The organism is Exiguobacterium sp. HSB13, from assembly GCF_056764755.1.
Genome location: NZ_JBUZOM010000005.1, coordinates 1 through 54,572 on the forward strand (window position 1 = coordinate 1; position 54,572 = coordinate 54,572).

Annotated in this window: 70 protein-coding genes, 2 rRNA genes and 2 other annotated features; of the genes, 71 read left to right on the forward strand and 1 reads right to left on the reverse strand. The window is 48.0% G+C overall.

Features of this window, described 5'->3' with window-relative positions; genetic code table 11:
- The 67 genes from rrf to rpsI form a co-directional block, all read left to right on the forward strand.
- Window positions 1-97, forward strand: a 5S ribosomal RNA gene (gene rrf / locus ACZGCQ_RS15955); the annotation flags it as partial.
- Window positions 98-228: 131 nt separating this feature from the next.
- Window positions 229-684: a CtsR family transcriptional regulator gene (locus tag ACZGCQ_RS15960; RefSeq protein ID WP_023466578.1), complete on the forward strand. Its 456-nt coding sequence runs from the start codon at window positions 229-231 to the stop codon at window positions 682-684.
- Window positions 685-709: 25 nt separating this feature from the next.
- Window positions 710-1,138: a hypothetical protein gene (locus ACZGCQ_RS15965; protein ID WP_029343073.1), complete on the forward strand. Its 429-nt coding sequence runs from the start codon at window positions 710-712 to the stop codon at window positions 1,136-1,138.
- On the forward strand, window positions 1,131-2,204 hold the full coding sequence (locus tag ACZGCQ_RS15970; protein ID WP_029343074.1) for an ATP--guanido phosphotransferase: 1,074 nt from the start codon (window positions 1,131-1,133) through the stop codon (window positions 2,202-2,204). The genes ACZGCQ_RS15965 and ACZGCQ_RS15970 overlap by 8 nt, the downstream gene beginning before the upstream one ends.
- Window positions 2,204-4,651, forward strand: a complete 2,448-nt coding sequence (gene clpC, locus ACZGCQ_RS15975) for an ATP-dependent protease ATP-binding subunit ClpC (protein WP_023466588.1) — start codon at window positions 2,204-2,206, stop codon at window positions 4,649-4,651. Before ACZGCQ_RS15970 ends, clpC begins: the two co-directional genes overlap by 1 nt.
- A 76-nt stretch (window positions 4,652-4,727) precedes the next feature.
- The gene (radA, locus tag ACZGCQ_RS15980; RefSeq protein ID WP_481266832.1) at window positions 4,728-6,104 is read left to right on the forward strand and encodes a DNA repair protein RadA; all 1,377 of its coding nucleotides are present in this window, start codon (window positions 4,728-4,730) and stop codon (window positions 6,102-6,104) included.
- A 127-nt stretch (window positions 6,105-6,231) separates the two neighbouring features.
- A complete protein-coding gene (locus tag ACZGCQ_RS15985) occupies window positions 6,232-7,317 on the forward strand; it encodes a PIN/TRAM domain-containing protein (protein ID WP_023466590.1) in 1,086 nt (361 codons plus the stop codon).
- A gap of 132 nt (window positions 7,318-7,449) precedes the next feature.
- On the forward strand, window positions 7,450-8,133 hold the full coding sequence (gene ispD, locus ACZGCQ_RS15990; RefSeq protein ID WP_481266833.1) for a 2-C-methyl-D-erythritol 4-phosphate cytidylyltransferase: 684 nt from the start codon (window positions 7,450-7,452) through the stop codon (window positions 8,131-8,133).
- 2 nt (window positions 8,134-8,135) lie between these two features.
- Window positions 8,136-8,618: a 2-C-methyl-D-erythritol 2,4-cyclodiphosphate synthase gene (ispF, locus tag ACZGCQ_RS15995; RefSeq protein ID WP_029343079.1), complete on the forward strand. Its 483-nt coding sequence runs from the start codon at window positions 8,136-8,138 to the stop codon at window positions 8,616-8,618.
- A 43-nt stretch (window positions 8,619-8,661) separates the two neighbouring features.
- Entirely contained in the window at window positions 8,662-10,110 is a 1,449-nt protein-coding gene (gltX, locus tag ACZGCQ_RS16000; RefSeq protein WP_023466595.1) for a glutamate--tRNA ligase, read from the forward strand.
- Window positions 10,110-10,328 (forward strand) — a binding site (T-box leader). It overlaps the preceding gene by 1 nt.
- A 9-nt stretch (window positions 10,329-10,337) precedes the next feature.
- Window positions 10,338-11,057, forward strand: coding sequence for a serine O-acetyltransferase (gene cysE / locus ACZGCQ_RS16005; protein WP_481266844.1), 720 nt, complete (start codon window positions 10,338-10,340; stop codon window positions 11,055-11,057).
- A complete protein-coding gene (cysS, locus tag ACZGCQ_RS16010; RefSeq protein WP_481266834.1) occupies window positions 11,011-12,408 on the forward strand; it encodes a cysteine--tRNA ligase in 1,398 nt (465 codons plus the stop codon). Before cysE ends, cysS begins: the two co-directional genes overlap by 47 nt.
- A complete protein-coding gene (locus tag ACZGCQ_RS16015; RefSeq protein WP_023466600.1) occupies window positions 12,405-12,809 on the forward strand; it encodes a Mini-ribonuclease 3 in 405 nt (134 codons plus the stop codon). Before cysS ends, ACZGCQ_RS16015 begins: the two co-directional genes overlap by 4 nt.
- 85 nt (window positions 12,810-12,894) lie before the next feature.
- The gene (gene rlmB, locus ACZGCQ_RS16020) at window positions 12,895-13,659 is read left to right on the forward strand and encodes a 23S rRNA (guanosine(2251)-2'-O)-methyltransferase RlmB (protein WP_035399377.1); all 765 of its coding nucleotides are present in this window, start codon (window positions 12,895-12,897) and stop codon (window positions 13,657-13,659) included.
- Window positions 13,656-14,186: an NYN domain-containing protein gene (locus ACZGCQ_RS16025; protein WP_029343083.1), complete on the forward strand. Its 531-nt coding sequence runs from the start codon at window positions 13,656-13,658 to the stop codon at window positions 14,184-14,186. The genes rlmB and ACZGCQ_RS16025 overlap by 4 nt, the downstream gene beginning before the upstream one ends.
- A gap of 189 nt (window positions 14,187-14,375) precedes the next feature.
- Window positions 14,376-15,017, forward strand: coding sequence for an RNA polymerase sporulation sigma factor SigH (gene sigH, locus ACZGCQ_RS16030; RefSeq protein ID WP_029343084.1), 642 nt, complete (start codon window positions 14,376-14,378; stop codon window positions 15,015-15,017).
- Between the two features lie 155 nt (window positions 15,018-15,172).
- A complete protein-coding gene (gene rpmG / locus ACZGCQ_RS16035) occupies window positions 15,173-15,319 on the forward strand; it encodes a 50S ribosomal protein L33 (RefSeq protein WP_023466603.1) in 147 nt (48 codons plus the stop codon).
- 44 nt (window positions 15,320-15,363) lie between these two features.
- A complete protein-coding gene (secE, locus tag ACZGCQ_RS16040; RefSeq protein WP_023466605.1) occupies window positions 15,364-15,534 on the forward strand; it encodes a preprotein translocase subunit SecE in 171 nt (56 codons plus the stop codon).
- Between the two features lie 19 nt (window positions 15,535-15,553).
- Window positions 15,554-16,105 (forward strand): transcription termination/antitermination protein NusG, encoded by a 552-nt coding sequence (gene nusG / locus ACZGCQ_RS16045; RefSeq protein WP_023466607.1) that lies wholly within the window; start codon window positions 15,554-15,556, stop codon window positions 16,103-16,105.
- 149 nt (window positions 16,106-16,254) lie between these two features.
- On the forward strand, window positions 16,255-16,680 hold the full coding sequence (rplK, locus tag ACZGCQ_RS16050) for a 50S ribosomal protein L11 (RefSeq protein WP_023466609.1): 426 nt from the start codon (window positions 16,255-16,257) through the stop codon (window positions 16,678-16,680).
- Between the two features lie 117 nt (window positions 16,681-16,797).
- Window positions 16,798-17,484 (forward strand): 50S ribosomal protein L1, encoded by a 687-nt coding sequence (gene rplA / locus ACZGCQ_RS16055; protein WP_023466610.1) that lies wholly within the window; start codon window positions 16,798-16,800, stop codon window positions 17,482-17,484.
- A gap of 55 nt (window positions 17,485-17,539) precedes the next feature.
- Window positions 17,540-17,691, forward strand: a sequence feature (ribosomal protein L10 leader region).
- Window positions 17,692-17,741: 50 nt separating this feature from the next.
- Entirely contained in the window at window positions 17,742-18,248 is a 507-nt protein-coding gene (gene rplJ / locus ACZGCQ_RS16060) for a 50S ribosomal protein L10 (protein WP_023466611.1), read from the forward strand.
- 76 nt (window positions 18,249-18,324) lie between these two features.
- Complete coding sequence (gene rplL / locus ACZGCQ_RS16065; protein WP_481266835.1) at window positions 18,325-18,693, forward strand: 50S ribosomal protein L7/L12; 369 nt, start codon at window positions 18,325-18,327, stop codon at window positions 18,691-18,693.
- An 82-nt stretch (window positions 18,694-18,775) separates the two neighbouring features.
- Entirely contained in the window at window positions 18,776-19,372 is a 597-nt protein-coding gene (locus ACZGCQ_RS16070; protein WP_481266836.1) for a class I SAM-dependent methyltransferase, read from the forward strand.
- 231 nt (window positions 19,373-19,603) lie between these two features.
- On the forward strand, window positions 19,604-23,161 hold the full coding sequence (gene rpoB / locus ACZGCQ_RS16075) for a DNA-directed RNA polymerase subunit beta (RefSeq protein ID WP_047390625.1): 3,558 nt from the start codon (window positions 19,604-19,606) through the stop codon (window positions 23,159-23,161).
- A 20-nt stretch (window positions 23,162-23,181) separates the two neighbouring features.
- The gene (gene rpoC / locus ACZGCQ_RS16080) at window positions 23,182-26,781 is read left to right on the forward strand and encodes a DNA-directed RNA polymerase subunit beta' (protein WP_047390588.1); all 3,600 of its coding nucleotides are present in this window, start codon (window positions 23,182-23,184) and stop codon (window positions 26,779-26,781) included.
- Window positions 26,782-26,861: 80 nt separating this feature from the next.
- Window positions 26,862-27,113 (forward strand): ribosomal L7Ae/L30e/S12e/Gadd45 family protein, encoded by a 252-nt coding sequence (locus ACZGCQ_RS16085; RefSeq protein ID WP_023466620.1) that lies wholly within the window; start codon window positions 26,862-26,864, stop codon window positions 27,111-27,113.
- A 125-nt stretch (window positions 27,114-27,238) separates the two neighbouring features.
- Entirely contained in the window at window positions 27,239-27,658 is a 420-nt protein-coding gene (rpsL, locus tag ACZGCQ_RS16090) for a 30S ribosomal protein S12 (RefSeq protein WP_023466621.1), read from the forward strand.
- A 49-nt stretch (window positions 27,659-27,707) separates the two neighbouring features.
- Window positions 27,708-28,178, forward strand: coding sequence for a 30S ribosomal protein S7 (gene rpsG / locus ACZGCQ_RS16095; RefSeq protein WP_023466623.1), 471 nt, complete (start codon window positions 27,708-27,710; stop codon window positions 28,176-28,178).
- A 124-nt stretch (window positions 28,179-28,302) separates the two neighbouring features.
- Window positions 28,303-30,381, forward strand: a complete 2,079-nt coding sequence (gene fusA, locus ACZGCQ_RS16100; RefSeq protein ID WP_481266837.1) for an elongation factor G — start codon at window positions 28,303-28,305, stop codon at window positions 30,379-30,381.
- A 117-nt stretch (window positions 30,382-30,498) separates the two neighbouring features.
- Entirely contained in the window at window positions 30,499-31,686 is a 1,188-nt protein-coding gene (gene tuf, locus ACZGCQ_RS16105) for an elongation factor Tu (RefSeq protein WP_023466627.1), read from the forward strand.
- Between the two features lie 316 nt (window positions 31,687-32,002).
- A complete protein-coding gene (gene rpsJ, locus ACZGCQ_RS16110) occupies window positions 32,003-32,311 on the forward strand; it encodes a 30S ribosomal protein S10 (protein WP_029343090.1) in 309 nt (102 codons plus the stop codon).
- A gap of 68 nt (window positions 32,312-32,379) precedes the next feature.
- The gene (rplC, locus tag ACZGCQ_RS16115) at window positions 32,380-33,006 is read left to right on the forward strand and encodes a 50S ribosomal protein L3 (protein ID WP_023466629.1); all 627 of its coding nucleotides are present in this window, start codon (window positions 32,380-32,382) and stop codon (window positions 33,004-33,006) included.
- Between the two features lie 29 nt (window positions 33,007-33,035).
- Window positions 33,036-33,659: a 50S ribosomal protein L4 gene (gene rplD, locus ACZGCQ_RS16120; protein WP_023466630.1), complete on the forward strand. Its 624-nt coding sequence runs from the start codon at window positions 33,036-33,038 to the stop codon at window positions 33,657-33,659.
- Window positions 33,659-33,943 (forward strand): 50S ribosomal protein L23, encoded by a 285-nt coding sequence (rplW, locus tag ACZGCQ_RS16125; protein ID WP_023466631.1) that lies wholly within the window; start codon window positions 33,659-33,661, stop codon window positions 33,941-33,943. The genes rplD and rplW overlap by 1 nt, the downstream gene beginning before the upstream one ends.
- Window positions 33,944-33,975: 32 nt before the next feature.
- On the forward strand, window positions 33,976-34,806 hold the full coding sequence (gene rplB / locus ACZGCQ_RS16130) for a 50S ribosomal protein L2 (protein WP_023466632.1): 831 nt from the start codon (window positions 33,976-33,978) through the stop codon (window positions 34,804-34,806).
- A 63-nt stretch (window positions 34,807-34,869) separates the two neighbouring features.
- Window positions 34,870-35,148 carry a 30S ribosomal protein S19 gene (gene rpsS, locus ACZGCQ_RS16135; RefSeq protein ID WP_012369013.1) on the forward strand — a complete coding sequence of 93 codons (279 nt, stop codon included), beginning with the start codon at window positions 34,870-34,872 and terminating at the stop codon, window positions 35,146-35,148.
- 20 nt (window positions 35,149-35,168) lie between these two features.
- Complete coding sequence (gene rplV / locus ACZGCQ_RS16140; protein WP_012369014.1) at window positions 35,169-35,501, forward strand: 50S ribosomal protein L22; 333 nt, start codon at window positions 35,169-35,171, stop codon at window positions 35,499-35,501.
- Window positions 35,502-35,513: 12 nt separating this feature from the next.
- On the forward strand, window positions 35,514-36,170 hold the full coding sequence (gene rpsC, locus ACZGCQ_RS16145) for a 30S ribosomal protein S3 (RefSeq protein WP_023466633.1): 657 nt from the start codon (window positions 35,514-35,516) through the stop codon (window positions 36,168-36,170).
- A 33-nt stretch (window positions 36,171-36,203) separates the two neighbouring features.
- Window positions 36,204-36,641: a 50S ribosomal protein L16 gene (gene rplP, locus ACZGCQ_RS16150; RefSeq protein ID WP_012369016.1), complete on the forward strand. Its 438-nt coding sequence runs from the start codon at window positions 36,204-36,206 to the stop codon at window positions 36,639-36,641.
- Window positions 36,628-36,831 carry a 50S ribosomal protein L29 gene (gene rpmC / locus ACZGCQ_RS16155; RefSeq protein WP_012369017.1) on the forward strand — a complete coding sequence of 68 codons (204 nt, stop codon included), beginning with the start codon at window positions 36,628-36,630 and terminating at the stop codon, window positions 36,829-36,831. The genes rplP and rpmC overlap by 14 nt, the downstream gene beginning before the upstream one ends.
- A gap of 31 nt (window positions 36,832-36,862) precedes the next feature.
- Complete coding sequence (rpsQ, locus tag ACZGCQ_RS16160; protein WP_023466634.1) at window positions 36,863-37,126, forward strand: 30S ribosomal protein S17; 264 nt, start codon at window positions 36,863-36,865, stop codon at window positions 37,124-37,126.
- Between the two features lie 48 nt (window positions 37,127-37,174).
- Complete coding sequence (rplN, locus tag ACZGCQ_RS16165; RefSeq protein ID WP_012369019.1) at window positions 37,175-37,543, forward strand: 50S ribosomal protein L14; 369 nt, start codon at window positions 37,175-37,177, stop codon at window positions 37,541-37,543.
- 34 nt (window positions 37,544-37,577) lie between these two features.
- Window positions 37,578-37,889, forward strand: a complete 312-nt coding sequence (rplX, locus tag ACZGCQ_RS16170) for a 50S ribosomal protein L24 (RefSeq protein ID WP_012369020.1) — start codon at window positions 37,578-37,580, stop codon at window positions 37,887-37,889.
- 31 nt (window positions 37,890-37,920) lie between these two features.
- Window positions 37,921-38,460 (forward strand): 50S ribosomal protein L5, encoded by a 540-nt coding sequence (rplE, locus tag ACZGCQ_RS16175; RefSeq protein ID WP_023466635.1) that lies wholly within the window; start codon window positions 37,921-37,923, stop codon window positions 38,458-38,460.
- Window positions 38,461-38,474: 14 nt separating this feature from the next.
- Entirely contained in the window at window positions 38,475-38,744 is a 270-nt protein-coding gene (gene rpsN / locus ACZGCQ_RS16180; RefSeq protein WP_023466636.1) for a 30S ribosomal protein S14, read from the forward strand.
- 31 nt (window positions 38,745-38,775) lie between these two features.
- Window positions 38,776-39,174 carry a 30S ribosomal protein S8 gene (rpsH, locus tag ACZGCQ_RS16185; protein WP_012369023.1) on the forward strand — a complete coding sequence of 133 codons (399 nt, stop codon included), beginning with the start codon at window positions 38,776-38,778 and terminating at the stop codon, window positions 39,172-39,174.
- A 31-nt stretch (window positions 39,175-39,205) separates the two neighbouring features.
- Entirely contained in the window at window positions 39,206-39,742 is a 537-nt protein-coding gene (rplF, locus tag ACZGCQ_RS16190; protein WP_023466637.1) for a 50S ribosomal protein L6, read from the forward strand.
- Window positions 39,743-39,779: 37 nt separating this feature from the next.
- The gene (gene rplR / locus ACZGCQ_RS16195; protein ID WP_023466638.1) at window positions 39,780-40,130 is read left to right on the forward strand and encodes a 50S ribosomal protein L18; all 351 of its coding nucleotides are present in this window, start codon (window positions 39,780-39,782) and stop codon (window positions 40,128-40,130) included.
- A 22-nt stretch (window positions 40,131-40,152) separates the two neighbouring features.
- Complete coding sequence (gene rpsE, locus ACZGCQ_RS16200; protein ID WP_023466639.1) at window positions 40,153-40,653, forward strand: 30S ribosomal protein S5; 501 nt, start codon at window positions 40,153-40,155, stop codon at window positions 40,651-40,653.
- An 18-nt stretch (window positions 40,654-40,671) separates the two neighbouring features.
- Complete coding sequence (rpmD, locus tag ACZGCQ_RS16205; protein ID WP_023466640.1) at window positions 40,672-40,857, forward strand: 50S ribosomal protein L30; 186 nt, start codon at window positions 40,672-40,674, stop codon at window positions 40,855-40,857.
- A gap of 35 nt (window positions 40,858-40,892) precedes the next feature.
- The gene (gene rplO / locus ACZGCQ_RS16210) at window positions 40,893-41,333 is read left to right on the forward strand and encodes a 50S ribosomal protein L15 (protein WP_481266838.1); all 441 of its coding nucleotides are present in this window, start codon (window positions 40,893-40,895) and stop codon (window positions 41,331-41,333) included.
- A complete protein-coding gene (secY, locus tag ACZGCQ_RS16215; RefSeq protein WP_023466642.1) occupies window positions 41,333-42,622 on the forward strand; it encodes a preprotein translocase subunit SecY in 1,290 nt (429 codons plus the stop codon). Before rplO ends, secY begins: the two co-directional genes overlap by 1 nt.
- A 71-nt stretch (window positions 42,623-42,693) precedes the next feature.
- Entirely contained in the window at window positions 42,694-43,341 is a 648-nt protein-coding gene (locus ACZGCQ_RS16220) for an adenylate kinase (RefSeq protein WP_023466643.1), read from the forward strand.
- A complete protein-coding gene (gene map / locus ACZGCQ_RS16225) occupies window positions 43,341-44,093 on the forward strand; it encodes a type I methionyl aminopeptidase (protein ID WP_023466644.1) in 753 nt (250 codons plus the stop codon). The genes ACZGCQ_RS16220 and map overlap by 1 nt, the downstream gene beginning before the upstream one ends.
- A 149-nt stretch (window positions 44,094-44,242) precedes the next feature.
- Window positions 44,243-44,461 (forward strand): translation initiation factor IF-1, encoded by a 219-nt coding sequence (gene infA, locus ACZGCQ_RS16230; protein WP_012369032.1) that lies wholly within the window; start codon window positions 44,243-44,245, stop codon window positions 44,459-44,461.
- Window positions 44,462-44,494: 33 nt separating this feature from the next.
- Window positions 44,495-44,608: a 50S ribosomal protein L36 gene (rpmJ, locus tag ACZGCQ_RS16235; protein ID WP_003156543.1), complete on the forward strand. Its 114-nt coding sequence runs from the start codon at window positions 44,495-44,497 to the stop codon at window positions 44,606-44,608.
- 20 nt (window positions 44,609-44,628) lie between these two features.
- Window positions 44,629-44,994, forward strand: coding sequence for a 30S ribosomal protein S13 (rpsM, locus tag ACZGCQ_RS16240; protein WP_023466646.1), 366 nt, complete (start codon window positions 44,629-44,631; stop codon window positions 44,992-44,994).
- Window positions 44,995-45,010: 16 nt separating this feature from the next.
- Window positions 45,011-45,406 carry a 30S ribosomal protein S11 gene (gene rpsK, locus ACZGCQ_RS16245; protein ID WP_023466647.1) on the forward strand — a complete coding sequence of 132 codons (396 nt, stop codon included), beginning with the start codon at window positions 45,011-45,013 and terminating at the stop codon, window positions 45,404-45,406.
- 137 nt (window positions 45,407-45,543) lie between these two features.
- Window positions 45,544-46,488, forward strand: a complete 945-nt coding sequence (locus ACZGCQ_RS16250) for a DNA-directed RNA polymerase subunit alpha (RefSeq protein ID WP_023466648.1) — start codon at window positions 45,544-45,546, stop codon at window positions 46,486-46,488.
- Between the two features lie 33 nt (window positions 46,489-46,521).
- Window positions 46,522-46,893 (forward strand): 50S ribosomal protein L17, encoded by a 372-nt coding sequence (rplQ, locus tag ACZGCQ_RS16255; RefSeq protein WP_023466649.1) that lies wholly within the window; start codon window positions 46,522-46,524, stop codon window positions 46,891-46,893.
- Window positions 46,894-46,991: 98 nt separating this feature from the next.
- A complete protein-coding gene (locus tag ACZGCQ_RS16260; protein WP_029343095.1) occupies window positions 46,992-47,822 on the forward strand; it encodes an energy-coupling factor ABC transporter ATP-binding protein in 831 nt (276 codons plus the stop codon).
- Entirely contained in the window at window positions 47,810-48,664 is an 855-nt protein-coding gene (locus ACZGCQ_RS16265) for an energy-coupling factor transporter ATPase (RefSeq protein WP_481266839.1), read from the forward strand. The genes ACZGCQ_RS16260 and ACZGCQ_RS16265 overlap by 13 nt, the downstream gene beginning before the upstream one ends.
- Complete coding sequence (locus ACZGCQ_RS16270; protein WP_481266840.1) at window positions 48,661-49,452, forward strand: energy-coupling factor transporter transmembrane component T family protein; 792 nt, start codon at window positions 48,661-48,663, stop codon at window positions 49,450-49,452. Before ACZGCQ_RS16265 ends, ACZGCQ_RS16270 begins: the two co-directional genes overlap by 4 nt.
- On the forward strand, window positions 49,452-50,186 hold the full coding sequence (gene truA, locus ACZGCQ_RS16275) for a tRNA pseudouridine(38-40) synthase TruA (RefSeq protein ID WP_481266841.1): 735 nt from the start codon (window positions 49,452-49,454) through the stop codon (window positions 50,184-50,186). Before ACZGCQ_RS16270 ends, truA begins: the two co-directional genes overlap by 1 nt.
- A 168-nt stretch (window positions 50,187-50,354) precedes the next feature.
- The gene (rplM, locus tag ACZGCQ_RS16280; protein ID WP_023466654.1) at window positions 50,355-50,792 is read left to right on the forward strand and encodes a 50S ribosomal protein L13; all 438 of its coding nucleotides are present in this window, start codon (window positions 50,355-50,357) and stop codon (window positions 50,790-50,792) included.
- Between the two features lie 24 nt (window positions 50,793-50,816).
- Window positions 50,817-51,209, forward strand: a complete 393-nt coding sequence (rpsI, locus tag ACZGCQ_RS16285) for a 30S ribosomal protein S9 (RefSeq protein WP_023466655.1) — start codon at window positions 50,817-50,819, stop codon at window positions 51,207-51,209.
- 93 nt (window positions 51,210-51,302) lie between these two features.
- Here the strand turns inward: rpsI and ACZGCQ_RS16290 are convergent, their stop codons facing one another.
- Window positions 51,303-51,590 (reverse strand): hypothetical protein, encoded by a 288-nt coding sequence (locus ACZGCQ_RS16290; RefSeq protein ID WP_481266842.1) that lies wholly within the window; start codon window positions 51,588-51,590, stop codon window positions 51,303-51,305.
- Between the two features lie 97 nt (window positions 51,591-51,687).
- On the opposite strand from ACZGCQ_RS16290, the gene ACZGCQ_RS16295 reads away from it, so the two are divergent.
- The 4 genes from ACZGCQ_RS16295 to ACZGCQ_RS16310 form a co-directional block, all read left to right on the forward strand.
- Complete coding sequence (locus ACZGCQ_RS16295; protein ID WP_481266843.1) at window positions 51,688-52,338, forward strand: M15 family metallopeptidase; 651 nt, start codon at window positions 51,688-51,690, stop codon at window positions 52,336-52,338.
- Window positions 52,339-52,482: 144 nt separating this feature from the next.
- The gene (locus ACZGCQ_RS16300) at window positions 52,483-53,514 is read left to right on the forward strand and encodes an Mrp/NBP35 family ATP-binding protein (RefSeq protein WP_023466657.1); all 1,032 of its coding nucleotides are present in this window, start codon (window positions 52,483-52,485) and stop codon (window positions 53,512-53,514) included.
- 2 nt (window positions 53,515-53,516) lie between these two features.
- Window positions 53,517-54,119 carry a KinB-signaling pathway activation protein gene (locus ACZGCQ_RS16305; protein WP_023466658.1) on the forward strand — a complete coding sequence of 201 codons (603 nt, stop codon included), beginning with the start codon at window positions 53,517-53,519 and terminating at the stop codon, window positions 54,117-54,119.
- A gap of 344 nt (window positions 54,120-54,463) precedes the next feature.
- Window positions 54,464-54,572, forward strand: a 16S ribosomal RNA gene (locus ACZGCQ_RS16310); the annotation flags it as partial.

Consider the following 54,572-nt stretch of genomic DNA (forward strand, 5'->3'; position numbering starts at 1 on the left):
TGGTCACACCCGTTCCCATGCCGAACACGGAAGTTAAGCACTTGAACGCCGAAAGTAGTTGGGGGCTTCCCCCTGTGAGGATAGGACGTTGCCAGGCACTTGACTGATCTGCAGATTGCAGGTCAGTCTTTTTGTGTTTTCTAAAAAGCCTTATCAGTTGCAATTCTTTTTTTAGATGATTACTATTAAATCAAACAATAGTCAAAGATGGTCAGAGAGGTGGTGCCAATGCAAAACATCACAGATATCATCGAAGCCTATTTAAAGCAAATTTTACACGACGAAAAGACGATTGAAATCAAACGTCAAGAAATTGCACAGCGTTTTGACTGTGTTCCATCACAAATCAACTACGTCATCAATACTCGTTTTACGGTCGAGAAGGGTTATTTCGTTGAAAGTAAACGGGGTGGCGGTGGATACATTCGGATTCAAAAAATCGTTGTGCTAGATAGTCACGATCTATTAGATGAAGTCAGTTCATGGATCGGTGATCATTTGACGGAACAAGCTGCAGAAGATTATTTGATTCGTTTGATGAACGAACAATTACTGACGCGGCGGGAAGCTATTTTGATTCAATCGCTGTTGCAAAAAGAGAGTTTGCCAATGGCGGTCGAAGATCAACACCGGATGCGTGCCCACTTGATGCGGACGCTTCTTCAAACCATGAAGCGACTCTAGTCGTCGGACATTGGAGGAATGCATGATGCGTTGTCAACGATGTGGCGAACGAGAAGCAATCGTCCGTGTCAAACTTCCACAAGAATCGGAAACCGATGAGAAGTTTTTATGCTCGGTTTGTGTGCGGGAGTTAGCACGTGAATATCAAGGGACGGCGTGTCCGTCTTGCGGTATGACCCGTCAACAATTGCTTCATCTTCGTAAAGTCGGTTGCCCGACTTGTTATTCATTTTTTAAAGACGAAGTCGACGGCATGGTTCGTCAGTTCCAACACGGTCATACGCAACACTATGGCTCACGACCTGATGAGGAATCCGTGGAAAAACGATTGAACCAGCAGCTCAGTCGACTGAAAGAACAACTCAATCGCAAAATCTTAGCAGAAGATTATGAAGAAGCAGAAATCATAAAACAACAGATTGAGAGTGTCGAGGAGGATTTGCGTCATGTTTGAAGAGTTGCTCCAACACCCTTTAAGCGAATCGATGAATCAATCTTCTCCCTTTGACGACATCGTCGTTTCGACACGGATCCGATTGGCGCGTAATACGACACGTTATCCGTTCTCAACGATGTTGTCAGAAGCACAAGCCAATGCGCTCATCGACGAGACGGAACGCCAACTAAACGGGATGAAAGGGTTTCGATTTGGTCGCGTCGATCAGGCGGATGTCCTGACTCGAACCGCTTTAGTAGAAAAGCATCTGATCAGTCCAGCATTGGCCAGTCATCCACGGACAGGACTCTTCATCAGTGAAGATGAGCAAATCAGTGTCATGGTCAATGAAGAGGATCATTTCCGGATTCAGACGTTATTACCGGGACTTCAACTTGAAGAAGCGTTTCGGATCGCAAAACAAGTCGATCGCTTGATCAGTGAACGATTTAAAATTGCTTTTGATGACACGCTTGGTTATTTAACGACATGTCCGAGTAACGTCGGAACAGGTCTTCGTGCTTCCGTGATGTTGCACTTACCGGGACTGGTCCTGACGAATCAGATTCAAGGCTATATCAAACACTTACGACAGCTTGGATTCGCGATTCGTGGGCGTTACGGCGAGGGAAGCGATGCATCTGGTCGCATGTTTCAACTGTCGAACCAACGGACGCTTGGGGCAAGCGAGGATATGCTAATCACGGACTATCAATTTGCCGTTGAAGCATTAATTGAAGCAGAACAGGCAGCACGAAAAGGATTATTGGAGATGTATCAAGAAGAACTAGAGGACAGACTATATCGTTCCTATGGCATCCTGACATCAGCTCGACTGATTACAGCGCGGGAAGCAACGGAACGACTATCGGATGTCCGCTTAGCAGATAGTCTGGGACTAGAGGTCAATCTTCCTCCAAATCTTTTTCATCAACTGCTCGTATCACTACAAACAGGTTTTCTACAAAAGCATTTCGGGAAACAATTAACATCTAGAGAACGGGACATCGAACGGGCGAAACGAATCCGGACGATGTTAACCGAACAGACAAACAGGGATCACACACAAGGAGGTTTTGCATAATGATGTTTGGACGATTCACAGAACGTGCACAACGTGTATTGGCACTTGCTCAAGAAGAGGCAGTACGGTTGGGGCACCACAATATCGGAACAGAACACATTTTACTCGGACTTGTACGTGAAGGAGACGGAATCGCTGCGAAAGCCTTAACAGCACTCGGTCTCAGTTCAGATAAAATTCAAATGGAAGTCGAAGCATTGATCGGTCGCGGACAAGATGGTGCAACGACGATTCACTATACACCACGTGCGAAAAAAGTCATCGAGTTATCAATGGATGAGGCACGTAAACTAGGTCACTCTTACGTTGGAACAGAACACCTCTTACTCGGATTGATCCGAGAAGGAGAGGGCGTTGCTGCTCGTGTCTTGAATAACTTAGGCATCAGTCTTTCAAAAGCCCGTCAGCAAGTACTCCAGTTGCTCGGGAACAGCGAAACGACAGCAAACGCGTCGCAAGCAGGTTCAGGTGTCGCAACACCTACACTTGATGGTCTTGCTCGTGATTTGACACAACAAGCGCGCGAAACACGTCTTGACCCAGTTATCGGTCGTGCGAAAGAAATTCAACGCGTCATCGAAGTCTTAAGCCGCCGGACGAAGAATAACCCGGTCTTGATCGGGGAACCAGGGGTCGGTAAAACGGCTGTCGTCGAAGGTCTCGCTCAACAAATCATCAACAACGAAGTGCCGGAGACGTTACGCAATAAACGCGTCATGGTACTCGACATGGGAACACTCGTCGCTGGTACGAAATACCGTGGTGAATTCGAAGATCGTTTGAAAAAGGTCATGGATGAGATTCGTCAAGCGGGGAACATCATTCTCTTCATCGATGAGTTGCATACATTGATTGGAGCGGGTGGAGCAGAAGGTGCGATCGATGCATCGAACATCCTTAAACCATCGCTCGCACGAGGCGAACTCCAATGTATCGGAGCAACGACTCTTGATGAGTACCGGAAATACATCGAAAAAGATGCGGCACTCGAACGTCGTTTCCAACCGATCCAAGTCGCAGAGCCAACGACGGATGAAGCAACACAAATCCTATTTGGTCTTCGCGATCGTTATGAAGCACACCACCGTGTGACGATCACAGACGAAGCAATCCAAGAAGCCGTCACATTGTCGGATCGATACATTTCGGATCGTTTCCTTCCGGATAAAGCGATCGATTTGATCGATGAAGCGGCATCAAAAGTTCGTTTACGCTCGTATACAGCACCACCGAACTTAAAAGAAGTCGAAGCAAAACTCGAAGGTATCCGTAAGGACAAGGATGAAGCTGTCCAAAGCCAAGAGTTTGAAAAAGCAGCAAGTCTTCGTGACACAGAACAAAAATTACGCGATGAACTTGAGCGTTTGAAAGAGGAATGGCAGAATAAACAAGGCAACGAAAAACTTGAAGTCACAAAAGATGACATCGCACAAGTTGTTGCCAACTGGACAGGTGTACCGGTCACGAAGATCGCGGAAGAAGAGACGGATCGTCTCCTTCGCCTCGAAGAAATCCTTCACGATCGTGTCATCGGTCAAAACGAAGCCGTTAAATCGATTTCAAAAGCCATCCGCCGCGCACGTGCTGGACTCAAAGATCCAAAACGTCCGATCGGTTCGTTCATCTTCCTCGGCCCTACTGGGGTTGGTAAAACAGAACTCGCACGCGCTGTTGCCGAAGCGATGTTCGGAGATGAGGATGCGATCATCCGGATCGACATGTCAGAGTACATGGAGAAACATGCAACGAGCCGTCTCGTCGGTTCACCTCCAGGATATGTCGGTTACGAAGAAGGCGGTCAATTAACGGAAAAAGTTCGCCGGAAACCGTACTCGGTCATCTTACTTGATGAAATCGAGAAGGCGCACCCAGAAGTCTTCAACATTCTCTTGCAAGTACTTGATGATGGACGCTTAACAGACTCGAAAGGTCGGACGGTTGATTTCCGTAACACGATCATCGTCATGACATCGAACGTCGGTGCAAGTGCCCTTAAACGGAATAAATATGTCGGATTCGCTGTTTCTGAAGATACGGATCGCGAATACAAAGACATGAAAGATAAAGTCATGGAAGAACTCAAACGGGCATTCCGTCCAGAGTTCTTGAACCGGATTGATGAAACGATCGTCTTCCACTCACTCGAGAAACAACACATCGAAGAGATCGTGAAGTTGATGGCGAAAACCCTTGAAAAACGTTTGGCTGAACAGGAAATTCATTTCGAATTGACACCAGCTGCCCTCTCGAAGATCGCTGATATCGGGTACGATCCAGAGTACGGCGCACGTCCAATCCGTCGTGCCCTTCAACGGGAAGCGGAAGACCGGTTGTCAGAAGCATTGCTCGCAGGCGATATCCAAAAAGGAGAACGTGTTGCGCTTGATGTCGAAGAGAACGAATTCATCGTTCGCCGGAATCACGTGAGTTCTGCCGCAACGGAATAAGCACTGAGCACAGGGCCAGCTTTCGCACTTTCTGAGCGAAGCTGGTCCTTTTTTTGAAACAGAAAGGATGAATCGATTGGCTAAGTTAAAAACAAAATTCGTTTGTCAAAGCTGTGGGACCGAATCCCCGAAATGGATGGGACGTTGTTCAGGATGCGGGGAATGGAACACGATGGTCGAAGAAGTCGTTGAAGAGAAAAAAGGGCGGCGCGGTGCCGCTTTCGTTCATACGACGACAAAACAATTGAAGCCAGAGCGCCTCGCGAACATCGTCTCGCAAGAAGAGAGTCGCGTCTTTACCGGAAGTGGTGAATTCGACCGTGTCCTCGGAGGCGGTATCGTTCCAGGTTCGATGGTGCTTGTTGGAGGAGATCCGGGGATCGGGAAGTCGACGATCTTACTGCAGACGAGTGCACGTCTTGCCCAACGTGGCGAAAAAGTGCTCTACATCTCAGGGGAAGAATCACTCAAACAAACTAAATTGCGCGCGGAACGGCTTGGCTTACCGACTCAGGATCTGTTTGTCCTTAGTGAGACGGACATGAACATGATTGAACGTGTCGTCGATGAAGAACAGCCACGTTTTTTAATCGTTGACTCGATTCAAACCGTCTACATTGATGAAATCCAGTCTGCACCCGGGAGCGTGACACAGGTACGTGAATGTACGGCGATGCTGATGAAAATTGCGAAGAGTCGCGGTATTGCGATCTTCATCGTCGGTCACGTCACGAAACAGGGTTCGATTGCTGGACCACGTTTACTGGAGCACATGGTGGATGCTGTCTTGTATTTCGAAGGCGAACGTCATCATACGTTCCGGATTCTGCGTGCCGTCAAAAACCGATTTGGTTCAACGAATGAGATCGGAATTTTTGAGATGCGGGAGTCTGGTCTTGAAGAGGTCTTGAATCCGTCAGAAATTTTCCTCGAGGAGCGGACATCCGGCGTATCCGGTTCGACGATCGTCGCTTCCATGGAAGGGACACGGACGGTCCTTGTTGAACTGCAAGCACTGATTTCACCGACGTCATTCGGAAATCCAAGACGGATGGCGACCGGAATCGATCAAAACAAGGTAGCCTTATTGATGGCTGTGCTTGAGAAACGGTCGGGTCTTCTCCTTCAGACACAAGATGCGTACCTCAAGGCAGCCGGTGGTGTGAAGCTTGATGAACCGGCGATTGACTTGGCGGTTTGTGTCGCGATTGCTTCTAGTTTCCGTGACAAGCCGACGCGTCCGACGGATGTCGTGATTGGTGAAGTCGGATTGACAGGTGAGGTTCGCCGTGTTTCACGGATTGAACAACGTGTAGCAGAAGCGGCAAAACTCGGTTTCACACGGGCGATCATTCCGAAAAATAACTTAGGCGGCTGGACGTATCCGGACGGGATTACGGTCGTCGGTGTTGAGAGTGTGGACGAAGCATTACGTGAAACGATTCCGTTTTAAGCTGGAATGACGCAAAAAATGGGGGAACTGTAATGGATATGTAAACAGTTTCCCCTCCTTCCGGCGTAGGTAGTTCAAATCAGTACATGTTACAATGAACTTAAAATAAGCAAAGGAGGTGAGAAGATTGAAAATCGTCATTCGGGTATTTTTTGCATTACTCGGACTTGCCCTCGGGATTTTGTTGCTTCCTCAGTTCTTCCAATTAATTGAAACGGCAACGAATACGACATTCCCTGCATGGTTGATGAGCGAATACGTAACTGGAACGATTGGTGCACTCATATTCTTATTAATTGGATTATTCATTACGGATTCGGTAATTCGACTTCTCCGATTTTTAGAAGAACGACTCGTCAAAGCCCCAGTAGCAGATCTCTTTTTTGGAACATTTGGTTTGTTGATTGGGTTGGTACTGGCCTTTCTCGTCAGTACATTGATTGATTTAGTAGGTATTCCTGTCCTCAGTAACGTCTTAACAATCTTCGTGACCGCGTTGTTCGGATATCTTGGCTTTACGGTCGGATATCGTAAACGTCATGAATTGACGAAAATCTTCTTACGTAGCAACCAAAGTGAGAAAAAGGCGACGCCAGAAGTCGTCGTCCCAGTTAAATCAAACAGCAAGGTACTTGATACGAGCGTCATCATCGACGGACGAATTACGGATATCACGAAAACCGGCTTCGTCGAAGGAAAACTGATTGTCCCGCAATTCGTCATCGGTGAGTTGCAGTATATCGCCGATTCTTCCGATACGTTGAAACGAAACCGTGGACGTCGTGGACTTGATGTCTTAAAAGAATTACAAGAGATTCCTGGAGTCGAGGTCGAAATTTATGATGGCGATTTCGAGGATGTACCGGAAGTCGATATTAAATTAATCAAACTCGCGGAACTCGTCAAAGGAATCGTCGTCACGAATGACTATAACTTGAACAAAGTCTGTGAAGTCCGACATGTTCCTGTTCTTAACATCAATGATCTGGCGAATGCCGTCAAACAAGTCGTCATTCCAGGAGAAGAGATGACCGTCCTTGTCATCAAGGAAGGAAAAGAACAAAAACAGGGCATTGCCTATCTCGAAGATGGGACGATGGTCGTCGTCGAAGGCGGCAAACACCTGATTTCGAAAACGATTGGCGTTGTCGTCACGAGCGTCTTGCAGACATCAGCTGGACGAATGATTTTTGCGAAACCACAAGAAAAATGAGACACTATGCCTAGAGAGACATCGAGAGGCATTCGGATAGACCCCGTAACGGATTCGATTTCATGATCGAGTCCGTTTTCGATGTGATGGAATGGATCACGATGATCAGTGAGAGAGAAAAGAGGGAATGGGATGTCTACAACCACCTATCGCGTCGTCATCCCCGCTGCCGGTGCCGGTAAGCGGATGGGCGCAGATCGTAATAAATTGATGCTTGAATTGAGAGACCGTCCAATCATCGCTTGGACACTAGATGTCTTCGAGGCAGATCCAGCTTGTACGGAAATCGTCCTCGCGATCAATCCACTAGAACAGGAATGGTTTACAAGTATTATCGCGTCTTATAAGACATCAATTAAACTTGTCGCGGGTGGTGCCGAACGTCAGGAAAGTGTGCTCCGTGGTCTTGAGGCGTTAGAAGGCGAAGGGATCGTTCTGATCCATGATGGTGCCCGACCGTTCATTTCACAAGCAGCGATTCATGCGGTCGTCCAGGCGGCAGCTTTGGATCAAGCAGCGATTCTTGCCGTGCCGATCAAAGACACCGTCAAACGGATTGAAGCGAACCACATCAGCGAGACCGTCCCGCGGGAGCACCTGATGGCAGCCCAGACACCACAAGCGTTTGATCTTGCGACGATTCGTACGGTCCATGAAAAAGCGGCAACGAAATACCTAGGAACCGACGATGCAAGTTTGATAGAATGGGACGGAGGAAAAGTAACGATCGTCCACGGTCACTACGAAAATATCAAGATGACGACACCGGACGATTTGTGGTTCGGTGAAGCGATTCTAATGAAACGAGGGAAATGACGATGATTCGAATTGGACAAGGTTTTGATGTACATGCCTTTGCAGAGGATCGGAAATTGATTTTAGGCGGCATCGAGATTCCGCATACGAAAGGATTGCTCGGTCACTCGGATGCAGACGTCTTATTACATACGATTGCCGACGCAGCACTTGGTGCAATCGCAGCAGGGGATATCGGAAAACATTTTCCGGATACGGATCCGGAATTCAAGGATGCCGATTCAGCAAAATTGTTGCAGCATGTCTACGCGCTCGTTAAACAACAAGGGTATGAGCTTGGCAACCTAGATGCGACAGTCATCGCACAGGCACCAAAGCTCCGTCCGTACATCGACACGATGCGTGCGCGGATCGCGGAATTGCTCGAAGCGGACATTGAACAGATCAATGTCAAGGCAACGACGACGGAATGGTTAGGTTTTACGGGACGAGAAGAGGGAATCGCTTGTCAAGCAGTGATTCTACTGAAACGAATCGAAGAATAAGGTATACTAGATAAGCGAATTTTAGTCGAAGGAGTGATTGGCAATGGCAGAAGTACGAGTACGTTATGCCCCAAGTCCAACAGGACACTTGCATATCGGGAATGCCCGGACTGCATTATTTAACTATCTGTTTGCACGCCATTTAGGCGGTAAGATGGTATTACGAATCGAGGATACGGACCAAAAGCGGAACATCGCAGGTGGTGTCGAGAGTCAAATGAAGAACCTCGAGTGGCTCGGTGTCGATTGGGACGAAGGTCCAGGTCGCGGTGGCGAGTACGGTCCTTATTCACAAATGGAACGTCTCGATATCTATCAAAAGTACACGGATGAGTTACTTGAAAAAGGACTTGCTTACCGTTGCTACATGACATCGGAAGAGCTCGAAGCAGAACGCGAAGCACAAATCGCACGTGGAGAAGCACCACGTTATTCAGGAGCGCACCGTAACCTGACAGCAGAACAAGAAGAAGCGTTCCGCGCAGAAGGTCGCACGCCGTCAATTCGGATTCGTGTACCGGAAGATGTCACGTATACATGGAATGATATCGTTAAAGACGATGTCTCATTCGAATCAAAAGACTTCGGTGACTGGGTCATCGTCAAAAAAGATGGCATTCCGACATACAACTTTGCCGTCGTCATCGACGATCATTTAATGGCGATCAGCCATGTTCTTCGTGGCGATGATCATATTTCGAACACACCGAAACAGATGATGATCTATGATGCGTTCGGTTGGGAATACCCGACGTTCGGTCACATGACATTGATCGTCAACGAATCACACAAGAAACTCTCGAAACGTGATCACTCGATCATTCAGTACATCGAGCAGTATAAAGAGCTCGGTTATCTCCCGGAAGCATTGCTCAACTTCATCACGCTTCTCGGTTGGTCTCCGGTCGGCGAACAAGAAATCTTCACGAAAGAAGAGTTCATCGAAATCTTTGACGCGGATCGTCTCTCGAAGAGTCCAGCTGTCTTTGACCAAAACAAATTGGCTTGGATCAACAGTCAGTACATGAAACATCAATCGTTCGAAGAAGTATTCGAAGCCAGTCTTCCGTTCTTACAAGAAGCAGGTCGCGTCGAAGCGTCGCCTTCAGAAGAAGAGCTCGCTTGGGCACGTGATCTTGTCGCGTTATACCGCGAACAGATGACGCATGGCGCGGAAATCGTCAAGCTTTCAGAGATGTTCTTTGAGGACGAAGTGGTGTATGATGAAGAGGCAAACACTGTCTTGAGTGGCGAGACGGTTCCGACTGTACTTGCAGAATTCGCGAACCAGTTACGCGCTCTCGAAGAGTGGACACCAGAAGCAATCAAAGCATCGATCAAAGCGACGCAAAAAGCGACTGGTCAAAAAGGTAAAAACTTGTTCATGCCAATTCGTGTCGCGACGACAGGACAGACACATGGTCCAGAACTCCCGAACACGATTCAATTACTAGGAAAAGACCGTGTGCTTGCACGGCTTGAAGCAGAATAACGAAAGCGTAGACGAGGAAAGTAACGATGCGTCTTCTTCTCCAGAGACAAGCTCGAATGGTGCGAGGGCTTGAAGAAGCGAATCATGAAATGCCCCTCTGAGTGCTGCCCGAAATCCGTGAGAGTAGGCGCAGACGTATCTCCGGCGTTAACGGACGTCGAGAGGGACGAGTCAATCGTCCAAACAGAGTGGGACCGCGCTTCGTTAGCGTCTCTGTGCAGCAATGCATAGAGGCGCTTTTTCTTATGGAGAGGAGAACGTATATGACACGGATACGAGAAGATATCCGCAATGTGTTTGAGCAAGATCCAGCTGCCCGCAGCACGTTAGAAGTTATTTTGACATACCCGGGCTTACATGCAATTTGGATGCATCGCCTGGCACATCGACTCTGGAAAGCGAAGTTTCGCTTGCTCGGTCGATTGATTTCGCAGTTCAGTCGCTTTTTGACAGGCATCGAGATTCACCCAGGAGCAACGATCGGACGCCGATTCTTTATTGATCACGGAATGGGTGTCGTCATCGGTGAGACGACGATCATTGGTGATGATGTCACGTTGTTTCAAGGCGTGACACTCGGCGGAACGGGGAAAGAAACAGGAAAGCGTCATCCGACGATTGAAGACGGCGTACTGGTTTCTGCCGGTGCCCGTGTCCTTGGTGATATCACGATCGGGGCATACTCAAAAATCGGCGCCAGTTCCGTCGTCTTAAAACCTGTCCCTCCGAACGCGACAGTCGTCGGCATTCCGGGACGTGTCGTCATTCAGGACGGCATGAAAGTCGAAGCACCACTCGATCATCGTTTCCCGGATCCGGTCAGCGAGTGCCAAGAGCGGATTGAAATGGAACTAGAAGTATTAAAACAAGAAATTGAACGGATTAAAGGAGGGCGACGTCATGATTCAACTGTACAACAGCATGACCGGAAAAAAGGAACCATTTAAACCATTAGAAGAAGGAAAGGTCAAGATGTATGTCTGTGGCCCGACGGTGTACAACTACATTCATATCGGGAACGCACGTCCAGCCATCGTCTTCGATACGGTCCGTCGCTACTTCACATACCGCGGATACGAAGTCAAATATGTCTCGAACTTCACGGACGTCGACGATAAGATCATCCGGACAGCGAACGAACTCGGAGAAGACTATCATGCGTTGACGAAACGTTTCATCGAGGCGTATCACGCGGATACGGGCGCCTTGAATGTCCAAAAAGCGGATATTCATCCGCTCGTCACGGAAACGATGGACGATATCATCGCCTTCATCGAAGTTCTCGTTGAAAAAGGCAATGCCTACGCCTCAAGCGGAGATGTCTACTTCCGGACGCGTAGCTTCGATGATTATGGACAATTGAGCCAACAGTCGATTGATGAATTGCGTGCAGGCGCACGAATTGAAGTGGGAGAGAAAAAAGAAGATCCACTTGATTTCGTGCTCTGGAAAGCAGCAAAACCAGGCGAGCCGGCATGGACGAGTCCATGGGGCGAAGGACGACCAGGCTGGCACATCGAGTGCTCGGCGATGGCGAAGAAATACCTCGGTGAGACGATTGACATTCATGCTGGTGGACAAGACTTGAAGTTCCCGCACCATGAGAATGAGATTGCCCAGTCAGAAGCATGCAACTCACAGAAGTTCGCAAACTACTGGATGCATAACGGGTTCTTGAACATCGAAAACGAGAAGATGTCGAAATCACTCGGTAACTTCTTGACGGTTCATGAAGCAATCCAAGCAGTCGATCCGATGGTATTACGCTTCTTCATGCTATCGGTTCAGTATCGTCATCCGATCAACTACAGTCGGGAACTGATCGACCAAGCAGCGAATGGTCTCGCACGGATTCGGGAATCGGTCGCAAATATCGAACATCGTCTTGAGATGACGGCCGATCTCGGAACAGGTGACGAGAAGTGGTTGAACCGTCTAGCAGCGATCAAGGAACACTTCATCACATCGATGGATGATGATTTCAACACAGCGAACGCTGTGACGGATTTATTTGATCTCTCGAAAGAAGCTAACCTATACCTCGGAGAAGCACATGTGTCGAAACAGGTGCTCGAACAGTTCCTCGCACTCTTCTCGGAATTATCAGGTGTCCTCGGTGTCACGTTGACAGTCGACAAAGGCTTACTCGATGAAGAAGTCGAACAGTTGATCGAAGAGCGGAACACAGCCCGTCAAAATCGTGACTTCGCACGAGCGGACGCAATCCGTGATCAGCTACGTGATCAAGGGATCCTGCTCGAAGACACAGCACAAGGGATGCGGTGGAAGCGCGGATGAAGAACTACAAACAACTCAATGCACTCGCGTTAGCGTACATGGGCGATGTCGTCTATGAGATTCGTGTGCGGGAGCGATTGCTCGAACAAGGTTACGTGAAGCCAGGTGAGTTGCACAAAGCAGCTGTCCGGTACGTTCGGGCACAAGCACAAGCGACGGTCGTGACGCACTGGTTGAATACGGATGCGTTGACGGAAGAAGAAGCTGCGGTCGTCCGACGTGGGAAGAACGCGAAATCCGGTTCTGTCCCGAAGAGCACGGACGTCCACACGTATCGCTACGCGACAGCATTTGAAGCATTGCTCGGTTATATTTATCTTTCAGAAGGAGGGGATCGCCTTGAAGAACTCATCGGACAAGCGTTCGAATTACTCGAAGCCGAAAAAACAGACGAATCCTAAGGCTACCGGTGCGAAGCCGAAAACGAAGGCGCAGCGTCCAGCGCAAGAGAAGCGAAAAGCCGCTCCGGTCAAGGAACAGCCCGTCGTGATTGAACCGCTCGAAGAAGGACAAGATTTCTTGTCAGGTCGTAATCCGGTCCTAGAGGCATTACGGAGCGGACGAGAAATGAACAAGCTGTTCTTGCAGGAAGGACAACAAAAAGGACCGCTTGCCGTCATCCATGCGATGGCGCAGGAAGCGGGCATTCAAATCCAGCTCGTCCCGCGTTCACGGTTAACCGGTTTAGCTGGAACGGAAAATCACCAAGGTGTCGTCGCCGCGGTTGCAGCGTATGAGTACGCTGAGATGGAAGATATCTTCGAGCTTGCCCGTCAAAAGGATGAAACACCACTCTTGATCATGCTTGATGAACTCGAGGATCCCCATAATCTCGGATCGATCTTGCGGACGGCAGACGCTGTTGGAGCTCACGGGATCATCATTCCGAAGCGTCGCTCAGTCGGATTGACGCAAGTCGTCGCGAAGGCATCAACAGGCGCAATCGAACATATCCCGGTCGTTCGCGTGACGAACCTCGCTCGGACGATGGAGGATCTAAAGAAACAAGGCATCTGGTTCGTCGGAACCGATGCACGTGAAAGTGACGACTACCGGACACTCGATGGTACGATGCCGCTCGGAATCGTCATTGGAAGTGAAGGAAAAGGAATGAGCCGACTCGTCCGTGAGAAATGTGACTTCCTCGTCCACCTCCCGATGGCAGGACATGTCACGTCGCTCAACGCATCGGTTGCGGCTTCGCTATTATTATATGAAGTCTATCGGACTAGAAAGCCGTATGCGCGATGAAATATGATCGCCTCATCGTAGATGGCTACAATATCATTGGCGCATGGCCAGAATTTCGGACGTTGCGGGAGCAAGACTTTGAATTAGCAAGGGAACGGTTGATTCATGCGATGGCGGAGTACCAAGCCGTCACAGGGATCAGCGTTACGATCGTCTTTGATGCCTATCTGCAACCAGGACGTGAGTCTCGGATGCTAAAAAGCGGAATCGATATCGTCTATACACGAGAAAACGAGACAGCGGACGAGTGGATCGAGAAAACAGCGGCTGACTGGCTGCAGGATATTCGGGTCAAGCTGACGGTAGCGACGAACGACTACACGGAGCAATGGGTCATTTTTACGCTTGGAGCACTCCGTATATCGGCGCAGGAACTCCGGAGAGAGTGGAAAGCAGCAGTTGCCGTCATCAAGCAACAGACGACGTCTGCGAAGACGACGGCTCAACCGCGTTCGAAGATTGATTTACCGGAAGACGTCATCGCGCGCCTCGAAGCGATTCGTCGACGAAAGAATTCAGATACATGATATGAACCATTCGCATGAGCAATCCACCGTTCTCCTTCATTCGAAAGAACGGTGGATTTTTTTGTAGAAAAGATACATTTTGGATACAACAAAAGAGGTCATGCCAATTTTCATTGTCGTGCCACAGGTAATTATTGTATAATTAAAAACAATTGAACTATTCGTCAATGATGCTTGGAGGGATACAGGATGAGTTTGGTTTCGTTCGACCAGTTTGAGTGCATGACCGATGAAGCGCTTGTAGAACAAGCGAAAGAGTTCGATAACAGCGATGCGCTCGAATTTTTGATCGAGCGGTATCGAAATTTCGTACGTGCCAAAGCCCGTTCTTACTTTTTGATCGGGGCAGACCGAGAAGACATCATCCAAGAAGGAATGATCGGTCTCTATAAGGCGGTACGGGATTACCGAACGGATAAGCTCGCCTCGTTTAAAGGATTTGCCGAATTATGCATCACGCGACAGATGATCACTGCGATCAAGACGGCGACACGTCAGAAACATATCCCGTTGAACTCGTACATCTCGCTCGATAAACCGATCTATGACGATGAATCGGAGCGGACGTTACTTGATATCATTACGTCGACAGCACCTTCTGATCCACAAATCTTGATCATCAACCGGGAAGAATACGCAGACATCGAATCGAAGATGGATGAGATTCTGAGCGACCTCGAACGGAAGGTCCTCGCGCTCTATCTCGACGGACGGACGTATCAGGAAATCTCTGACGACCTCGATCGTCACGTCAAATCGATCGACAATGCCTTGCAACGCGTCAAGCGCAAGCTTGAGCGTTATCTTGAAGCACGAAAGATGACGGTCTAACAGAGAGGTAGATTGACCGTAATCCCTTCCTATGCTACTGTATAACTAGCGCCTTACTAGCGAGACGCCGCTCATAGGCGTTTTTTTTTACGCTCTTTTTCGGAAGGAAAGTACCTTAACAGAAGAGAAGAGTGGCAAAGAAGGAGGACTTTGAGATGGCGAAGAAAGTAGGCCTTGCTTGTGATAATTGCGGTGCCCGCGACTATACGACGATGAAAAAAGAGGACGTCACTGTCCGCTTGGAATTGAAGAAATTCTGCCGTCGTTGTAACGCGCATACGATTCATAAAGAAGCGAAATAAGGCTTCATCTGTCCCGATTTATTACATCCTGGAGGGAAAGTACGATGAAATTTTTGCGTGACGTATGGAATGAATTGAAAAAGACGAGCTGGCCAAAACGGAAAGAGCTGACGAAATACACATTGACGGTCATCGGTATGGTGATCTTCATGGGTGTCTTCATCTTCGGCGTCGATTCAGGGCTTAGCGCATTGATGAGCTGGTTGATTAAGTAAAAAGAAGAGGTGGCCTACCATGGAGAAACAATGGTTTGTCGTCCAAACGTATTCCGGATTCGAAAACAACGTCAAGGCGAACCTTGAACGTCGGATTGAATCCATGAACATGGACGAAAAAATCTTCCGTGTACTCGTTCCGATTGAAACAGTACAAGAAGAAGTAACGAACAAAAAGGGAGAAACGAAAATCAAGGAACGAGAAGTCAAGATCTTCCCGGGGTATGTCCTCGTCGAGATGGTCATGACGGATGATTCTTGGTATGTCGTCCGGAATACTCCGAACGTCACAGGCTTCCTCGGATCAGTCGGCGGCGGTTCAAAACCGACACCACTCCTTCCAGAAGAAGCAGAAAACATTCTTGGATCAATGGGTCTCGTTGATCTGAAGAGCCGTTACGACTTCTCACTCGGACAAATCGTCCGAATCAAAGAAGGAGCTTTCGAAAATCTCGAAGGTACGATCGAGGAGCTTGATACAGATGCTGAGAAGATGAAAGTCTCTGTTGATATGTTCGGTCGCGAAACGAAGGTCGAGCTTGATTTCGCGCAGGTCGATAAAATCGATTAAGTTTCCTATTGCGAATGTTTTGTTTTAATGATACAATTTTTCGTGTTTGATGTTGTGCTTATTTCGATAAATAACTCGTCGAATAGAATGAGTGGGAGGACGCGCAACGTCCAATTAAACCACATTAAAGAATTAAGGAGGTGTGTCTCGTGGCGAAGAAGGTTATGAAACTCGTAAAACTTCAAATTCCTGCGGGCAAAGCAAACCCAGCTCCACCAGTTGGACCGGCACTCGGTCAAGCAGGTGTGAACATCATGGGCTTCTGTAAAGAGTTCAACGCTCGTACACAAGACCAAGCCGGCTTGATTATCCCTGTAGTCATCACGGTTTTTGAAGATCGTTCATTCACATTCATCACTAAAACTCCTCCAGCAGCAGTTCTCTTGAAGAAAGCAGCTGGAATTGAGAGTGGTTCAGGTGAACCGAACCGTAAGAAAGTAGCGACAGTCAAACGTGACAAAGTTCGTGAAATCGCTGAAACAAAAATGCCAGACCTTAACGCATCATCTGTTGAAACAGCAATGTTGATGGTTGAAGGTACTGCACGTTCTATGGGTATCGTAATCGAAGACTAATGTCTTTTTGATTACCATGAACAACGATGAGGGTCGCAGGCGGATAGTTTCTTGAAGCCTGCTACCCTTTCATTATGTGGGAGGATTTTCCGCACAACCACAAAGGAGGAACCTAAAATGGGTAAGAAGTACAAAGAAGCTGCTAAGCTTATCGATCGTACGGTTTCATACGAACTCGCAGAAGCTGTAGATTTGACTAAAAAATCTGCAACTGCGAAATTCGATGAGACTATCGAATTGGCTGTTCGTCTCGGAGTAGATCCGAAGAAAGCAGACCAACAAATCCGTGGAGCAGTCGTATTGCCACACGGTACTGGTAAAACACAAAAAGTCCTCGTCTTCGCGAAAGGTGAGAAACTTAAAGAAGCGGAAGCTGCTGGAGCAGATTACGCTGGTGATGCTGAGTACATCAACAAAATCCAACAAGGATGGTTCGACTTCGATGTTATCGTTGCGACACCAGACATGATGGGTGAAGTTGGTAAACTTGGTCGCGTTCTTGGACCAAAAGGCCTCATGCCAAACCCGAAAACAGGTACAGTTACATTTGACGTCACAAAAGCAATCAACGATATCAAAGCTGGTAAAGTTGAGTACCGTGTCGACAAATCAGGTAACATCCACGTTCCTGTCGGTAAAAAATCATTCGATAACGAGAAACTCGTTGAGAACATCAACACAGTTATCGAAACTCTCGTAAAAGTTAAGCCTGCTACTGCTAAAGGTGTATACCTTAAGAACATCGCGATCGCTTCTACAATGGGTCCTGGTGTAAAAGTATCTTCAGCTGACTTCGCGAAATAATTTCGTCTAAAACGAACTTGACAACGTTCTAAGAACGCTGTTACAGTATAAAACGTTGATATATTTCGACATACCGTAGACAGAAGGTGCTCACATGGGCATAAATCCTTCCGAGGTGTTCTTGCTCAGAGAGCCTGTTTGTTCAGGTATCCTTTTTGACGATTACGCCTCCTCTGCTTTGCAGACGGAGGCTTTTTATTTGAAATCGAGCAGCCCCTCGCACCGGTACATTTCATCTACCAGGAGGTGCAACAGAAATGGCAAACGAAAAAGTTATCGCTGTCAAAGCGGATCTCGTATCTGAGATCGCTGAGAAACTCCAAGCGAGCGCAGGAACAGTTGTCGTCGACTACCGTGGTCTCACAGTAGAAGAAGTCACTGAACTTCGTAAACAACTCCGCGAAGCGGGCGTTGAATTCAAAGTTTACAAAAACGGTCTCCTCCGCCGCGCGGCAGTTCAAAGCAACCTCGAAGGTCTTGATGAAGTCTTCACAGGTCCTAGTGCGATCGCCTTCAGCAATGAAGACGTTATCGCGCCAGCTAAGATCTTGAACGACTTCGCTAAAACGCACAAGGCTCTCGAACTTAAAGGTGGTATCATCGAAGGCAAAGTCACTTCAGTAGAAGATGTCAAAGCCCTTGCGGAACTTCCATCACGCGAAGGTCTCCTTTCGATGCTCCTCAGCGTGCTTCAAGCGCCAATCCGTGGACTCGCGGTGGCAACGAACGCAATCGCAGAGCAAAAAGAAGAACAATCTGCTTAATTTCTGCTTAGCGGGATAGGCAACCAACACAATTTTCACACCCCAACGTGGGCTAAATCAAAGGAGGAAAACCATAATGGCTTTCAACAAAGAGCAATTTATCGAAGACCTCAAGGGCATGACTGTTCTTGAACTTAACGAACTCGTAAAAACAATCGAAGAAGAATTCGGCGTATCAGCAGCAGCTCCAGTAGCAGTTGCAGGTGCTGGCGCAGGCGCAGCAGCTGAAGAGCAAACTGAATTCGACGTTATCCTCACTAACGCTGGATCTGGTAAAATCAACGTCATCAAAGCAGTTCGCGAATTGACAGGCCTCGGTCTTAAAGAAGCGAAAGCTCTCGTAGACGGAACTCCAGCACCAGTTAAAGAAGGCGTTTCGAAAGAAGACGCTGAAGCAATCAAAGCTAAGCTTGAAGAAGCTGGCGCTACTGTAGAAGTTAAGTAATTTTCTTCTTCCGTAGAAACAAAAGAAGCTCGCATTGCGAGCTTCTTTTGTTTTCATCTTTTACATGAGAGGGGAAGGAAACATGGCGGATCATTATTATACGAATGACCCTTCATCGAAACGAGATCCGAAGACGTGGGAATACGTCTTGCGTGGTCAGACGCTCCGCTTTACATCGGATCACGGTGTCTTTTCAAAGAACGGAATCGATTTTGGTTCCCGTCTATTGATTGAAACATTCACGGAACCGGCTGTAGCGGGAGACATTTTAGATGTCGGCTGCGGATACGGACCGATGGGCATTGCGCTCTCGAAGTCGACAGGACGTCCGGCGCACTTGATCGATGTCAATGAACGGGCGCTCGAACTGGCGGCAGACAATGCGCGCGTAAACGGTGTTTCCGTGACGACCGGTGTGAGTGACGGGTATGATGGGGTAGGCGAATCGACATTCGCAGCGATCGTGACGAATCCACCGATTCGGGCAGGAAAAACGGTCGTTCATCGTATCCTCCGGGAAGCGTATGATCACCTCGTCGTGGGCGGCGAGCTTTGGGTCGTCATTCAAAAGAAACAAGGTGGACCTTCTGCGAAGAAGTTGATGGAAGACGTATTCGGTATGTGTGAGACAGTTACCCGCGATAAAGGGTACTCGATATTTAAATCAATTCGGTCTTGACAAATCGAAGGATTTGTCGTTGACCGCATGTTGTGTCTATGATAGTATTATAAAATGCCATTGGAGTGATTTTTGGATAAGATGTTTGAAAGCAGCTGGCGTTCTCGACTACAGATGATTGAGTAGACAAGACGTCGCTTTTTTGCGCTTATCAATCAAAAAATGGCTTCAATGTTCGATATTACACCCGTCCTTCTCTATAAGAAGAAGTGGGTCTGAGAGGTGAATCAGTTGACTGGTCAACTTGTTCAGTACGGTCGTCACCGTCAGAGAAGAAGCTATGCACGTATCAGCGAAGTATTGGAACTTCCAAACTTAATCGAGATTCAAACGAATTCGTATGAGTGGTTCCTGCGGGAAGGTCTTCGTGAGATGTTTCATGACATTTCGCCGATTTCCGATTTCACAGGGAATCTCGTATTAGAATTCATCGACTACTCGCTCGGAGAGCCGAAGTATTCGATCGATGAATCGAAAGAGCGCGACGTGACCTATTCGGCACCACTACGCGTTAAAGTCCGTCTTCAAAATAAAGAGACGGGTGAATTGAAAGAACAAGAAGTCTTCATGGGTGACTTCCCGCTTATGACGGAGTCGGGAACATTCATCATCAATGGAGCGGAGCGCGTAATCGTTTCGCAGCTTGTTCGTTCGCCAAGTGTTTATTACAACAATAAGTTAGATAAGAACGGTAAACGTGGATTCTCCGCGACAGTCATCCCAAACCGTGGTGCATGGCTCGAGCTCGAGACAGACGCGAAAGACATCGTTTATGTTCGCATTGATCGCACGCGTAAGATACCAGTAACGGTTCTTTTACGTGCTCTTGGTTTCGGTACGGATCAGGAAATCATCGATCTTCTCGGTGATGATGAGTACCTCCGGAATTCACTTGAAAAAGATAATACGGAATCAACGGAAAAAGCCCTCATTGAGATTTATGAGCGTCTACGTCCGGGAGAGCCGCCGACAGTCGAAAACGCAAAAGCGTTGCTCGTGTCGCGCTTCTTTGACCCGAAACGTTATGATTTGGCAAACGTTGGTCGTTATAAAATCAATAAGAAGCTTCATCTTAAGAACCGTCTCTTCGGTCAAAAACTTGCGGAAACGCTTGTTGATCCTGAGACAGGTGAAGTCATCGCGGAAGCAGGAACGGTCCTTGATCGTCGTATGCTCGATAAAGTCCTTCCTTTCCTTGAAGGATCCGTTGGTTACATCGAAGCGACGCCAACAGGCGGCGTAACGCAGGGTGAGGCTTTCAACTTACAGTCAATCAAGGTGTTCGCACCGGACGATGCTGAAGGTGAACGCATCATCAATATCATCGGTAACGGTAACATCGATCGTGACATCAAGCACATCACGCCTGCTGACATGATTGCTTCTATCAACTACTTCTTCAACTTGTTGCATGAAGTCGGTACGACAGACGATATCGACCACCTCGGTAACCGTCGTCTCCGTTCAGTTGGTGAGCTGCTCCAGAACCAATTCCGGATCGGTCTTTCACGGATGGAACGTGTCGTTAAGGAACGGATGTCGATTCAGGATCAGAATGCGATCACGCCACAGGCATTGATCAACATTCGTCCAGTTATCGCATCGATTAAAGAGTTCTTCGGTAGCTCGCAGTTGTCTCAGTTCATGGACCAAACGAACCCGCTTGCGGAATTGACGCACAAACGTCGTCTTTCAGCACTCGGACCTGGTGGTTTGACACGTGAGCGCGCTGGTTTCGAAGTTCGTGACGTACACTACTCGCACTATTCCCGTATGTGTCCGATCGAAACGCCAGAGGGACCAAACATTGGTTTGATCAACTCGTTGTCTTCGTACGCGAAGGTCAATGAGTACGGCTTCATCGAAGCGCCATATCGTCGTGTCGATCCGGAAACGGGCGTCGTCACGGATGAAATCCACTACATGACTGCTGACGAAGAGGATCTCTACGTCGTCGCTCAGGCAAACATGTTGTTGACGGAAGAGAAGACGTTCCAAGATTCACACGTTCTTTCACGTTTCCGTGGACAAAACTTGTCTGTCGAACCAGCACGTGTCGATTACATGGACGTTTCACCGAAGCAGGTCGTATCTGCCGCAACGGCTTGTATCCCGTTCCTTGAGAACGATGACTCGAACCGTGCCCTCATGGGAGCGAACATGCAACGTCAGGCCGTCCCACTTCTGAACCCGGAATCTCCGATTGTTGGTACAGGTATGGAGTACGTGTCTGCGAAAGACTCAGGAGCCGCTGTTGTTGCGAAGCACGCAGGGATCGCTGAGCGTGTCACGGCGCGTGAAATCCTTGTCCGTCGTACGACGGAAGTCGATGGCAACATCGTTGAAGGTGAACTCGACCGTTACAAGATCCAAAAATTCATCCGTTCCAACCAAGGAACGTGTTATAACCAAAAACCAATCATCAAAGCAGGCGACCCAGTCGATAAAGGCGAGATCCTTGCAGATGGTCCATCGATGGACGGTGGGGAACTTGCGCTTGGTCGTAACGTACTCGTCGGTTTCATGACATGGGATGGTTACAACTATGAGGATGCTGTCATCATGAGTGAGCGTCTTGTCAAAGACGACGTCTACACATCGATCCACATTGAAGAATACGAATGTGAGTCGCGTGATACGAAACTCGGACCGGAAGAAATCACACGTGATATTCCGAACGTCGGTGATGATGCCTTGAAAAACCTCGACGATCGCGGAATCATCCGCGTCGGTGCGGAAGTCAAGGACGGCGATATCCTCGTCGGTAAAGTTACACCGAAGGGTGTAACGGAATTGACAGCGGAAGAGCGTCTTCTTCATGCGATCTTCGGTGAAAAAGCACGTGAAGTCCGTGATACATCTCTCCGTGTACCACACGGTGGTGATGGAATCATCCTCGACGTCAAAATCTTCGACCGCGATAACGGGGACGAGCTCTCACCTGGTGTCAACCAGTTGATCCGTGCTTATATCGTTCAGAAGCGTAAGATTCACGAGGGTGACAAAATGGCGGGTCGTCACGGTAACAAAGGTGTTATCTCGCGTATCCTTCCAGAAGAAGACATGCCGTACATGCCAGACGGTACGCCAATTGACATCATGTTGAACCCACTTGGGGTTCCATCACGGATGAACATCGGGCAGTTGCTCGAGCTTCACCTCGGGATGGCAGCACGTCAACTCGGCATCAAAGTCGCATCACCAGTATTTGATGGTGCGCGTGAGGAAGATGTTTGGGCAACGATTGAAGAAGCAGGTATGGATCGCGACGCGAAGACTGTCCTTTATGATGGTCGTTCCGGTGAAGCGTTCGATAACCGCATCTCTGTCGGTGTCATGTATATGATTAAACTTGCTCACATGGTCGATGATAAACTTCACGCACGTTCGACAGGACCATACTCACTCGTCACACAACAACCGCTCGGTGGTAAAGCCCAGTTCGGTGGTCAGCGTTTCGGTGAGATGGAAGTATGGGCACTTGAAGCATACGGCGCAGCCTACACGCTCCAAGAGATCCTTACAATCAAGTCGGATGATACGATCGGTCGTGTTAAAGCGTACGAAGCAATCGTCAAAGGTGAGAATGTACCACAACCGGGCGTACCGGAATCGTTCCGAGTCCTCATTAAAGAGCTTCAATCCCTCGGTATGGACGTCAAGATGATGTCTGCTGATGATGAAGAGATCGAAATGCGCGACGAAGACGAGGACAATATCCCGAACGCGACTCCAGCACTCGAAGAAGTTCAAGCGCCTGTCGCACCAGTTGTTACTGAAGAGGAATAAGCGAAAGGGAGGTCCACCCCTTGGTAGATGTTAATAGATTTGAATATATGCAAATCGGCCTCGCTTCCCCCGAAAAGATCCGTTCATGGTCTTTCGGGGAAGTGAAAAAGCCGGAGACGATCAACTATCGTACACTCAAACCGGAGAAAGACGGTTTGTTCTGTGAACGTATCTTTGGTCCAACGAAAGACTGGGAATGTTACTGTGGTAAATACAAACGGATCCGCTATAAAGGAATCATTTGTGACCGCTGTGGCGTTGAAGTCACGAAGTCGAAAGTCCGTCGTGAGCGCATGGGTCACATCGAGCTCGCAGCACCGGTTTCGCACATCTGGTACTTCAAAGGAATTCCTAGCCGTATGGGACTCGTCCTCGACATGTCACCGCGTGCGTTAGAAGAGATCATCTACTTCGCGTCGTACGTCGTCACAGATCCAGGCGAATCGACACTTGAGAAGAAACAACTCCTTTCAGAGAAAGAATACCGTGCCTATCGTGAGAAGTTCGGTCGTTCATTCACTGCTGAAATGGGTGCGGAAGCAGTTCGTAAATTGCTCCGTGACGTGGAACTCGATAAAGAAGTCGCTGCATTACGTGAAGAGCTTCGTATGATTCAAGGACAACGTCGTACTCGTGCGATCAAACGCCTTGAAGTCCTCGATGCGTTCCGTAACTCAGGCAACAATCCAGAATGGATGGTGCTTGAAGTACTTCCAGTCATCCCACCGGAACTTCGTCCGATGGTTCAACTCGATGGCGGACGTTTCGCAACGTCTGACTTGAACGACTTGTACCGCCGCGTCATCAACCGTAACAACCGTCTCAAGCGTCTTCTTGACCTTGGCGCTCCGAACATCATCGTTCAGAATGAAAAACGGATGCTTCAAGAAGCAGTCGATGCCTTGATCGATAACGGTCGTCGCGGTCGTCCAGTCACTGGACCAGGTAACCGTCCACTTAAATCACTTTCACACATGTTGAAAGGGAAACAAGGACGTTTCCGTCAAAACTTGCTCGGTAAACGTGTCGACTACTCTGGTCGTTCGGTTATCGTCGTTGGTCCAAATTTGAAGATGTATCAATGTGGTCTTCCAAAAGAAATGGCCCTTGAGCTCTTCAAACCGTTCGTCATGAAAGAACTCGTCTCTCGTGGCATCGCACCGAACATCAAGAGTGCGAAACGGAAAATCGAGCGCGTTCAACCTGAAATCTGGGATGTCCTCGAAGAAGTCATTCGTGAGCATCCGGTTCTCTTGAACCGTGCACCGACACTTCACCGTCTCGGTATCCAGGCGTTCGAACCAACGCTCGTCGAAGGACGCGCAATTCGCCTTCACCCACTCGTATGTACGGCTTACAACGCCGATTTCGATGGTGACCAAATGGCGGTTCACGTACCACTTTCGGCAGAAGCACAAGCAGAAGCACGTCTTCTCATGCTCGCTGCACAAAACATCTTGAACCCGAAAGACGGTAAACCTGTTGTTACACCATCGCAGGATATGGTCCTCGGTAACTACTACCTCACGCTCGAGCGCGAAAACGCAATCGGCGAAGGTAAAATCTTCTCGACAGTGAACGAAGCGCTCATCGCTTACCAAAACGGTTATGCGCACTTCCATACACGTGTTGCGATTCCAGCCGGCGTTCTCAAGAACCCGACATTCACGGAAGAGCAAAACGAGAAATTATTGATTACAACAGTCGGTAAGTTGATCTTCAACGAGATCCTCCCAACGACGTTCCCTTACTTGAACGAACCAACGATGACGAACCTTCAAGAAGCGACGCCAGACAAGTACTTCCTTGAAAAAGGAACAGATGTCGCGGCAGAACTGAAGAACCGTCCGATCATCGACCCGTTCAAAAAAGGATTCCTTGGAAATGTCATCGCGGAAGTCTTCAAACGGTTTGAGACGACAGAAACAAGCCGCATGCTCGACCGCATGAAAAACCTCGGATTCAAACACTCAACTCGTGCCGGTATCACGGTAGGGATCGCGGACATCATCGTTCTTCCGGACAAACAAGAGATTCTTGTTGAAGCGCAGGACAATGTCGACCGCGTCATGAAATCGTACCGTCGTGGTCTCATCACAGAAGACGAGCGCTATGAGCGTGTCGTTAAATCGTGGAATGATGCGAAGGATGAAATTCAGTCTCGTCTGATGAAATCCCTCAACCGTCTTAACCCGATCTTCATGATGAGTGACTCCGGTGCCCGTGGTAACGCGTCGAACTTCACGCAGCTCGCTGGTATGCGTGGACTCATGGCCGCTCCAAGTGGACGGATCATCGAGCTCCCGATCAAATCATCGTTCCGTGAGGGTCTAACGGTACAGGAATACTTCATCTCGACACACGGTGCACGTAAAGGTCTTGCCGATACAGCCTTGAAAACGGCTGACTCAGGTTACCTGACTCGTCGTCTCGTTGACGTTGCTCAAGACGTCATCATCCGTGAAGATGATTGTGGAACGGATCGTGGTATCCGCGTCACAGCACTCCGTGAAGGAACGGAAGAGATCGAAAGCCTCTACGACCGCCTCGTCGGCCGTACGGCATTCGAAAACGTCGTTCACCCAGAAACAGGAGAAGTCCTCGTTTCAACGAACGAACTCATCGATGAAGACATCGCTCGTGTCATCACTGACGCTGGTGTCGATAACGTTGAGATCCGTACTGCCTTCACATGTAACACAAGCCATGGTGTCTGTAAGAAATGTTACGGACGTAACTTGGCAACAGGCAACGACGTCGAAGTCGGCGAAGCTGTCGGTATCATTGCGGCACAATCAATCGGTGAGCCAGGAACGCAGCTTACAATGCGTACCTTCCACACAGGTGGGGTTGCCGGGGATGATATCACACAAGGTCTTCCGCGTATCCAAGAGTTGTTCGAAGCGCGTAACCCGAAAGGTCAAGCGGTCATTTCGGAAATCGATGGTCAAGTCATCGACTTCACGGAATCGCGTGACAAACGTGAATTGACGGTCCAAGGACTCAGCGAAACACGCACATACACGATCCCATTCGGTTCGCGTCTACGTGTTCAGCTCGGGGACGAGGTCAAAGCCGGTCAAGTCTTCACGGAAGGTTCGATCGATCCGAAAGAACTCTTGAACGTTAAAGGTGTATCCGGCGTTCAGAACTACTTGCTCCAAGAAGTTCAAAAAGTATACCGGATGCAAGGGGTTGAGATCGGTGACAAGCACGTCGAGGTCATGGTTCGCCAAATGATCCGTCGCGTACGTGTCATCGAGTCTGGTGAGACTTCACTCTTACCAGGTTCGCTCGTCGATATCAGCACGTTCAAGGAAGCTTGTAAAGAAGCGCTCCGTAACGGGAAAGCTCTCGCTTCGGCGAAACCAGTTCTTCTCGGTATCACGAAAGCGTCACTTGAAACAGATTCATTCCTATCGGCTGCGTCGTTCCAAGAAACGACTCGTGTCCTTACGGATGCAGCGATTAAAGGGAAGAGCGACTACCTTCGCGGCTTGAAAGAGAACGTCATCATCGGTAAGTTGGTTCCAGCTGGTACTGGGATGGCACGTTACCGTCAGATCGATCTCGAAGTAGCTGGCGAAGCACCTGTAGAAGCCGATTCTCCGGTAGAATAAAACGCCTTGACACGCCGGTATGGCGGTGCTACTATGATATAGTGTTGCCAACCGGCTGTGTTATTTTGGAGGATATCTTCATGTCTTACAAAAAAGTAGTCGGCGCAGATTTGAAGTTTGTCGGTCAAAAGCAAACGCTCAAAGCATTGCGATCTGGCAAGGCGTCGGAAGTGATCATTGCGGATGACGCAGATGAACACGTAAAACAAGCATTGCTCGATGCGGCGAAACAAGCTAACGTTCCAGTCGTGAATGTTCCTTCTAAGCAAGAGCTTGGAAAAGCTTGTGGAATCGATGTCGCAGCAACCGCTGTTGCCATTAAGAAAGTTTGATAATGCGTTTTGTGTGGCGATGGAATGCCTGAGCCACGCAAAACGTTTCATTATGACTTTCGATGAACCACCCGGCTCGGTGGTTTTGAAATTTGTCATGAATTCAGGAAGGGAGGATCTCAAAGATGCCTACTATCAACCAATTAGTCCGTAAAGGACGTCAATCAAAAGTTGTGAAATCAGATTCGCCAGCGCTGAACAAAGGGTACAACAGCTTCATTAAAGCTCGTACTGACATCAGCTCACCACAAAAACGTGGTGTTTGTACTCGTGTAGGTACAATGACTCCGAAGAAACCGAACTCGGCTCTTCGTAAATACGCACGTGTACGTTTGACGAACACAATGGAAGTAACAGCTTACATCCCAGGTATCGGCCACAACCTTCAAGAGCACAGTGTTGTTCTTATCCGCGGCGGCCGCGTAAAAGACTTACCAGGGGTACGTTACCACATCGTTCGTGGTGCGCTTGATACAGCTGGTGTTGACGGCCGTATGCAAGGTCGTTCGAAATACGGTACTAAACGTCCTAAAGTTAAAAAATAATCTAGATATCTTAAGATATCACCTCACTATATGAAAGGAGGGACTCGGAATGCCACGTAAAGGTCAAGCAGAACGTCGTGATGTAATGGCTGATCCGATCTACAACTCTAAACTCGTTACCCGCCTTATCAACCGTCTTATGTTAGATGGTAAAAAAGGTACTGCTCAACAAATCTTATACAAAGCTTTCGAAACTATCGCTGAACGTTCAGGTCGCGATGCAATGGAAGTCTTTGAAGAAGCGATGAACAACATCATGCCAGTTCTTGAAGTTAAAGCACGCCGTGTAGGTGGAGCTAACTATCAAGTTCCTGTCGAAGTTCGCCCAGAGCGTCGTACGACACTTGCACTTCGTTACCTCGTGAACTACTCACGTCTCCGTAACGAAAAAACTATGGATGCGCGCCTTGCTAACGAAATCATGGACGCTGCAAACAACACTGGTGCTTCTGTTAAGAAGCGCGAAGATATGCACAAAATGGCGGAAGCGAACAAAGCGTTTGCTCACTACCGCTGGTAATTCCGAAAATCACCACCTCATGCATGCCATTTTTAATGGAATTATGGGGTGGCTTTCGGGTATAGTCATGACGTGTGGTAACACACGACCACTAAACTAAAATGCGAAAGGAGAATGTTTAAAGATGGCAAGAGAATTCTCCCTTAAGAACACTCGTAACATCGGGATCATGGCTCACATCGATGCTGGTAAAACAACAACGACTGAGCGTATCCTGTATTACACGGGTCGTATCCACAAGATTGGTGAAACGCACGAAGGTGCTTCACAAATGGACTGGATGGAGCAAGAGCAAGAGCGTGGGATCACGATTACATCGGCAGCAACAACTGCTCAATGGAAAGGTAACCGCGTAAACATCATCGATACACCTGGACACGTAGACTTCACAGTTGAGGTTGAACGTTCACTTCGCGTACTTGATGGTGCGGTAGCAGTACTTGACGCTCAGTCTGGTGTTGAGCCACAAACTGAGACAGTATGGCGCCAAGCTACAACTTACGGCGTACCACGTATCGTTTTCGTTAACAAAATGGATAAAATCGGTGCAGACTTCTTGTACTCGGTTGGAACGCTTCGCGAACGCCTTCAAGCGAACGCACACGCGATCCAAATTCCAATCGGTGCGGAAGATGAATTCAAAGGAATCATCGACCTCGTCGAACAGAAAACATACATGTACGGTAACGATCTCGGGACTGACATCGAAGTGACTGACGGTTTCCCAGCTGATCTCGCTGATCAAGCTGAAGAACTCCGTGGATCATTGATCGAAGCAGTTGCGGATTACGAAGAAGAATTGATGATGAAATACCTCGAGGGTGAAGAAATCACAATCGACGAGTTGAAAGCGGCTATCCGTAAAGCAACTCTGACAGTTGACTTCTATCCTGTACTCGTAGGTTCGGCATTCAAGAACAAAGGTGTTCAGCTTATGCTTGACGCAGTTCTCGATTACCTCCCATCACCAGTCGACGTAAAAGCGATCTCAGGTATCGACATGGATACGGATGAAGAAATCGTGCGTGAGTCTTCGGACGAAGCACCATTCTCTGCACTCGCGTTCAAAGTCATGACTGACCCTTACGTCGGTAAATTGACATTCTTCCGTGTGTACTCTGGTACAGCTTCGGCAGGATCGTACGTTAAAAACTCAACAAAAGGCAAACGTGAGCGTCTTGGACGTATCCTTCAAATGCACGCAAACAGCCGTGAAGAGATCCCGATGGTATACGCGGGTGACATCGCTGCAGCTGTAGGTTTGAAAGATACAACTACTGGAGATACGCTTTGTGCAGAGAAAGACAACGTCGTTCTCGAATCAATGACATTCCCAGAACCAGTTATCTCGGTCGCTATCGAACCAAAAACGAAAGCTGACCAAGATAAAATGGGTCAAGCCCTCGCTAAGCTTGCTGAAGAGGATCCAACGTTCCGCACTGAAACAAACCCAGAGACTGGTCAAACGATCATCTCAGGTATGGGTGAGCTTCACCTCGACATCATCGTTGACCGTATGCGTCGCGAGTTCAAAGTCGAAGCAAACGTTGGTGCTCCACAAGTAGCTTACCGTGAAACGATCCGCCAAGCGGCGAAGATCGATTCGAAGTTCGCTCGTCAATCTGGTGGTCGTGGTCAGTATGGTCACGTCGTCGTAGAATTCGAGCCGAACGAAGAAGGCGCTGGCTTCGAGTTCAACAACAAAATCGTCGGTGGTGTTGTTCCACGTGAATACATCCCAGCGGTTGAGCACGGAATCGAAGAAGCACTTCAAAACGGTATCCTTGCTGGTTACCCGGTCGTTGACGTAAAAGCTTCACTCGTCTTCGGATCGTACCACGATGTCGACTCAAACGAGATGGCATTTAAAGTTGCGGCTTCAATGGCAGTCAAACAACTTAAAGATAAGAGCGGCGCTGTTATCCTTGAGCCAATGATGAAAGTTGAAATCGTCATCCCAGACGAATACATGGGAGACATCATGGGTGATGTTACATCACGCCGTGGTCGCGTAGAAGGTATGGAAGCACGCGGTAACGCTCAAGTTGTCCGTTCAATGATTCCACTTTCTGAAATGTTCGGATACGCTACTGGTCTTCGTTCACGCACACAAGGTCGCGGAACGTACTCGATGCACTTCGACCACTACGAAGAAGTACCGAAATCAGTTGCGGAAGAAATCATCAAAAAAGCGAACGGCTAATCCTTCACAGGTTGTCACGCTTTTATGATTAGTGTAAGCTAAGGAAGGTGTACGTTATCTTACGACTCACCTTCCTAGTTATAAAAAATTATTAGACACATAGAGGAGGAATTCAGAATGGGTAAGGAAAAATTCGACCGTTCTAAACCGCACGTTAACGTTGGTACAATCGGCCACGTCGACCACGGTAAAACAACTTTAACAGCAGCTATCTCAGCTGTACTTGCAAAAGCACAAGGTAAAGCTGCAACTAAGTTTGACCAAATCGATGGTGCTCCAGAAGAGCGCGAGCGCGGTATCACAATCGCAACAGCTCACATCGAGTACGAAACAGAAAAACGCCACTATGCACACGTTGACTGCCCAGGTCACGCTGACTATGTTAAAAACATGATCACTGGTGCTGCACAAATGGACGGCGCGATCCTCGTTGTTTCTGCAACAGATGGTCCAATGCCACAAACACGTGAGCACATCTTGCTTTCACGTCAAGTAGGTGTTCCTTTCATCGTAGTATTCATGAACAAAGTTGACATGGTTGACGACGAAGAGCTTCTTGAGCTCGTCGAAATGGAAATCCGTGAGCTTCTTTCTGAGTACGACTTCCCAGGTGATGACCTCCCAGTTATCCAAGGTTCTGCTCTTGGCGCGCTTAACGGCGAAGCTAAATGGGAAGAAAAAATCATGGAACTCATGGCAGCTGTCGATGAGTACATCCCAGAACCAACTCGTGACACTGAAAAAGACTTCATGATGCCAGTTGAGGATGTCTTCTCAATCACTGGTCGTGGTACAGTTGCTACTGGCCGCGTTGAGCGTGGAGTTCTTAAAGTCAACGACGAGATCGAAATCGTTGGTCTTCACGAAGAAACTAAAAAATCAGTATGTACTGGTGTAGAGATGTTCCGTAAGCTTCTTGACTATGCTGAAGCTGGCGACAACATCGGTGCTCTTCTCCGTGGTGTATCACGTGACGACATCGAGCGTGGACAAGTTCTCGCGAAACCAAACACAATCACACCACACAAAAAGTTCAAAGCGCAAGTTTACGTTCTTTCTAAAGAAGAGGGTGGCCGTCACACGCCATTCTTCGCGAACTACCGCCCGCAGTTCTACTTCCGTACAACTGACGTAACTGGTATGGTTCAACTTCCAGAAGGTACTGAAATGGTTATGCCTGGGGACAACATCGAAATGACTGTTGAACTCATCGCACCAATCGCTCTTGAAAAAGAAACTCGTTTCTCAATCCGTGAAGGTGGCCGTACAGTAGGCGCTGGATCAGTTACAGAAATCGTTGAGTAATTTTTAAGACAAAGGTCTTCCGTCTCCCGTGGCGGAAGACCTTTTTTCATTTCTTTGAAAACAGTCTTGCAACATGGTCTGACATCTTATATACTGAGGAAAGTGTTTGTGCGAGTGGTGAGAGACTTGAATACATATTCTATTTTATTAGTGCTTGCATTCTTGCTGGTGATTCAGTATGATAGAATATGTTGGTCACAAACACAACGCGATGAAGCGGGAGGTTATGACACACCAGGCGGCATTGCCATGGCTAGTGTGGAAATTTCCGCGGAGAATGTCTATTTACGAAATAGGCGAAAAGGAGGGAAATAACATGGCAAATGAAAAAATTCGGATCCGTTTGAAAGCATACGATCACCGCGTGCTTGATCAATCGGCTGAGAAGATTGTCGACACAGCAAAACGTTCAGGTGCTACTGTATCTGGTCCGATCCCACTCCCAACGGAGAAAGCGGTCTACACAGTACTTCGTGCCGTTCACAAGTACAAAGATGCTCGTGAGCAGTTCGAAATGCGTACACACAAACGTTTGATCGACATCGTTAACCCAACACCGAAAACTGTTGATGCGCTTATGCGTCTCGAACTTCCATCGGGCGTTGACATCGAAATCAAACTTTAATTTTTCTTCTATAGATAGTTGATACTAGCCAGAAGATCAAAATCATTCAATATTAGGAGGTGTATCTCATGGCTAAAGGAATCTTAGGAACTAAACTCGGTATGACACAAATCTTCAACGAGTCAGGCGAAGTCGTCCCTGTTACTGTCGTTTCAGTCGAAGGTAACGTTGTTCTTCAATTGAAAACAACGGAAGTTGACGGTTACGAAGCAGTCCAACTCGGCTTTGGTGATATCAAAGAAGGTCGTCAAAACAAACCGCAAAAAGGTCACGCTGCGAAAGCAAACGCGACACCTAAGCGCTTCATTAAAGAAATCCGTACATCAGTAGCAGATTTCGAAATCGGTCAAGAGATTAAAGCAGATACTTTCGCTGCAGGCGAAATGGTTGATGTAACAGGTACGTCGAAAGGTAAAGGTTTCGCTGGTGCAATCAAGCGTCACAACCAATCACGTGGTCCAATGGCTCACGGTTCGCGTTACCACCGTCGCCCAGGTTCAATGGGTCCTGTTGCTCCTAACCGTGTATTCAAAGGGAAATTGCTCCCTGGACGCATGGGTGGAGAGCAAATCACTGTTCAAAACCTTGAAATCGTAAAAGTTGATGCAGAACGCGGCTTACTCCTCGTCAAGGGTGCTATCCCAGGCGCACGTAAGAGCCAAGTTGTCATCAAAACTGCGGTTAAAGGCAACTAATCCGTTTGCAAGGAAAGGAGGAATAACGAATGCCTAAAGTAGCTTTGCTTAACCAAACAGGTACACAAGTTGGAGACATCGAGCTCGCAGATGCCGTTTTCGGAATCGAGCCAAATGAAGCAGTCGTATACGATGCAATCGTCATGCAACAAGCTTCACGTCGCCAAGGTACACATGATACAAAAGGTCGCTCGGAAGTTCGCGGTGGCGGCCGTAAACCATGGAAACAAAAAGGTACTGGTCGTGCACGCCAAGGTTCGATCCGTTCGCCACAATGGGTTGGCGGTGGAACAGTCTTCGGTCCAACACCACGTTCGTACGCTTACAAACTTCCTAAAAAGGTTCGTCGTCTCGCACTTCGTTCAGCACTTTCTTCGAAAGTCGCTAACAACGAGTTCATCGTTCTTGAAGGATTGACAATCGATGCTCCTAAAACTAAGGACATGATCGCAGTATTCGCTGCTCTTTCAATCGAACGTAAAGTTCTCGTCGTTACTGCTGATTACAACGAGTCAGTCGTTCTTTCAACACGCAACATCCCAGGTGTCACAGTCGTTGACGCTGCAGGTGTAAACGTCCTTGATCTTGTCGCTCATGACAAAGTCATCATTACGAAGGACGCTGTTGCGAGAGTAGAGGAGGTGCTTGCATAATGGCACACACACACGACATTATCAAACGTCCTGTCATTACTGAACGTTCAGTAAACCAAATGGCTGAGAAAAAGTACACATTCGAAGTAGACGTGAAGGCATCTAAGACTCAAATCAAAGATGCAGTTGAAGCGATCTTCGGAGTGAAAGTTGACAAAGTCAACACATTGATCTCAAAACCAAAAGCAAAACGCGTAGGTCGTCACGCTGGTTACACAGCACGCCGCAAAAAAGCGGTCGTCACGCTTACTGCAGATAGCAAAGAACTCGATTACCTCGGTTAATCGGAACTCTGTAGAAAAGGAGGGAACTCTCGATGGGAATTAAAAAGTTTAAACCGACCACTAACGGTCGTCGTAATATGACTGCACTTGACTTTGCTGAGATTACGGCTTCACGTCCTGAAAAATCGTTAACTGAAAAGCTTTCGAAAAAGGGCGGACGTAACAACCAAGGTCGCTTGACAGTACGTCACCAAGGTGGCGGACACAAACGTAAATATCGTATCATCGACTTCAAACGGAACAAGGATGGCATCGCTGGTCGTGTCGCTACAATTGAGTACGATCCAAACCGCTCTGCTAACATCGCATTGATCCACTACATCGATGGTGAAAAACGCTACATCCTCGCACCGAAAGGCTTGAAAGTAGACATGCAAGTCATGGCTGGACCAGAAGCTGACATTAAAGTCGGTAATGCTCTTCCACTTTCAAACATCCCAGTCGGTACGTTGATCCACAACATCGAACTTAAGCCAGGTAAAGGTGGTCAGCTCGTTCGCGCAGCTGGTACTTCTGCTCAGCTTCTCGGTAAAGATGGTAAATACGCGATCGTTCGTCTTCAATCAGGCGAAACTCGTATGATCCTTGCTACTTGCCGTGCAACAGTCGGCGCTGTCGGTAATGAAGAGCACGAGCTCGTCAATATCGGTAAAGCTGGTCGTTCACGCTGGCTCGGAAAACGTCCTACAGTTCGTGGTTCTGTCATGAACCCAGTCGATCACCCACACGGTGGTGGTGAAGGACGTGCTCCAATCGGTCGTTCGGGCCCACTTACTCCTTGGGGTAAACCGGCACTCGGATACAAAACTCGTAAGAAAAACAAAGCGAGCGATAAATATATCGTCCGTCGTTCTAAAAAATAATTACATGATTTCTGGACGGTTCGTAGGAACCGTTCCTGAATCATGCCAAAGGGAGGTACAACTATGGGTCGCAGCTTGAAAAAAGGTCCATTCGCAGATCACCATCTGCTCGCTAAGGTTGATAAAGCCAACGAAGCTGGTGACAAACATGTCATCAAAACTTGGTCACGCCGCTCGACAATCTTCCCAGAGTTCATCGGTCACACGATCGCTGTCTACGATGGTCGTAAACACGTACCGGTTTACGTGACAGAAGATATGGTCGGTCACAAACTTGGTGAATTCGCTCCAACACGTTCTTACAAAGGACATGCTGGAAACGATAAGAAAACGAAACGTTAATCTGAGGGGAGGTACTCATTATGCAATCAAAAGCATCGGCTAATATGGTTCGCATTGCTCCTCGTAAGGCACGTCTCGTAGTAGACTTAATCCGCGGGAAGCAAATCGGCGAAGCACTTTCGATTCTTGCTTACACGAACAAGGCAGCAACGCCAATCGTTGAGAAAGTATTGAAATCGGCAATCGCGAACGCTGAGCACAACTTCGACATGAACATCGAAAACCTCGTAGTCACTGAGGCTTACGTAAACGAAGGTCCAACGCTCAAACGTTTCCGCCCACGTGCAATGGGTCGCGCAAGCCGCATCAACAAACGTACGAGCCACGTTCACATCGTGGTATCTGAAAAATAAGGAGGGATTACCGTGGGTCAGAAGATTAACCCAACTGGTCTTCGCGTAGGTATCATCAAAGACTGGGAATCACGTTGGTTCGCAGATAAAGACTATGCTGATCTCCTTCATGAAGACTACGTAGTTCGTGAATATATCGAAAAACGTCTTAAAGACGCTAGTGTCTCTAAAGTAGAAATCGAGCGCGCAGCTAACCGCTTGAACATCTCACTTCACACTGCTAAGCCTGGTATGGTTATCGGTAAAGGCGGTTCTGAAATCGAAACACTTCGTAAAGACATCACTAACCTTGCAAAAGGCAAACGCGTTCACGTTAACGTCGTTGAAGTGAAAAACCCGGATGCAGTTGCTAAGCTCGTCGCTGAGAACATCGCTCGCCAACTTGAAGGTCGCGTATCGTTCCGTCGTGCTATGAAGCAATCAATCCAACGCTCAATGCGTTCTGGTATCAAAGGAATCAAGACTGAAGTTTCTGGTCGTCTTGGTGGCGCTGATATCGCTCGTTCTGAGAAGTATTCGGAAGGAACAGTTCCACTTCATACACTCCGTGCAGACATCGATTACGGTACTGCAGAAGCTGATACAACTTACGGCAAAATTGGCGTAAAAGTATGGCTCCACCACGGTGAAGTGCTTCCTACGAAAAAAGCAGCAGCAAACGAAGAATAATCCACATCCGTCTAGGGAAGGAGGCAACACAACATGTTGTTACCAAAACGTGTAAAATATCGTCGTGTTCACCGCGGCAACATGCGTGGTAAAGCGAAACGTGGTACTACAGTACACTTCGGCGAGTTCGGTATCCAAGCTCAAGAAGCTAGCTGGATCACTAGCCGTCAAATCGAATCAGCGCGTATCGCGATGACTCGTTATATGAAACGTGGTGGTAAAGTGTGGATCAAGATCTTCCCACACAAGCCATACACTAAAAAACCTCTTGAAGTCCGAATGGGTTCAGGTAAAGGTGCTCCGGAGGGCTGGGTAGCAGTCGTCAAACCGGGTAAAGTAATGTTCGAAATCGCAGGAGTATCGGAAGAGATCGCACGCGAAGCTCTCCGTCTTGCATCACACAAACTTCCAGTAAAATGTAAGTTCGTAAAACGTGAAGAAAATGGTGGTGATACGAATGAAAGCAACTGATCTCCGTCAGCAAACAACTGAAGAGCTTAACGGTAAAGTCGGTTCGTGGAAAGAAGAGTTGTTCAACCTTCGTTTCCAACTCGCGACTGGTCAGCTTGAGAACCCTGCTCGTATCCGTGAAGTGCGCAAGTCGATTGCACGCGCGAAAACCGTTCTTCGTGAACGCGAACTCGGCATCAACAACGCATAATTCACTCGGATTCTGAGAGGAGGAACACTCAATGGAACGCACTAACAACCGCAAAGTGTTAACTGGACGCGTCGTTTCTGACAAAATGGACAAAACGATCGTAGTTACAGTTGAAACAAAAGTAAAGCACAAGCTTTACGGCAAACGCGTAAACTACTCTAAAAAGTACAAAGCGCATGATGAAAACAACACAGCTAAAATCGGTGATGTTGTACGCATTCAAGAAACACGTCCATTATCTAAGGACAAACGTTTCCGTCTCGTAGAAGTCATTGAAGAAGCAGTAATCATCTAAACTCTAATTAGTTCGGGTGAATAAACATCCGGAGGGAGGTACAATCGTATGATTCAACAAGAATCTCGCTTAAAAGTAGCAGACAACTCAGGAGCTCGTGAAGTCTTGACGATCAAAGTCCTCGGTGGTTCTGGTCGTAAAACTGCTAACATCGGTGACGTTATTGTTTGTACAGTAAAACAAGCAACACCAGGTGGCGTTGTCAAAAAAGGTGAAGTTGTACGCGCAGTAGTCGTTCGTACTAAACGTGGCGTTCGTCGTAAAGACGGTTCGTACATCCGTTTTGACGAAAACGCAGCAGTCATCATCAAAGATGACAAAAGCCCACGTGGCACACGTATCTTCGGACCAGTCGCACGCGAACTTCGTGAAAAAGACTTCATGAAGATCGTCTCGTTGGCACCGGAAGTACTTTAATTCCAAAGAATTCCTACAAGGAGGTGCTCTAACGATGCATGTCAAAAAAGGTGATAAAGTTCAGGTTATGACTGGTAAAGACAAAGGCAAACAAGGCGTTGTCCTTACAGCTATGCCTAAAAAAGATCGCGTAATCGTCGAAGGCGTTAACATGATCAAAAAACACTCAAAACCTTCTCAACTCAACCCGCAAGGCGGAATTGTCGAGAAAGAAGCACCGATTCACGTATCGAACGTTATGCTCATCGACCCTAAGACAGGTAACCCAACACGCGTTGGTTTCACTGTGGTTGACGGCAAGAAAGTACGTATCGCTAAAAAATCGGGCGAAGCTTTAGATAAATAAGAAGATTTAAAGAAAGGAGGTCCACTTTCTGATGAACCGTTTAAAAGCTAAATACCAAGACGAAATCGTCAAAGTAATGATGGAGAAATTCAATTACAGTTCTGTAATGCAAGCGCCGAAAGTCGATAAAATCGTAATCAACATGGGTGTTGGTGACGCTGTTACGAACTCTAAGGCACTTGACATGGCAGTTGAAGAGCTTCAGCTCCTCACTGGTCAGAAGCCACTCATCACGAAAGCTAAGAAATCAATCGCTGGTTTCAAACTTCGTGAAGGTATGCCAATCGGTGCGAAGGTTACACTTCGTGGCGAGCGCATGTACGAATTCCTCGACAAGTTGATCAACGTGTCACTTCCACGTGTACGTGACTTCCGTGGCGTATCGAAAAAATCTTTCGATGGCCGTGGTAACTACACGCTAGGCGTGAAGGAACAATTGATCTTCCCAGAGATCGACTACGATCGCGTATCGAAAGTCCGTGGTATGGACATCGTTATCGTAACTACTGCTAACACGGATGAAGAGTCACGTGAGCTTCTCACTGCACTCGGCATGCCATTCCAAAAATAAGGGAGGTCGACAACATGGCTAAGAAATCAATGATCGCACGTGAAGTAAAACGTCAAGCACTCGTTGAGCGCTACGCTGAAAAACGCGCAGAATTGAAAGCACAAGGCGACTACATCGGCTTGAGCAAACTCCCACGTAACTCTTCAGCGGTTCGTTTACACAACCGTTGTAGTATCACTGGCCGTCCACACGGTTACATTGGTAAATTCGGTATCAGCCGTATTAAGTTCCGTGATCTTGCTCATAAAGGTCAAATCCCTGGTGTTAAAAAAGCAAGCTGGTAATTCATTAAAGTTGTGAAAGGAGGTACATCGCATGGTTATGACAGATCCGATTGCAGATATGCTTACACGCATTCGTAATGCAAACATGGTTCGCCATGAGAAGTTGGAAATGCCAGCTTCTACAATCAAACGTGAAGTCGCTGAAATCCTCAAACGTGAAGGTTTCATCCGCGATGTTGAATATCTCGAGGACAGCAAACAAGGTACGCTCCGCGTATTCCTTAAATACGGCGCAAGCAACGAGCGCGTCATCACTGGACTCAAACGTATCTCGAAACCAGGTCTTCGCGTTTACGCGAAAGCTGATGAAATCCCGAAAGTACTCGGTGGTCTCGGAATCGCTATCGTTTCAACATCTAAAGGTGTAATGACTGATAAAGAAGCTCGCCAACAAAAAGTCGGCGGCGAAGTGATCGCATACATCTGGTAATACACGCATAAAAAGAACGGAGGTGTCTTAAATGTCACGTATTGGTAAAAAGCCAGTCGTCATCCCAGCAGGCGTTACAGTAACAGTTGAAAACAACACGGTTACGGTAAAAGGTCCTAAAGGGGAACTCTCACGCGAGTTCAGCCCAGCTATGGCGATCAACGTAGAAGGTAATGAATTGACTGTCACTCGTCCGAACGACGAGAAAGCAAGCCGTACGATCCACGGAACGACTCGTGCGCTTATCGCGAACATGGTCGAAGGTGTAAGCAACGGTTTCGCTAAGACACTCGATATCCAAGGTGTTGGTTACCGTGCACAAAAGCAAGGTAACAAAATCGTACTCAACCTCGGTTACTCACACCCAATCGAGTACACTCCGGAACAAGGCATCGAAGTCGAAGTTCCTACGAATACGCAACTCATCGTTCGCGGAATCAGCAAAGAACGTGTTGGTCACGTCGCTGCATTGATCCGTTCGTACCGTCAACCTGAGCCGTACAAAGGTAAAGGTATTCGTTACAGTGATGAAGTCGTTCGTCGTAAAGAAGGTAAAACAGGTAAGTAATTCGCAAATGCGAATTGACCGGAAAGGAGTGGCATAAATGATCTCAAAGGCAGATAAAAACGCTACGCGTAAAAAACGTCATGGTCGTGTCCGTCGTACAATCATCGGGACTGCAACACGTCCACGTATGAACGTATTCCGTTCGAACAAGAACATTTACGTACAAGTCATTGACGATGCAACACATGCAACACTCGCATCTGCATCATCACTCGACCTTGAAAAAGGCAACACGACTGACGCTGCGGCAGCAGTTGGTAAGCTCGCAGCTGAGCGCGCTCTTGAAAAAGGTATCGAAACAGTCGTTTTCGACCGTGGAGGATATCTCTATCATGGACGTATCAAAGCTGTAGCTGAAGCAGCTCGTGAAGCTGGTCTCAAATTCTAATAGAAAAGGAGGGAACCTCTACATGCGCCAGTTAGAAATTAACATGGATCAACTCGAAGAACGCGTTGTTACCGTAAACCGCGTCGCGAAAGTAGTAAAAGGTGGCCGTCGCTTCCGTTTTGCTGCACTCGTCGTCGTTGGTGACAAGAATGGTCACGTAGGTTTCGGTACGGGTAAAGCTCAGGAAGTGCCTGAAGCGATCCGTAAAGCAATCGAAGATGCTAAGAAAAACATGGTTAACGTTCCAATCGTTAACACAACAATTCCACACGAAGTCAACGGTGTGTTCGGTGCAGGTCACGTCTTCTTGAAGCCTGCTTCTGAAGGTACTGGAGTCATCGCTGGTGGTCCAGTTCGTGCGGTTCTCGAATTAGCGGGAATCAACGACATTCTTTCAAAATCACTTGGATCAAGCACTCCAATCAACATGGTTCGTGCGACTGTCGAAGGTCTCACATCACTCAAACGTGCTGAAGAAGTTGCGAAACTCCGCGGTAAAACCGTCGAAGAACTTCGCGGTTAAGAAAGGGAGGGAAAACAGATGGCGAAACTCGCAGTTACCCTCACACGCAGCATGATCGGTCGTCCGGAGAACCAACGCGTTACTACTCGTACGCTTGGTCTCCGTAAGATGCACCAGACTGTTGTCGTACCTGACAACGCTGCTATGCGTGGGATGATTAACCACGTGTCACACTTAGTGACAGTAAAAGAAATTCAAGAGTAATAGTTCGATATAATTTTATGAGGAGGTGCCCCACTATGAAACTCCATGAATTGAAACCAGCTGCTGGTTCACGTTCAGAACGCAACCGTGTAGGTCGCGGTATGTCTTCTGGTAACGGTAAGACTTCTGGCCGTGGTCACAAAGGTCAAAAAGCTCGTTCAGGCGGTGGTGTTCGTCCAGGTTTCGAAGGTGGACAAAACCCACTTTACCGTCGTTTACCAAAACGCGGCTTCAACAACCCAACTCGTAAAGAGTTCGCGGTCATTAACCTTGACACACTCAACAGTTTTGAAGAAGGAACTGAAGTCACTCCAGAACTTCTTGTCGAGACTCGTGCAGTCAAAGGCATGAAAGACGGCGTGAAAATTCTTTCTAACGGTAAGATCGAAAAGAAACTAACAGTCAAAGCTCATAAGTTCTCCGACGCTGCGAAGCAAGCAATCGAAGCTGCCGGCGGTACGGTTGAGGTGATCTAATGTTTCAAGCGATCTCCAATATGTGGCGCGTAGCTGACATTCGTCGGCGCATTCTCTTTACCTTGGCATTGGTTATCGTGTTCCGGATCGGAGCACATATCCCGGTGCCGATGGTAAACACGGAAGTGTTCAAGATTGACCAGAATGGTATTCTTGGTTTCTTGAACTCGTTCGGCGGGAATGCTTTGCAGAATTTCTCACTCTTTGCGATGGGAATCATGCCGTATATCACGGCCTCGATCGTTGTCCAACTCTTACAGATGGACGTTGTTCCAAAGTTTGCCGAATGGGCAAAACAAGGAGAGGCGGGCCGTAAGAAGTTAGCAACGGTAACGCGCTATGGAACGATCGTACTCGGCTTAGTCCAAGCGTTTGGAATCGCGCTTGGATTTAACCGTATCTACCCAGGTCTTGTCGACGAACAGTTCGGCACCTGGACATACGTTATGATTGCACTCGTATTGACAGCGGGAACAGCATTCTTGATGTTCATCGGTGAACTCATCACGGAGAAGGGCATTGGTAACGGGATATCAATGATCATCTTCGCTGGGATCGTCGCGGGCTTCCCGAATGCATTCCGCCAGATTTACGAAACGAAGCTCCAAAATGCAGGGGATGCTTTGTTTGTAAACGTGCTTTATATCGTACTCTTGCTTTTAATCATCATCGCGGTCATCGTCGGAGTCATCTATGTTCAGCAAGCTGCACGTAAGATTCCGATTCAGTACGCTAAGCGTACGGTGAACCGGACACCAGTTGGCGGTCAATCGGCACACTTGCCGATCAAATTGAACGCTGCCGGTGTTATTCCAGTCATCTTCGCGGTGTCGTTCATGGTGACGCCACCAACGATTGCGAGTTTCTTTGCAAGTCCGGAGACGGCAACGAAGATCCGTGACATTTTCGACTATACGAGTCCAATCGGTATGTCGATCTATGTGGCACTGATCATCGCGTTCTCGTACTTCTACACATTCGTTCAGGTTAACCCGGAACAAATGGCAGAGAACCTTCAAAAACAAGGCGGATACATTCCTGGTATTCGTCCTGGTAAGCAAACGGAGCAGTACATCACGAAGATTCTATACCGTCTGACATTCTTCGGTTCACTCTTCCTCGCTGTCATCGCGGTGACGCCGACATTCTTCATTAAGTTTGCTGGCTTACCGAACTCGGTGCAGATTGGTGGAACGAGCTTGTTGATCGTCATCGGTGTAGGACTAGAGACGATGAAACAGATTGAAAGCCAATTGGTTAAACGACACTACAAAGGCTTTATCCGATAAGGCGGGAGGAAGGGGACCATCCCTTTCCTTTCTGTTGTGTCTATAGAGCTATAGAAGTGGAGGCTACCGACATGAATCTAGTATTGATGGGTTTGCCGGGTGCTGGTAAAGGAACGCAGGCTGCGAAAATCATCGAAGACTATGCGATCCCCCACATCTCGACAGGCGACATGTTCCGCGCGGCGATCAAAGATTCAACGCCACTCGGACAAGAAGCGAAATCATACATGGATAAAGGGGAACTCGTTCCGGACGAAGTCACAATCGGCATCGTACGTGAGCGTCTCGCCAAAGAAGACTGTGCAAATGGTTTTCTCCTTGACGGTTTCCCACGCACAGTGAAACAAGCAGATGCTCTTGAAGCATTACTTGAAGATCTGGGCAAACAAATTGATCACGTCATCCACATCGGTGTAGACCCGGAGAAACTTGTCCCTCGTTTGACAGGTCGCCGGATTTGCCCAACTTGCGGAGCAACGTATCATGTTCTCTATAACCCACCAAAAGTGGAGGGGATCTGTGATATCGACGGATCAGCACTTGTACAACGTGAAGATGACCAAGAGGAGACAGTACGTCGTCGCTTGGAAGTCAACGTCGCTCAAGCGCAACCTTTGATTGACTTTTACGCAGAAAAAGGGTATCTTCGTAATTTGGACGGTGATCGTCCGATCAACGATGTATATTCCGATGTTCAGGCACTCCTTGGTGATCAGTAATGATCATCACGAAAGCGCCGCGTGAAATCGACATCATGCGTAAAGCAGGACAAATCGTCGCCCGGACGCATAAGGAGCTTCAAGCTCACATTCGCCCAGGTATCACGACGGGGCAACTCGACGCGATCGCTGAACGCTATATTCGAAGTCAAGGGGCAACACCATCGTTTAAAGGGTATAATGGTTTCACGGGTAGCATCTGTGCTTCCGTGAACGAAGAGCTTGTCCATGGTATTCCGGGAGATCGTGTACTTCAGGACGGTGACATCATCTCGATTGACATCGGAGCAGAGTACAATGGGTATCACGGAGATTCAGCCTGGACATATCCGGTAGGTACAATCTCTGAAGAGACGAAGCGGTTACTTGACGTAACTGAAGAATCTCTGTATAAAGGATTGGAGCGCGCCAAAGCTGGCGTGCACCTGACAGATATTTCGCATGCGATTCAGTCACATGTTGAAGCAGCGAATTTTTCTGTAGTCCGCGAATATGTGGGCCACGGCGTGGGACAAAATTTGCATGAAGATCCGCAAATTCCACATTATGGACCACCGGGGAAAGGGCCGCGCCTGAAAACCGGCATGACACTGGCAATTGAGCCAATGGTCAACGTCGGGAAACGCTATGTTCGCACACTATCCGACAATTGGACGGTAGTGACGGTGGACGGTAGCATGTGCGCCCACTTTGAGCACACCATCGCCATCACAGACGACGGCTACGAGATCTTAACGGTCGATGCAGAGTGAGCTGTGCGCGTTATTGGTGTCACCTTTCTATAAGCCAGTATCCACTCGTGTTTGTGACCGATGATCTCTCAATGGCTCTTGTAGAAAGCCCCTAGCGCTACAAATCGTCTGGGCTCCCAATCAACTTTATAGAGAAAGGGGTATAATTGATGGCGAAACAAGATGTAATCGAAGTGGAAGGTACGGTTATCGAGCCGCTTCCAAACGCGATGTTTAAGGTGGAGTTAGAAAACGGCCACACGGTCCTCGCGCACGTCTCAGGAAAAATTCGGATGCACTTCATTCGGATCTTGCCAGGAGATAAAGTAACGGTTGAGTTGTCACCATACGACTTGACTCGCGGACGGATCACATACCGTTTCAAATAAAAACTCCGATTTTTTCAGGAGGAGGTATTCACAATGAAAGTAAGACCTTCGGTTAAACCGATCTGTGAAAAATGTAAAGTTATCCGCCGTAAAGGCAAAGTAATGGTTATTTGCGAAAACCCTAAGCATAAACAAAAACAAGGGTAATTAAACAAGGAGGTGCACACATGGCACGTATTGCTGGTGTAGATATTCCACGTGAGAAACGCATCGTCATCTCACTCACTTACATCTATGGTGTTGGTAAAACGACTGCTCAAAAAGTCTTGAAAGAAACTGGTATCTCTGAAGATACTCGTACTCGCGACTTGACTGAGGAACAATTGAACCAACTTCGTGATGGTTTAGACAAAATCAAAGTTGAGGGTGACCTTCGTCGTGAAATCTCACTCAACATCAAACGTTTGATCGAAATCGGTTGCTACCGTGGTGTTCGTCACCGTCGTGGTCTTCCAGTTCGTGGTCAAAACACTAAAAACAACTCGCGTACTCGTAAAGGCCCACGCCGTACAGTAGCGAACAAGAAGAAGTAAGGGAGGGTAAACTAAGATGGCAAAACGCAAACAGAACGTTCGTAGTAAACGTAAAGTCAAAAAGAATATTGAATCTGGTATCGTGCATATCCGTTCAACATTCAACAACACGATCGTTACGATCACTGATATGCAAGGGAATGCAATCTCTTGGGCAACTGCAGGTAACATGGGCTTCAAAGGCTCACGTAAATCGACTCCTTTCGCTGCACAAATGGCATCTGAAACAGCTGCTAAAACAGCAATGGATAACGGTATGCGTACTGTAGAAGTTAACGTTAAAGGTCCTGGTGCAGGTCGTGAAGCAGCTATCCGTGCTCTTCAAGCAATCGGTCTCGAAGTCACTGCAATCCGTGACGTTACTCCAGTACCACACAACGGTTGCCGCCCTCCAAAACGTCGTCGCGTGTAACCCGTCTTGTACTGCAGAGCGGGGATTCGAGTAGACTTTTGTTGATCGTTTGACCAAGCAAGGCAGTAGAAACGTACACAAGGCGGTTGGCGATTGAACGCGATGGCCAACATGACGATATTCAAGGAGGGGTTCAGATGATCGAAATCGAAAAACCGAAGATTGAAACGATCGAGTTAAGCGAGAACGCTACGTTTGGTAAATTCGTAGTTGAGCCGCTTGAGCGTGGATTCGGTACAACGCTTGGTAACTCATTGCGTCGTATCCTATTGTCTTCACTTCCGGGTGCTGCAGTCACTGCAGTCCAAATCGATGGCGTTCTTCATGAGTTCTCGACGATTGATGGCGTTGTAGAAGACGTTACCCAAATCATCTTGAACCTTAAGAAACTCGCCCTCAAAGTGTACTCGGAAGAAGAGAAAACGCTTGAGATCGATATTCAAGGCGCTGGTGTTGTCACTGCTGCGAACATTACGCATGACAGCGACGTCGAAATCCTCAACCCAGAACTTCACATCGCAACGCTTGCAGAAGGTGCATCTCTTCATATGCGTCTAACAGCACGCCGTGGTCGTGGGTATGTTCAGGCTGAAGATAACAAACGGGACGATATGCCAATCGGTGTAATCCCAATCGACTCGATTTACACGCCAATTCAACGTGTAAATTATCAAGTTGAAAAAACACGTGTCGGTCAAGATGCGAGCTTCGATAAGTTGACGCTTGATGTTTGGACGGACGGTTCAATCCGCCCTGAAGAAGCAGTGTCACTCGGTGCGAAAATCATGACAGAACACTTAAACATCTTTGTTGGTCTTACGGACGAAGCGCTCCATGCTGAAATCATGGTCGAAAAGGAAGAAGATCAAAAAGAAAAAGTACTCGAAATGACGATCGAAGAACTCGATCTCTCAGTTCGTTCGTACAACTGTTTGAAACGCGCTGGTATCAACACGGTTCAAGAACTCGCGAACAAGAGCGAAGACGAGATGATGAAAGTCCGTAACCTCGGACGTAAATCACTCGAGGAAGTTCAAGCGAAACTCGACGAACTCGGACTAGGCTTGCGCAAAGAAGACTAATACTATTAATTGCACGAAGGAGGGAATCCATCCATGGCATACTCGAAATTAGGCCGTACAAGCTCACAACGTAAGGCACTTTTGCGTGACCTTGCGACTGATCTCATCATCAATGAGCGTATCCAAACTACAGAACAAAAAGCGAAGGAACTTCGTCCAGTCGTAGAGAAACTCATCACTTTAGGTAAACGCGGTGATCTCCACGCTCGTCGTCAAGTTGCATCGTTCGTTCGCCGTGAAGCTGCTGGTCAAAACGCAGAGGGCAAAGCACAAGACGCGATCCAAAAATTATTCGCTGATGTGGCTCCACGTTTTGCTGAGCGTCAAGGTGGTTACACACGCATCATGAAAATGGGACCACGTCGTGGTGACGGCGCAGAAATGGTCATCATCGAACTCGTTTAATCCTCATTAAATGATTCGCCATAAAAGGGCAGTGCGTATCCCGCTTCTGCCCTTTTGCTACAAAATGAAAGTATTGATTTGATGAAGGAGGAGAGATCATGGACAAGCTGATTGAACTGGAACAGGTCACCTATCGGTATCCGGAACAGGAACAAGCAGCCTTACACGAGGTCTCTCTGACGATTCGTTCAGGTGAATGGGTCGCCATCGTTGGTCACAACGGATCTGGAAAATCAACGCTGACGAAACTGTTTAATGGATTGTTGTTACCGGAGACAGGGACCGTTACGGTTGCTGAGCGCTTTTCAAGTGCGAATCCGGAGCAACTGTGGGAGATGCGTCGAGCGATCGGCATCGTCTTCCAAAATCCAGATAATCAATTCGTTGGCACGACCGTGCGCGACGACGTGGCATTTGCTCTAGAAAACTGGGGTGTGCCACGCGAGGAAATGGTTCGTCGTATCGACGACAGTCTAGCGCGCGTTGGCCTTACGGATTTTGTTGATCGGGAACCCCATCAACTATCCGGCGGACAGAAGCAGCGTGTCGCAATCGCTTCGGCGCTTGCGATGCGCCCTGATGTTCTCGTGCTCGATGAAGCCACATCGATGCTTGATCCATTAGCACGACAAGAGGTCATGTCGACCGTTCAGGAACTCCATGCGACCCACCCAATGGCGGTCATCGCGATTACACACGAATTAGACGAAGTATTACGGGCTAGTCGTGTCATCGTCATGGATGCCGGGAAAATCGTATTAGAAGGATCCCCTCAGGAAGTCTTTCGTCATGCATCGTTCTTAGAAGACATCGGACTCGATGTTCCATTCGTTGTTCGGGTACAAGAACGTTTACGGGCGCAAGGTCTCTCACTCGAGGAGACGATACTAGATGAAAGAGAATTGGTGAACCGTTTATGCCAATCTTAATCCAGGAATTAAATTATACGTATCAACTCAATAGTCCGTTCGAACGAGTCGCGCTACGTGATGTGAATCTTGAGATTCCGTCAGGGGCGCTTGTTGCGTTTGTAGGGCATACCGGATCCGGGAAATCGACGCTCGTGCAGCACATCAATGGGTTGCTCAAGCCGACAGCGGGGAAGGTACAAGTCGATGACATCATCGTCGAACCGAAGAAAAAACAGGACCTCAAGCCATTAAGACGTCGCGTCGGGCTTGTTTTTCAATATCCGGAATATCAATTGTTCGAAGAGACGGTCTTAAAAGACGTCATGTTCGGTCCGATGAACTTCGGTCATGACGCCGCAACGGCTGAGCAATTAGCGAAAGAGGCATTACGGACTGTCGGACTCGATGAAGTCTTTTGGAGTCGTTCGCCGTTTGACCTGTCTGGTGGGCAAATGAGGCGTGTTGCAATTGCCGGCGTACTCGCTAGTCAACCAGACGTGTTGATCGTCGATGAGCCGACGGCAGGACTCGATCCGCAAGGGCGCAAGCATATGCTGAGTCTATTTGCCCGGCTCCATGCAGAGACCGGTATGACGTTGCTCCTGATCACGCACGACATGGATCAGGTACTTGAGTATGCCGAGCGTGTGATCGTCATGGAAGACGCCCAGGTGGCGTTTGACGGGCTACCGCTTGATCTGTTTAAAGAAGAAACACTACTCGAGCAATTCCACCTCGATCTTCCGCACGTCTTATCGCTTGCTTGGCAAGTCGCTGATCGGCGTGGATTGCAACGACCGGAGATCCGGACGGAGACCGAATTGATCGAGTGGTTGATGACGAAAGGGGTGAGCGAATGATCGTCGGACAACATATTCCCGGTCAGTCGTACTTGCACCGGTCGTCGGCACTCGCGAAGATCATCTTCGCCTTCTGCTTCATTCCGCTCGTCTTTCTCGCAAACAATGCAGCAACGAACATCTTTTTACTCATCTTTACGTTCTTAGCACTCATGAGTAGTCGGTTACCACTTCGGTATGTTCTAAAAGGACTGCGACCGATTCTTTTCCTGATCGTCTTTACGTTCGTCATCCAGCTGTTCTTCACACGTGAAGGGGCTGTCCTCTTTGAGTTCGGCTGGCTTCGGATCTATGAAGAAGGACTGCGACTCGCGATCATCGTCTCGTTACGTTTCTTCTATCTCGTCTCGATCACGACACTCGTCACGCTGACGACCTCACCGATCGAACTGACGGATGCGATTGAATTGTTATTGAAACCGTTCAAGGTCGTCCGTGTTCCAACGCATGAGATTGCGCTCATGTTATCGATTTCGCTTCGGTTCTTACCAACCTTAGCGGAAGAGACGGAGAAAATCATGAAGGCACAGCAAGCACGTGGTGTTGATTTATCGGCAGGACCAATCAAGGAACGTTTACGGGCAATCATTCCGTTATTGATTCCGTTGTTCATCTCCGCCTTTAAGCGGGCAGAGGATCTTGCGACAGCGATGGAAGCACGGGGGTACCGTGGAGGAGAGGGACGGACACGTCTACGGGAATCCAAGTGGACGATGCGGGATACAGGTCTGATCATCCTACTCGCCCTCCTGACGATCAGTTTAGTAGGATTGCGAGGGATCGGTTAATGCGTCGTTTAAAATGTACGATTCAATATGACGGAACCGGCTACGCCGGGTATCAGGTGCAACCAAACGGATTGACGATTCAAGAAGTGATTGAAACGACACTTGCGCGGATGCACAAACATCCCGTCAAGATCATCGGATCGGGACGGACGGATGCAAGAGTCCACGCCTACGGGCAAGTCATTCATTTTGATACGGAACTAGCGATTCCCCCGGAGAACGTCGTCAAGGCACTGAATACGCTCTTACCAGCGGATATTCGTGTCCGGAGCTGCGAGGAGGTCGAACCGACCTTTGAAGCGCGTTACGATGTCGTAGGGAAGGAATACCGCTATTTCGTCCGCCGCGAAGAAAATGCGTTTCGTCGGAATCTATCGGTTCATATTCCGTATCCGCTCGATCTCGAGCGAATTCGTCAAGGGATGGCACATCTCGTCGGAACGCACGACTTCAGTTCGTTCTGTGTCGCGAAGACGGAAACGGATAACCGGGTCCGGACGATTTACGAGGCAGAGTTGATGACAGTCAGTGACGAACTCGTCTTTCGGTTCCAGGGCAGTGGGTTTCTTTATAATCAAATCCGGATCATGGTCGGGACGTTACTTGACGTCGGACGCGGTCGTTTTGCACCAGAGGACATTAAAAAAATGTTGCTGGCAAAGGACCGGAACGTCGCAGGCGTGACGGCGCCTCCCCATGGACTCTATCTATGGGAAGTTTTCTATCTGGAGTGAAAAAAGGCAATTGACATTGGCTATTAAAAAACATACAATGTTTATTGGCATTTCATTTATTATGAAACCACAATCTTAGCCCCGTACACCTAAGATTATGATAGATTCACCTAGTGAATAAATGAAAAATCAAAAACAGAACTTTTAATTCCTTAGGAGGTATTTTACATGCGCACAACTTTCATGGCGAAAGCTACTGATGTAGAACGCAAATGGCTCCTTATCGACGCTGAAGGTAAAACACTCGGTCGCCTTGCGAGCGAAGTTTCATCACTTCTCCGTGGTAAGCACAAGCCTACGTTCACACCACACGTTGACTGTGGGGATAACGTTATCCTCATCAACGTTGAGAAAATCGTTTTAACTGGTAACAAACTCGACAAAAAAGTCTACTACCGTCACTCTGGTCATCCAGGCGGCTTAAAGCAGACTGTTGCACGCGATATGCTTGCTAACAAACCTGAGCGCATGCTTGAACTCGCGATCAAAGGGATGCTTCCAAAAGGTAGCCTCGGTCGTCAAATGTTCAACAAACTCCACGTCTACGCTGGAGCTGCACACAAGCACGAAGCACAACAACCAGAAGTTTACGAACTTCGCGGTTAATACGAATTTAGGAGGAACTACACGATGGCAGATGTACGTTACTACGGCACTGGTCGCCGGAAACACGCGGCAGCGCGCGTTTTCCTCGTTGCTGGAGACGGTAAAGTCACAGTTAACGGTCGCGATATCAGCGAATACTTCGGTTATGAGACATTGATCATGACTGCAAAAGAACCACTCGTAATCACAGAAACAGAAGGCAAGTACGATGTAATCGTAACGGTCAAAGGCGGCGGCTTCACTGGTCAAGCAGGCGCTATCCGTCACGGTATCTCACGTGCTCTTCTTCAAGCGGATCCAGAATTCCGCGGCGCACTTAAAGCGAAAGGCTTCTTGACTCGTGATGCTCGTATGAAAGAGCGTAAAAAATACGGTCTTAAAGCAGCTCGTCGTGCACCACAATTCTCGAAACGTTAATTCTTTTCGAATCCCTCTCACCCTCGTGGTGGGAGGTTTTTTTGTGCATTAAAAAATCGCTCTCCTGACGAAGTGTCAGAACAGCGATTCAAGTCAAGTTGATGGAGTAGAGCGTAATCGGTGTAACACCGTAAGAAGAAGATAGAGGATGACGATCGTCAGCGGAATGCTCCAAAGAAAGAGAGATTGTATGAATTGGGTAGGTGTCTGTACCGTCGCTTGACCGACATGTCCTGTAAAAGAGGTTTCTTCACTTAAGATGGTTGCATTGTCCGGTAACTTCGTCTTGGTAGCTACAGTCGGTTGCAGCGTCAGATACAAGACGAAGCCAAGGTGTAAGAGACAGGTGACGCCAAGCGTCCAAATGAGGCGTTTTTTCATATGATGCTCCTTTTGATATCAGTTAGATTCGTTATATATTCCATAAGTATAGCGGATTTTGTTTTCGGGAACAGGAAACAAAGGGGAGTGAGCATAGATGGCATTATCGATCAGCTGGTTACTTGAGCGAGCGAATCGGAAGTTGAATGCTTCGGGACTGTCACGAGAAGTCGCTAAACGAACGCAAGAGGTCATTCGGGAGATGCATGCACAAGGGATTTATGTCGGTGTCGCGCAAGGGTACCGATCGATCGCAGAACAGAATCGATTGTACGCACAGGGACGGACACTACCGGGACCAATCGTAACGAATGCACGCGGAGGACAATCAAATCATAACCGTGGAATTGCCGTCGACCTCTTTCAATATTCCCAAGACGGTACACAAGCGCTGTTTCGAAATGACCAAAGCTTTCAAAAGATCGTTGCTGCGATGAAACGACGTGGCTTTTCTTGGGGTGGAGACTGGACGAGCTTTAAGGATTATCCACACTTTGAATTACTAGGAGTGTCTGAAGAAACGCCGAATCGCTCTCGTGCGATCGTTCCGTATCCAGGTCGTCCGTTGTATCAAGGGGCAGCCAATATGAATCCACGGGATATCGAACGAATTCAGCGTGCAGTCAAAGCAACCGTGACTCGGCGCTTTGATGCAGAGACGGTTCAGAAGGTGCGTGCTTATCAAACACGTCAAGGACTTGACGTTGATGGTGTCGTGGGTCCTCGTACATGGAACCGAATGTTCTAAAACGAGCGAACAATTGAGTAAAATGATGAAAACTGATACTGGACATGGAAAAGTCATCCTTTCCGGTGTCGAAATGTGCAAGCGCTCTCTTATTTTTGTTATACTAATAAGGATTAAATCGAACGTTTTCAGGGGGAAGGCACTATGTTGAATGAACAAGAAATTCGCGAGGTAGTCGGAACGCTCGTCGATCCGACGATTGACCGCCCGCTTGCAGATACGAACGGCATTCGTGACGTCCGGATTAAAGGTGATTATGTCAGTCTGAAAATCGCTTTAGCACAATCCGGTTCTGGGGAGCAACTCGTGCTCCAACAGCAAATCGTCAAGGAACTGAAAGAAAAAGGATTTAAGACGGTGGGACTCCGTTTTGAGGCACTCGGTGATCACGGGATCCAAGCAGCGACGACACCGTCGATCCTTAAACCAGAATCCGGTACTACGTTCATCGCGATCGCTTCTGGTAAGGGGGGCGTCGGAAAATCAACGGTTTCCGTTAACCTAGCAGTCGCCCTCGCACGAGCAGGGAAGAAGGTTGGTTTGATTGATGCCGATATCTACGGCTTTAGTGTTCCAGACATGATGGGAATTGAAACACGTCCGACTGTCGTGAACGACCGAATCGTTCCACCAGAACGCTTTGGCGTCAAGGTCATCTCAATGGGCTTCTTCGTCGAAGATAATGCACCAGTCATCTGGCGGGGACCAATGCTCGGGAAGATGCTCAACAACTTCTTCGCAGACGTCGAATGGGGCGATCTCGATTACTTGTTGCTTGATCTTCCACCGGGGACAGGAGATGTCGCACTCGATATTCATTCGATGCTCCCGAGCTGTCAGGAAGTCATCGTCACGACACCTCACGCAACAGCCGCTTTCGTTGCAGCACGAGCAGGGGCAATGGCGATCAAAACGAACCATCGTCTCCTCGGTATCGTCGAGAACATGGCGTACTTTGAAAGCAAAGTGACAGGCGAAAAAGAATATGTCTTCGGTAGTGGTGGCGGAGAGAGGTTGTCAGAAGCGTTAAAAACCGATATTCTAGCTAAGATTCCACTTGGACAACCATATGCGAATGATGCGGACTTCGCCCCATCGATCTATCGCGATGAACATCCATTTGAGACGTACTATAATGAACTCGCCACGCGTGTCATCGAAAAAGTAGAGGGATAAGAATGAAGATTAAAGGATTTTTGAAGCTGTTTTGGATGACGCTCCTAATCGGAACGCTCGCCGGCTTCGTGTTTAACTTGGTAGCGGAACCTGGATATATCCGAAATCAATCGATTAGCGGATATGTGACGGCTCTCTCCTACAGTAGTACGTGGACAGCCATCAGTTTGATGGGATTCTTCTCGTACTTGATCTTACATCGCGTCGGACTCGATTTATTCCGCGGCGCAAAGCTTTGGAACCGTGTCCAGATCGTCTTGATCGCATTTGCACTATTTGATGGTGTCTATCTACGCGGATTAGCATACGGCTTTGATAAGACGAGCCTTTATATTGGTGAAATGGTCGTCTTGCTGTTAATAGCGTTCTTAGTCGCGCGGACGAAAGCACGGGAAACGAACTTTACAGCGTTCATTCCAACATTGTTCCTCATGACAGTCATCACGTTGATCGAATGGGTACCTGCTTTGCAGGCAACACAAGATAAGCGGATGTTATGGGCGGCGCTTGCGACACTTTTAATCTGTAATGCGTATCAGATTCTAATGCTGCATCGCTTGCAAGAAAAGCCCGCTTCTCAAGGACAATCTCAAAAACAGGCGTAACGAAAAAGACCCGCGAACGGGTAGTGTTTTACCGGTTCAAGCGGGTCTATCTTTTTTCTAAAGTTTTTTTAGAAAAACAGTTGACGAAAAAAACAAGAGTTGATATATTAATACATGTCGCTGAGGCACACGCCAAACGCGAGCGTCACAGACGAAAAAAACTTCAAAAAAGTAATTGACATCACATATTACTTTACTGTAAGATTTAAAAGTCGTCAAATGACATATTGGACTTTGAAAACTGAACGATGAGGCAAAAATCGTATTCTACGGAATACAAAAACGAATGAAGCGCAAGCTTCGTCAATCGTGACTTCGGTCACAAAAACGAGCAAGTCAAACACTTCATGGAGAGTTTGATCCTGGCTCAGGACGAACGCTGGCGGCGTGCCTAATACATGCAAGTCGAGCGCAGGAAACTGACGGAACTCTTCGGAGGGAAGGCAGCGGAAT

Excerpts from the sequence above, each read along its gene's own strand:
- ACZGCQ_RS15960 (WP_023466578.1), top strand. The coding sequence starts at position 229 with ATGCAAAACATCACAGATATCATCGAAGCCTATTTAAAGCAAATTTTA.
- ACZGCQ_RS15965 (WP_029343073.1), top strand. The coding sequence starts at position 710 with ATGCGTTGTCAACGATGTGGCGAACGAGAAGCAATCGTCCGTGTCAAA.
- ACZGCQ_RS15970 (WP_029343074.1), top strand. The coding sequence starts at position 1,131 with ATGTTTGAAGAGTTGCTCCAACACCCTTTAAGCGAATCGATGAATCAA.
- clpC (WP_023466588.1), top strand. The coding sequence starts at position 2,204 with ATGATGTTTGGACGATTCACAGAACGTGCACAACGTGTATTGGCACTT.
- ispD (WP_481266833.1), top strand. The coding sequence starts at position 7,450 with ATGTCTACAACCACCTATCGCGTCGTCATCCCCGCTGCCGGTGCCGGT.
- ispF (WP_029343079.1), top strand. The coding sequence starts at position 8,136 with ATGATTCGAATTGGACAAGGTTTTGATGTACATGCCTTTGCAGAGGAT.
- gltX (WP_023466595.1), top strand. The coding sequence starts at position 8,662 with ATGGCAGAAGTACGAGTACGTTATGCCCCAAGTCCAACAGGACACTTG.
- cysS (WP_481266834.1), top strand. The coding sequence starts at position 11,011 with ATGATTCAACTGTACAACAGCATGACCGGAAAAAAGGAACCATTTAAA.
- ACZGCQ_RS16015 (WP_023466600.1), top strand. The coding sequence starts at position 12,405 with ATGAAGAACTACAAACAACTCAATGCACTCGCGTTAGCGTACATGGGC.
- ACZGCQ_RS16025 (WP_029343083.1), top strand. The coding sequence starts at position 13,656 with ATGAAATATGATCGCCTCATCGTAGATGGCTACAATATCATTGGCGCA.
- sigH (WP_029343084.1), top strand. The coding sequence starts at position 14,376 with ATGAGTTTGGTTTCGTTCGACCAGTTTGAGTGCATGACCGATGAAGCG.
- rpmG (WP_023466603.1), top strand. The coding sequence starts at position 15,173 with ATGGCGAAGAAAGTAGGCCTTGCTTGTGATAATTGCGGTGCCCGCGAC.
- secE (WP_023466605.1), top strand. The coding sequence starts at position 15,364 with ATGAAATTTTTGCGTGACGTATGGAATGAATTGAAAAAGACGAGCTGG.
- nusG (WP_023466607.1), top strand. The coding sequence starts at position 15,554 with ATGGAGAAACAATGGTTTGTCGTCCAAACGTATTCCGGATTCGAAAAC.
- rplA (WP_023466610.1), top strand. The coding sequence starts at position 16,798 with ATGGGTAAGAAGTACAAAGAAGCTGCTAAGCTTATCGATCGTACGGTT.
- rplJ (WP_023466611.1), top strand. The coding sequence starts at position 17,742 with ATGGCAAACGAAAAAGTTATCGCTGTCAAAGCGGATCTCGTATCTGAG.
- rplL (WP_481266835.1), top strand. The coding sequence starts at position 18,325 with ATGGCTTTCAACAAAGAGCAATTTATCGAAGACCTCAAGGGCATGACT.
- ACZGCQ_RS16070 (WP_481266836.1), top strand. The coding sequence starts at position 18,776 with ATGGCGGATCATTATTATACGAATGACCCTTCATCGAAACGAGATCCG.
- ACZGCQ_RS16085 (WP_023466620.1), top strand. The coding sequence starts at position 26,862 with ATGTCTTACAAAAAAGTAGTCGGCGCAGATTTGAAGTTTGTCGGTCAA.
- rpsL (WP_023466621.1), top strand. The coding sequence starts at position 27,239 with ATGCCTACTATCAACCAATTAGTCCGTAAAGGACGTCAATCAAAAGTT.
- rpsG (WP_023466623.1), top strand. The coding sequence starts at position 27,708 with ATGCCACGTAAAGGTCAAGCAGAACGTCGTGATGTAATGGCTGATCCG.
- fusA (WP_481266837.1), top strand. The coding sequence starts at position 28,303 with ATGGCAAGAGAATTCTCCCTTAAGAACACTCGTAACATCGGGATCATG.
- tuf (WP_023466627.1), top strand. The coding sequence starts at position 30,499 with ATGGGTAAGGAAAAATTCGACCGTTCTAAACCGCACGTTAACGTTGGT.
- rpsJ (WP_029343090.1), top strand. The coding sequence starts at position 32,003 with ATGGCAAATGAAAAAATTCGGATCCGTTTGAAAGCATACGATCACCGC.
- rplC (WP_023466629.1), top strand. The coding sequence starts at position 32,380 with ATGGCTAAAGGAATCTTAGGAACTAAACTCGGTATGACACAAATCTTC.
- rplD (WP_023466630.1), top strand. The coding sequence starts at position 33,036 with ATGCCTAAAGTAGCTTTGCTTAACCAAACAGGTACACAAGTTGGAGAC.
- rplW (WP_023466631.1), top strand. The coding sequence starts at position 33,659 with ATGGCACACACACACGACATTATCAAACGTCCTGTCATTACTGAACGT.
- rplB (WP_023466632.1), top strand. The coding sequence starts at position 33,976 with ATGGGAATTAAAAAGTTTAAACCGACCACTAACGGTCGTCGTAATATG.
- rpsS (WP_012369013.1), top strand. The coding sequence starts at position 34,870 with ATGGGTCGCAGCTTGAAAAAAGGTCCATTCGCAGATCACCATCTGCTC.
- rplV (WP_012369014.1), top strand. The coding sequence starts at position 35,169 with ATGCAATCAAAAGCATCGGCTAATATGGTTCGCATTGCTCCTCGTAAG.
- rplP (WP_012369016.1), top strand. The coding sequence starts at position 36,204 with ATGTTGTTACCAAAACGTGTAAAATATCGTCGTGTTCACCGCGGCAAC.
- rpmC (WP_012369017.1), top strand. The coding sequence starts at position 36,628 with ATGAAAGCAACTGATCTCCGTCAGCAAACAACTGAAGAGCTTAACGGT.
- rpsQ (WP_023466634.1), top strand. The coding sequence starts at position 36,863 with ATGGAACGCACTAACAACCGCAAAGTGTTAACTGGACGCGTCGTTTCT.
- rplN (WP_012369019.1), top strand. The coding sequence starts at position 37,175 with ATGATTCAACAAGAATCTCGCTTAAAAGTAGCAGACAACTCAGGAGCT.
- rplX (WP_012369020.1), top strand. The coding sequence starts at position 37,578 with ATGCATGTCAAAAAAGGTGATAAAGTTCAGGTTATGACTGGTAAAGAC.
- rplE (WP_023466635.1), top strand. The coding sequence starts at position 37,921 with ATGAACCGTTTAAAAGCTAAATACCAAGACGAAATCGTCAAAGTAATG.
- rpsN (WP_023466636.1), top strand. The coding sequence starts at position 38,475 with ATGGCTAAGAAATCAATGATCGCACGTGAAGTAAAACGTCAAGCACTC.
- rpsH (WP_012369023.1), top strand. The coding sequence starts at position 38,776 with ATGGTTATGACAGATCCGATTGCAGATATGCTTACACGCATTCGTAAT.
- rplF (WP_023466637.1), top strand. The coding sequence starts at position 39,206 with ATGTCACGTATTGGTAAAAAGCCAGTCGTCATCCCAGCAGGCGTTACA.
- rplR (WP_023466638.1), top strand. The coding sequence starts at position 39,780 with ATGATCTCAAAGGCAGATAAAAACGCTACGCGTAAAAAACGTCATGGT.
- rpsE (WP_023466639.1), top strand. The coding sequence starts at position 40,153 with ATGCGCCAGTTAGAAATTAACATGGATCAACTCGAAGAACGCGTTGTT.
- rpmD (WP_023466640.1), top strand. The coding sequence starts at position 40,672 with ATGGCGAAACTCGCAGTTACCCTCACACGCAGCATGATCGGTCGTCCG.
- rplO (WP_481266838.1), top strand. The coding sequence starts at position 40,893 with ATGAAACTCCATGAATTGAAACCAGCTGCTGGTTCACGTTCAGAACGC.
- secY (WP_023466642.1), top strand. The coding sequence starts at position 41,333 with ATGTTTCAAGCGATCTCCAATATGTGGCGCGTAGCTGACATTCGTCGG.
- ACZGCQ_RS16220 (WP_023466643.1), top strand. The coding sequence starts at position 42,694 with ATGAATCTAGTATTGATGGGTTTGCCGGGTGCTGGTAAAGGAACGCAG.
- map (WP_023466644.1), top strand. The coding sequence starts at position 43,341 with ATGATCATCACGAAAGCGCCGCGTGAAATCGACATCATGCGTAAAGCA.
- infA (WP_012369032.1), top strand. The coding sequence starts at position 44,243 with ATGGCGAAACAAGATGTAATCGAAGTGGAAGGTACGGTTATCGAGCCG.
- rpmJ (WP_003156543.1), top strand. The coding sequence starts at position 44,495 with ATGAAAGTAAGACCTTCGGTTAAACCGATCTGTGAAAAATGTAAAGTT.
- rpsM (WP_023466646.1), top strand. The coding sequence starts at position 44,629 with ATGGCACGTATTGCTGGTGTAGATATTCCACGTGAGAAACGCATCGTC.
- rpsK (WP_023466647.1), top strand. The coding sequence starts at position 45,011 with ATGGCAAAACGCAAACAGAACGTTCGTAGTAAACGTAAAGTCAAAAAG.
- ACZGCQ_RS16250 (WP_023466648.1), top strand. The coding sequence starts at position 45,544 with ATGATCGAAATCGAAAAACCGAAGATTGAAACGATCGAGTTAAGCGAG.
- rplQ (WP_023466649.1), top strand. The coding sequence starts at position 46,522 with ATGGCATACTCGAAATTAGGCCGTACAAGCTCACAACGTAAGGCACTT.
- ACZGCQ_RS16260 (WP_029343095.1), top strand. The coding sequence starts at position 46,992 with ATGGACAAGCTGATTGAACTGGAACAGGTCACCTATCGGTATCCGGAA.
- ACZGCQ_RS16265 (WP_481266839.1), top strand. The coding sequence starts at position 47,810 with ATGCCAATCTTAATCCAGGAATTAAATTATACGTATCAACTCAATAGT.
- ACZGCQ_RS16270 (WP_481266840.1), top strand. The coding sequence starts at position 48,661 with ATGATCGTCGGACAACATATTCCCGGTCAGTCGTACTTGCACCGGTCG.
- truA (WP_481266841.1), top strand. The coding sequence starts at position 49,452 with ATGCGTCGTTTAAAATGTACGATTCAATATGACGGAACCGGCTACGCC.
- rplM (WP_023466654.1), top strand. The coding sequence starts at position 50,355 with ATGCGCACAACTTTCATGGCGAAAGCTACTGATGTAGAACGCAAATGG.
- rpsI (WP_023466655.1), top strand. The coding sequence starts at position 50,817 with ATGGCAGATGTACGTTACTACGGCACTGGTCGCCGGAAACACGCGGCA.
- ACZGCQ_RS16290 (WP_481266842.1), bottom strand. The coding sequence starts at position 51,590 with ATGAAAAAACGCCTCATTTGGACGCTTGGCGTCACCTGTCTCTTACAC.
- ACZGCQ_RS16295 (WP_481266843.1), top strand. The coding sequence starts at position 51,688 with ATGGCATTATCGATCAGCTGGTTACTTGAGCGAGCGAATCGGAAGTTG.
- ACZGCQ_RS16300 (WP_023466657.1), top strand. The coding sequence starts at position 52,483 with ATGTTGAATGAACAAGAAATTCGCGAGGTAGTCGGAACGCTCGTCGAT.
- ACZGCQ_RS16305 (WP_023466658.1), top strand. The coding sequence starts at position 53,517 with ATGAAGATTAAAGGATTTTTGAAGCTGTTTTGGATGACGCTCCTAATC.